At 41.4% G+C, this 57,671-nt stretch carries 45 protein-coding genes (2 of these 45 running past the window's edge); 32 read left to right on the top strand and 13 right to left on the bottom strand.

What is annotated here, in order from left to right; translation table 11 throughout:
- The 3 genes from FO442_RS03400 to FO442_RS03390 all read left to right on the top strand — a co-directional run.
- On the top strand, positions 1–168 hold the end of the coding sequence (locus FO442_RS03400; protein WP_144331732.1) for a C25 family cysteine peptidase. The gene continues 2,058 nt to the left of window position 1, outside the view; 168 of the gene's 2,226 nt are visible here — the last part of the coding sequence; its start codon lies off the left edge, out of view; the stop codon is at positions 166–168.
- A gap of 71 nt (positions 169–239) precedes the next feature.
- A complete protein-coding gene (locus FO442_RS03395) occupies positions 240–1,463 on the top strand; it encodes a BaiN/RdsA family NAD(P)/FAD-dependent oxidoreductase (protein WP_144331731.1) in 1,224 nt (407 codons plus the stop codon).
- A 4-nt stretch (positions 1,464–1,467) separates the two neighbouring features.
- Positions 1,468–1,803, top strand: coding sequence for a hypothetical protein (locus FO442_RS03390; RefSeq protein WP_144331730.1), 336 nt, complete (start codon positions 1,468–1,470; stop codon positions 1,801–1,803).
- On the opposite strand, the gene FO442_RS03385 is transcribed toward FO442_RS03390, so the two are convergent.
- The 3 genes from FO442_RS03385 to dnaA form a co-directional block, all read right to left on the bottom strand.
- On the bottom strand, positions 1,804–2,742 hold the full coding sequence (locus tag FO442_RS03385) for an aminopeptidase (RefSeq protein ID WP_144331729.1): 939 nt from the start codon (positions 2,740–2,742) through the stop codon (positions 1,804–1,806). It abuts the gene before it with no gap.
- Positions 2,726–3,358: an IMPACT family protein gene (locus tag FO442_RS03380; RefSeq protein WP_144331728.1), complete on the bottom strand. Its 633-nt coding sequence runs from the start codon at positions 3,356–3,358 to the stop codon at positions 2,726–2,728. The genes FO442_RS03385 and FO442_RS03380 overlap by 17 nt, the downstream gene beginning before the upstream one ends.
- A gap of 248 nt (positions 3,359–3,606) precedes the next feature.
- Entirely contained in the window at positions 3,607–5,037 is a 1,431-nt protein-coding gene (gene dnaA, locus FO442_RS03375; RefSeq protein ID WP_144331727.1) for a chromosomal replication initiator protein DnaA, read from the bottom strand.
- A 433-nt stretch (positions 5,038–5,470) separates the two neighbouring features.
- On the opposite strand from dnaA, the gene FO442_RS03370 reads away from it, so the two are divergent.
- Genes FO442_RS03370 through FO442_RS03360 form a run of 3 tightly spaced genes read left to right on the top strand, consistent with a single transcriptional unit; the run spans position 5,471 to position 9,121 of the window.
- On the top strand, positions 5,471–5,887 hold the full coding sequence (locus FO442_RS03370) for an acyl-CoA thioesterase (RefSeq protein WP_144331726.1): 417 nt from the start codon (positions 5,471–5,473) through the stop codon (positions 5,885–5,887).
- The gene (locus FO442_RS03365; RefSeq protein WP_144331725.1) at positions 5,880–6,863 is read left to right on the top strand and encodes a formimidoylglutamase; all 984 of its coding nucleotides are present in this window, start codon (positions 5,880–5,882) and stop codon (positions 6,861–6,863) included. Before FO442_RS03370 ends, FO442_RS03365 begins: the two co-directional genes overlap by 8 nt.
- A gap of 17 nt (positions 6,864–6,880) precedes the next feature.
- Positions 6,881–9,121 carry a hypothetical protein gene (locus FO442_RS03360; RefSeq protein WP_144331724.1) on the top strand — a complete coding sequence of 747 codons (2,241 nt, stop codon included), beginning with the start codon at positions 6,881–6,883 and terminating at the stop codon, positions 9,119–9,121.
- A gap of 114 nt (positions 9,122–9,235) precedes the next feature.
- Here FO442_RS03360 and FO442_RS03355 read toward each other — a convergent pair whose 3' ends face one another.
- Complete coding sequence (locus FO442_RS03355) at positions 9,236–9,826, bottom strand: hypothetical protein (protein WP_144331723.1); 591 nt, start codon at positions 9,824–9,826, stop codon at positions 9,236–9,238.
- 286 nt (positions 9,827–10,112) lie between these two features.
- On the opposite strand from FO442_RS03355, the gene corA reads away from it, so the two are divergent.
- The gene (gene corA / locus FO442_RS03350) at positions 10,113–11,123 is read left to right on the top strand and encodes a magnesium/cobalt transporter CorA (RefSeq protein WP_144331722.1); all 1,011 of its coding nucleotides are present in this window, start codon (positions 10,113–10,115) and stop codon (positions 11,121–11,123) included.
- Here corA and FO442_RS03345 read toward each other — a convergent pair.
- Positions 11,120–11,440, bottom strand: coding sequence for a DUF6686 family protein (locus FO442_RS03345; RefSeq protein ID WP_144331721.1), 321 nt, complete (start codon positions 11,438–11,440; stop codon positions 11,120–11,122). The two genes, corA and FO442_RS03345, sit on opposite strands and share 4 nt — an antisense overlap.
- Before the next feature lie 171 nt (positions 11,441–11,611).
- Here FO442_RS03345 and FO442_RS03340 point away from each other — a divergent pair, with 171 nt between their 5' ends.
- The 3 genes from FO442_RS03340 to FO442_RS03330 all read left to right on the top strand — a co-directional run bounded on the left by FO442_RS03340 (position 11,612) and on the right by FO442_RS03330 (position 17,664).
- On the top strand, positions 11,612–13,516 hold the full coding sequence (locus FO442_RS03340) for a DNA topoisomerase IV subunit B (protein ID WP_144331720.1): 1,905 nt from the start codon (positions 11,612–11,614) through the stop codon (positions 13,514–13,516).
- A 137-nt stretch (positions 13,517–13,653) separates the two neighbouring features.
- Positions 13,654–16,386, top strand: coding sequence for a DNA gyrase/topoisomerase IV subunit A (locus FO442_RS03335; RefSeq protein WP_144331719.1), 2,733 nt, complete (start codon positions 13,654–13,656; stop codon positions 16,384–16,386).
- A gap of 105 nt (positions 16,387–16,491) precedes the next feature.
- Entirely contained in the window at positions 16,492–17,664 is a 1,173-nt protein-coding gene (locus FO442_RS03330) for an AAA family ATPase (protein WP_144331718.1), read from the top strand.
- 111 nt (positions 17,665–17,775) lie between these two features.
- On the opposite strand, the gene FO442_RS03325 is transcribed toward FO442_RS03330, so the two are convergent.
- The gene (locus tag FO442_RS03325) at positions 17,776–18,843 is read right to left on the bottom strand and encodes a fatty acid desaturase family protein (RefSeq protein ID WP_186279859.1); all 1,068 of its coding nucleotides are present in this window, start codon (positions 18,841–18,843) and stop codon (positions 17,776–17,778) included.
- 226 nt (positions 18,844–19,069) lie between these two features.
- Here FO442_RS03325 and rocD point away from each other — a divergent pair, with 226 nt between their 5' ends.
- From rocD to FO442_RS03305, 4 genes are all read left to right on the top strand, one after another.
- A complete protein-coding gene (gene rocD, locus FO442_RS03320) occupies positions 19,070–20,311 on the top strand; it encodes an ornithine--oxo-acid transaminase (protein ID WP_144331716.1) in 1,242 nt (413 codons plus the stop codon).
- Positions 20,312–20,461: 150 nt separating this feature from the next.
- Positions 20,462–20,977 carry a LemA family protein gene (locus FO442_RS03315; RefSeq protein ID WP_144331715.1) on the top strand — a complete coding sequence of 172 codons (516 nt, stop codon included), beginning with the start codon at positions 20,462–20,464 and terminating at the stop codon, positions 20,975–20,977.
- A gap of 3 nt (positions 20,978–20,980) precedes the next feature.
- A complete protein-coding gene (locus FO442_RS03310) occupies positions 20,981–21,961 on the top strand; it encodes a DUF3137 domain-containing protein (protein WP_144331714.1) in 981 nt (326 codons plus the stop codon).
- Positions 21,962–22,140: 179 nt separating this feature from the next.
- Positions 22,141–23,550, top strand: a complete 1,410-nt coding sequence (locus FO442_RS03305) for a phosphohexomutase domain-containing protein (protein ID WP_144331713.1) — start codon at positions 22,141–22,143, stop codon at positions 23,548–23,550.
- 31 nt (positions 23,551–23,581) lie between these two features.
- Here FO442_RS03305 and FO442_RS03300 read toward each other — a convergent pair whose 3' ends face one another.
- Positions 23,582–24,100 (bottom strand): hypothetical protein, encoded by a 519-nt coding sequence (locus FO442_RS03300; protein WP_144331712.1) that lies wholly within the window; start codon positions 24,098–24,100, stop codon positions 23,582–23,584.
- Positions 24,101–24,351: 251 nt separating this feature from the next.
- On the opposite strand from FO442_RS03300, the gene aroC reads away from it, so the two are divergent.
- The 6 genes from aroC (at position 24,352) to FO442_RS03270 (ending at position 33,685) form a co-directional block, all read left to right on the top strand.
- Positions 24,352–25,422 (top strand): chorismate synthase, encoded by a 1,071-nt coding sequence (aroC, locus tag FO442_RS03295; protein WP_144331711.1) that lies wholly within the window; start codon positions 24,352–24,354, stop codon positions 25,420–25,422.
- A complete protein-coding gene (locus FO442_RS03290) occupies positions 25,419–27,239 on the top strand; it encodes a hypothetical protein (protein ID WP_144331710.1) in 1,821 nt (606 codons plus the stop codon). The genes aroC and FO442_RS03290 overlap by 4 nt, the downstream gene beginning before the upstream one ends.
- A 106-nt stretch (positions 27,240–27,345) precedes the next feature.
- A complete protein-coding gene (locus FO442_RS03285) occupies positions 27,346–28,620 on the top strand; it encodes an NAD(P)/FAD-dependent oxidoreductase (RefSeq protein ID WP_144331709.1) in 1,275 nt (424 codons plus the stop codon).
- A 69-nt stretch (positions 28,621–28,689) separates the two neighbouring features.
- Complete coding sequence (locus FO442_RS03280) at positions 28,690–31,725, top strand: ligand-binding sensor domain-containing protein (protein WP_144331708.1); 3,036 nt, start codon at positions 28,690–28,692, stop codon at positions 31,723–31,725.
- 83 nt (positions 31,726–31,808) lie between these two features.
- Positions 31,809–32,426 (top strand): response regulator, encoded by a 618-nt coding sequence (locus FO442_RS03275; RefSeq protein ID WP_144331707.1) that lies wholly within the window; start codon positions 31,809–31,811, stop codon positions 32,424–32,426.
- Between the two features lie 137 nt (positions 32,427–32,563).
- The gene (locus FO442_RS03270; protein WP_144331706.1) at positions 32,564–33,685 is read left to right on the top strand and encodes a hypothetical protein; all 1,122 of its coding nucleotides are present in this window, start codon (positions 32,564–32,566) and stop codon (positions 33,683–33,685) included.
- An 85-nt stretch (positions 33,686–33,770) separates the two neighbouring features.
- On the opposite strand, the gene FO442_RS03265 is transcribed toward FO442_RS03270, so the two are convergent.
- Entirely contained in the window at positions 33,771–34,382 is a 612-nt protein-coding gene (locus FO442_RS03265) for a hypothetical protein (RefSeq protein ID WP_144331705.1), read from the bottom strand.
- Positions 34,383–34,449: 67 nt separating this feature from the next.
- Entirely contained in the window at positions 34,450–35,337 is an 888-nt protein-coding gene (locus FO442_RS03260; protein WP_144331704.1) for a T9SS type A sorting domain-containing protein, read from the bottom strand.
- A 172-nt stretch (positions 35,338–35,509) separates the two neighbouring features.
- Between FO442_RS03260 and FO442_RS03255 the strand changes: the two genes are divergently transcribed.
- From FO442_RS03255 to FO442_RS03245, 3 genes are all read left to right on the top strand, one after another.
- Positions 35,510–35,974, top strand: coding sequence for a DUF4293 domain-containing protein (locus FO442_RS03255; protein ID WP_144331703.1), 465 nt, complete (start codon positions 35,510–35,512; stop codon positions 35,972–35,974).
- 141 nt (positions 35,975–36,115) lie between these two features.
- On the top strand, positions 36,116–37,990 hold the full coding sequence (locus FO442_RS03250) for an ABC-F family ATP-binding cassette domain-containing protein (protein ID WP_144331702.1): 1,875 nt from the start codon (positions 36,116–36,118) through the stop codon (positions 37,988–37,990).
- Between the two features lie 226 nt (positions 37,991–38,216).
- A complete protein-coding gene (locus FO442_RS03245; RefSeq protein WP_144331701.1) occupies positions 38,217–40,298 on the top strand; it encodes a TonB-dependent receptor plug domain-containing protein in 2,082 nt (693 codons plus the stop codon).
- Here FO442_RS03245 and FO442_RS03240 read toward each other — a convergent pair whose 3' ends face one another.
- A complete protein-coding gene (locus tag FO442_RS03240; protein ID WP_144331700.1) occupies positions 40,299–42,269 on the bottom strand; it encodes a tetratricopeptide repeat protein in 1,971 nt (656 codons plus the stop codon).
- Positions 42,270–42,405: 136 nt separating this feature from the next.
- Between FO442_RS03240 and FO442_RS03235 the strand changes: the two genes are divergently transcribed.
- From FO442_RS03235 to FO442_RS03225, 3 genes are all read left to right on the top strand, one after another.
- Complete coding sequence (locus FO442_RS03235) at positions 42,406–42,957, top strand: hypothetical protein (RefSeq protein WP_144331699.1); 552 nt, start codon at positions 42,406–42,408, stop codon at positions 42,955–42,957.
- Between the two features lie 5 nt (positions 42,958–42,962).
- Positions 42,963–44,045: a lipase family protein gene (locus FO442_RS03230; protein WP_144331698.1), complete on the top strand. Its 1,083-nt coding sequence runs from the start codon at positions 42,963–42,965 to the stop codon at positions 44,043–44,045.
- A 208-nt stretch (positions 44,046–44,253) separates the two neighbouring features.
- Positions 44,254–44,757: a hypothetical protein gene (locus tag FO442_RS03225; protein WP_144331697.1), complete on the top strand. Its 504-nt coding sequence runs from the start codon at positions 44,254–44,256 to the stop codon at positions 44,755–44,757.
- 1 nt (position 44,758) lies between these two features.
- Here the strand turns inward: FO442_RS03225 and FO442_RS03220 are convergent, their stop codons facing one another.
- Positions 44,759–45,412: a SanA/YdcF family protein gene (locus tag FO442_RS03220; RefSeq protein WP_144331696.1), complete on the bottom strand. Its 654-nt coding sequence runs from the start codon at positions 45,410–45,412 to the stop codon at positions 44,759–44,761.
- Between the two features lie 319 nt (positions 45,413–45,731).
- A complete protein-coding gene (clpB, locus tag FO442_RS03215; RefSeq protein ID WP_144331695.1) occupies positions 45,732–48,356 on the bottom strand; it encodes an ATP-dependent chaperone ClpB in 2,625 nt (874 codons plus the stop codon).
- 384 nt (positions 48,357–48,740) lie between these two features.
- Here clpB and FO442_RS03210 point away from each other — a divergent pair, with 384 nt between their 5' ends.
- The 6 genes from FO442_RS03210 to secD all read left to right on the top strand — a co-directional run bounded on the left by FO442_RS03210 (position 48,741) and on the right by secD (position 56,126).
- The gene (locus FO442_RS03210) at positions 48,741–49,691 is read left to right on the top strand and encodes a glycosyltransferase family 2 protein (protein ID WP_144331694.1); all 951 of its coding nucleotides are present in this window, start codon (positions 48,741–48,743) and stop codon (positions 49,689–49,691) included.
- A 7-nt stretch (positions 49,692–49,698) separates the two neighbouring features.
- Positions 49,699–50,262 (top strand): D-glycero-alpha-D-manno-heptose-1,7-bisphosphate 7-phosphatase, encoded by a 564-nt coding sequence (locus tag FO442_RS03205; protein WP_144331693.1) that lies wholly within the window; start codon positions 49,699–49,701, stop codon positions 50,260–50,262.
- Complete coding sequence (locus FO442_RS03200; RefSeq protein ID WP_144331692.1) at positions 50,240–51,001, top strand: toxin-antitoxin system YwqK family antitoxin; 762 nt, start codon at positions 50,240–50,242, stop codon at positions 50,999–51,001. The genes FO442_RS03205 and FO442_RS03200 overlap by 23 nt, the downstream gene beginning before the upstream one ends.
- A gap of 69 nt (positions 51,002–51,070) precedes the next feature.
- Complete coding sequence (locus FO442_RS03195) at positions 51,071–51,757, top strand: hypothetical protein (protein ID WP_144331691.1); 687 nt, start codon at positions 51,071–51,073, stop codon at positions 51,755–51,757.
- A gap of 101 nt (positions 51,758–51,858) precedes the next feature.
- Positions 51,859–52,980: a glycosyltransferase gene (locus tag FO442_RS03190; RefSeq protein WP_144331690.1), complete on the top strand. Its 1,122-nt coding sequence runs from the start codon at positions 51,859–51,861 to the stop codon at positions 52,978–52,980.
- Between the two features lie 134 nt (positions 52,981–53,114).
- The gene (gene secD / locus FO442_RS03185) at positions 53,115–56,126 is read left to right on the top strand and encodes a protein translocase subunit SecD (protein WP_144331689.1); all 3,012 of its coding nucleotides are present in this window, start codon (positions 53,115–53,117) and stop codon (positions 56,124–56,126) included.
- A gap of 243 nt (positions 56,127–56,369) precedes the next feature.
- Here secD and FO442_RS03180 read toward each other — a convergent pair whose 3' ends face one another.
- A protein-coding gene (locus tag FO442_RS03180) for an exonuclease domain-containing protein (protein ID WP_144331688.1) crosses the window boundary here: on the bottom strand, positions 56,370–57,671 show its 3' portion. Its footprint extends 75 nt past the window's final position; 1,302 of the gene's 1,377 nt are visible here — the last part of the coding sequence; its start codon lies off the right edge, out of view — the gene reads right to left on this strand; the stop codon is at positions 56,370–56,372.

Genomic DNA, 57,671 nt, shown 5'->3' with positions numbered 1-57,671 from the left:
GAATCGATCCGGATTATTGGTTTGGATGGAAAAGTAGTGTGGACGAACCAATTTTTGAACGGAAATCACGAAACAATTCAGACCGCTTCGTTAAAAGCAGGATCGTATATCATTGAGATTTATTCGGAGGGACAAAGTGTTCGTAAAAACATTCAAATTATGCACTGAAACTCGTTCGGAATCCCCATTAAAAAGACCTTCCGTTTCGGAGGGTCTTTTTTTGTGCTTATTTTTGATCCATGAAAGAATGGGATGTTTTGGTGATCGGTGCGGGAGCAGCGGGATGTTTTTCAGCAATTAAAGCTTCTGAAAACTTTAAACAGGCAAGAATTGCCATTCTGGAAAGGAGTTCCAAACCTTTGGCGAAAGTCAAGATTTCAGGAGGTGGAAGATGCAATGTGACCAATGTGATTTCCGAGCCCGGAGAATTATCAACCCATTATCCGAGAGGTGAGCGATTTTTGAAAAAGGCATTTTACCAATTTACCAGTTCGGATATGAAAGCGTGGCTGGAAAGTAAGGACGTTCCTCTGAAATTATACCCCGATGGCTGTTATTTCCCTGTAAGCAATGATTCCCAAACCATCATTGACTGTTTTTTAAACGAATTGAAGAAAAAGGAGGTTCAATTGCTGTTGAACCAACGCGTTGAATTGATCAAGAAAACAGACTCCGGGTTGTTTGAAGTCCAAACTCCGGATGGTACTTACTATTCCAAAACAGTAATCGTTACAACCGGTGGACAACCCAAGGTTTCCGGATTTGAATTGCTGAAGGAATTTAACCTAAAGATTGTTCCTCCGGTTCCATCCCTATTTACCTTCAATATGCCAAATGAACCGATTAAGGAGTTAATGGGAATTGTCCAGGAAAGTGCCCTGGTGAAAATAATCGGAGAAAAATGGGCTTCGAATGGACCATTGTTAATCACCCATTGGGGAATGAGTGGCCCGGCCGTGTTGAAATCATCCGCATTCGGAGCACGAATTTTTGAATCGAAAGGATACCAGTCTCAAATAGCAGTTAATTGGACAGGAGAAGAAAACCAGGAATCGGTCCGGGGAGTAATCAATGAATTTATAAAATCCAATAAATTAGTTGTAAATACTCCTCTTTATACCATCAAATCGAGATTATGGGTGTATCTTGTGGATAAAGCAGGCATTCCAAATCAGTTCAAATGTTCGGAGCTGACATTGAAACACCGGAATAAGTTACTGGAAATACTGGTAAATGATGTATATTCCATGGAAGGGAAAACAACTTTCAAGGAAGAATTTGTAACTGCAGGCGGGGTTGACCTGAACGAGATCAATGTACAAACAATGGAGTCGAAAAAAGTTCCGGGACTCTTTTTTGCGGGAGAAATCCTCGATATTGATGGAGTAACGGGCGGATTTAATTTCCAGGCTGCCTGGACAACTGCTGCCATTGCAGGGAAAAATGTATTAGAAAACAGGTAAAATAATGACTAAAATTATACTATTCATATTCGTTCTTGGATTCGTGACTTCTTGTCATCCTCCTAAAGAAATGACCGACCCGGACAAAGAAACTCATCATACAACAGGTGAAACCAATGATACGTATTATTTGGGGGAAGTGCAGATGCTGGATTGCGGAATCGTTATCGGGGTTTTATCCGGTGAATCGAAACGTAAGTTCTCTCCTGTGAATTTAGATCCCAAATTCCAGGTAGATAAATTGCGCCTGAAACTAAAGTTTAAAGTTCTCGATGAAAAGGCGACCACTTGTTCCGAATTTCAGGTCATTGAGATCAAAGAAGCATTTGCTGTCCGCTAATTACAGCTGATCCATTAATACACGGTATAATTCAATCATGGATTCGATGTCCTTCTTGTAAACCTTTTCTGCCGGAGTATGAACATTGTCTTCCGGAGCTCCGATAAAACACCAGTCGATCGGCAGATCTGATTTTTGAAGTACAGAACCGTCACTTCCTCCGGCAGATTCCACTTCCAACTGGAATTTAATCCCTGAATCATTTGCGATCTTCAGGATTTTATTTAGGTATTTTCTTCTTGGAAGCATGCTGTCGCGCATCGAAATTGCAACTCCTCCTTTGTGAACAACGCCGGAAGTAACCCAGGTAATGTCACAGATCAGTGCTTGAAATACTTCGTAATTATTCATCAGGTATTTTGCACAGGCACCGACGGAATTCCCTCCGTGTTCTTCATAAGTTGAAAATACAATTGCCCCGTTTTCCATCGTTTCAGCCAATTGAAGCGCTACATACACTCCCAGGCGATTATCCAGGTAAGGTGATTGCACATATTCCTTTGTTTCTTTGAAATGTGGCTTAAACGAAAGCAAAGTACCCCGGTCAACAGCTCGTTCGCAGGATAATTGCAAGCGTTGCTGATTGTACTCGTTCTCGAAAATCATCAATTCACCCTCTACAACTCCATGGGAGTCGTTCCCAACCAGTATGGTCCCGTCTATATTTTTTGGACCACCCACACGAATCAATTCGTTTTCGTATCCTACCGAATAACCAATGGTATCCATATGTGCATATACAGCCGTTCGCGGATTTCCAAAAACGAGGATCAAAGCATCCTGGAACCCGGTTCCGTCAATGATGTGTGGTTTTGATTTCCAGTACCCTTGGTGTTTAAGGACGTAATCTTTGATAAATGATTTGATGCGGGATTCATCGCTGGCGACTCCCTGGATACGGATGATCTCCTGGAGTAATTGACTATTGGATAATTCCATGATTTTCGATTCTGATATGTTTTTCTTCCGGTAAGAGTAAATTTAATTCTGAAAACTGCTCTAGTAAATTCATTTCTGAAACCGGTACTTGGATACTTAGTTTACAAGATAGTTGAAAATCCTGTTCGATAATCTTTGCGGGACTATTTTTCAAGACAGACATGACCTGTGGCATTTCACTATAATCATACTGTAAAGTGATCAGTATTTCATCTTCCTGTTCAATGATTTGGGCGTTTTCCAATGCATCTTTTGAAGCCGTTCTGTAAGCATTGATCAATCCCCCAACTCCGAGGTTTATACCGCCGTAATAACGGACAACAGCAATCAGGATATTTGTCAGATCAAACGACTGAATCTGTCCAAGAATCGGAGCGCCTGCAGAGTTGGAAGGTTCTCCGTCATCACTTGCACGGTATTTTTTCTTGTCGCTTCCTAATCGAAAGGCAGAACAAACATGAACGGCCTGGTAATGTTCCTTCCGAAGACGCTGAATATGCTCTTTGATTTCGTCTTCGGTTTTGCAGGGAATGGCAAATGCAAGGAACTTAGATCCTTTTTCTTTGTAGAATCCTTCACTGAGTTCTGAAATGGTTTTGAATTTGCTTTCCGACATGCGGTACAAAGGTATGAAGAATGTGAGTGAAGGCGAAATGAATATTAATAACGTGTGAAATAACGGAGGGTTTGTTTTCTAAACAATTGATAATTAGTGAATTATTCTAAAATCTGTTCGTATCTTTGGGAACACCCGAATTTCCGAATTCCCCAAGTTTCAAAATGAACAGCTAATAATCAAAGAGTGTTTTAATGATTGTTTACTCAAAACAAAAATGGCTTCCATTTCTGAAAGCCATTCCGCTATTATTGAATAGTTAATTTCTTTTCCAAATCTTCCAGGTAAACCCGGAACTGTTTGTCTGTTTCAGAAAGGTTAATCACCGTTCTGCAAGCATGAAGTACTGTTGCGTGGTCTTTTCCTCCGCAATGTGCGCCGATACTGGCTAAGGATGATTTTGTCATTTTCTTGGAGAAATACATTGAAATTTGACGAGCCTGAACCACTTCACGCTTACGTGTCTTTGACTTTAGCATCTCAATCGGCAGGTCGAAGTAATCACAAACTACTTTCTGGATGTAATCAATCGAAACTTCGCGGGCAGTATTTTTCACAAACTTATCGATCATTTGTTTTGCCAAATCAAGTGTGATCGCTTTTTTGTTCAATGAAGCTTGAGCAAGAAGAGAGGTCATGGCGCCTTCCATTTCACGAATGTTTGTATTGATACTGTATGCCAGGTATTCAACTACTTCACGAGGAAGTTCGATTCCGCTGCCATACATTTTCTTTTCCATGATTGCAATACGTGTTTCTAAATCCGGAGTAGAAAGATCTGCAGACAATCCCCATTTAAAACGGGATAACAAGCGCTGCTCCATTCCCTGCATTTCAACAGGCGGTTTATCCGATGTTAAAATGATTTGTTTTCCATTTTGGTGTAAATGGTTGAAGATATGGAAGAACACGTCCTGAGTCTTTTCTTTTCCCGAGAAAAACTGAACATCATCAATGATCAGCACGTCGATCATTTGATAGAAGTGAATGAAGTCATTGGTTGTTTGATTCCGCACAGCATCAATGAACTGATGGGCAAACTTTTCAGAACTGACGTATAATACAGTTTTATTTGGGAATTGGTTTTTAACACCAATACCAATCGAATGTGCCAAATGTGTTTTACCCAATCCAACACCTCCGTAAATCAACAAGGGGTTAAAAGCTGTTCCTCCCGGTTTGTTTGCTACAGCATAACCGGCAGAACGTGCCAATCGGTTGCAATCACCTTCTACAAAATTCTCGAACGAATAAGCAGGATTCAGGTTGGAATCAACGTTCACCTTCTTCAATCCTGGAATGATAAACGGATTTTTGATCGGATTGTCACTGATATTCAAAGGCATGTTAACAGGCGCATTCTTCACCGCTTTTTTATTGGAGGCAGGAAGCTTAACGGTGTAAGGATTTGAATTACTGGCAGAATTTTCCATCACAATACTGTATTCCAAATGCCCTTCCTGACCGAGCTCTTTCTTAATTACTTTTTTCAACAAAGTAATGTAATGCTCTTCCAACCATTCGTAAAAAAAGTGAGATGGAACTTGTATTGTCAGAATGTTGTTTTCAAGTTTTACGGGAACAATCGGTTCAAACCAAGTTTTGTAAGCTTGAATCGGTAAATTATCCTTGATAACTTTCAGACAGGAATTCCAAATAGCGTCATGGTTGGCACTCATTTAGCAGGGTATTTTAAAAGTTTATAATACTATGTTAATAAAAAAAATATCAGCGTAATAGATTCATAGCTTAAGTGTTAAGCCTCTGAATTTTTTAGTGAGCAAATATTCTCATAAAAAAGTGAAAAAAAAAGTTGTTTAGGGGTTGATTATTTGAAAAGTTTTGCTTTGTATTGAAGTAATCCTTTAACATCTTCTTTGAATTATCTTAAAACCTATTGATTGTTCGATGAGTATGCAGATTTTATAGTTAAATGTTAAATTTTAATATTTAAATGGAAAAAATCGCCCTTTCTCAAAGGTACAAAATTAGATTGCAATAACCTTGAATTAATGTAGCCGAAATATACTTTTTAACGCTTTTAATTTCTAACAGAAAATCTGAAAAATAGTTACGACATTTAACCACGTTTTATTTAGAACTTAGAAATTCATGAAAACTTCATTTGAATTCCCCACAAAAGTACGCGTGAGATATGGTGAAACTGACCAGATGGGGTATTGCTATTATGGAAATTATGCGGCGTATTTTGAAGTGGGAAGAGTGGAAGCGATGCGTTCACTGGGAATGAGTTATCGTGAATTGGAGGAAAGCGGGGTGATGCTGCCTGTCAGTCATTTTGAAGTAGACTACTTTAAGCCTGCTTTGTATGATGATGAGCTGACCATCGTTACGGCAATTACGGAGTTGAAAGGGCCGCGCTTGTTTTTTGAGTATACACTTTATAATGAAAAACAGGAGTGTTTAAGCAAAGCAAAAACAACGCTGGTTTTTGTTTCAAAAGAGAACATGAAGCCGATAGCGCCTCCTGCTGCATTTGTTGAATTAATGGAAAAACACCATGCTTGAATCGACTTTTTTTAAGCTGCAATTACCGGAAGAAGCTCATTTGAAGGCTTGGCTGACAGAACGCGACGGTGAAATCCGTATCGGTCAGAATGTATTGTACAGAGGCAAGTCGGACAGCTGGAAGGAGAAGAAATTTCATATTCTGGGCATAAAAGAGGATATCGGACCGCGTCTAAATGCTGGTAAAGGAGGTTCTGGCGGCGCTTTTGAAGCCTTTATTTTGCGTTTTCTTGCCGTACAATCCAACCAGTTCTTAAACGGGAATTCTATTTGTATTCATGGATTTATAGAGCTAAAAGACCCGATAGATGCCATTTCCCATATGCATGTGGATGATTTGGATTATTTGGTTTCCAATTGGGTGAAGGAAGTAGCGGATTGCAATGGGATCCCGATTGTTATCGGAGGAGGTCACAACAATGCATATCCTATTATCAAGGGAGTTTCGGAATCAAAAAGTCTTGCAATATCGGTAGTGAACATGGATCCCCATGCAGATGTGCGGGCAATGGAAGGGAGGCATTCGGGAAACCCGTTCTCCTATGCATATGAATATGGTTTTTTGGGACATTATTCCGTTTTGGGGCTGCATGAATCCTATAACAACCAGTTTATACTGGATCATTTGCATCAGATGAATGCATTTTTTACGTTTTATGAGTCCTGGCTGGAAAAACCGTTTAAGTTTCAGGCTGATATAGATAAGGTTTATGATTCGCACTTTCAGACCATGATGGGAGTGGAGTTGGACATGGATTCCATAGCATATATGCCTTCGAGTGCGTTTACCCCATCGGGTATTAGTGTTGATCAGGCTCGAATTTACATACGTAAAATGGCTACTCTTGAGAAAGTATGTTACCTGCATTTGCCTGAGGCGGCTCCTAAAAATGAATTGGAAGAGCTTATCGTAGGGAAAACTTTAAGCTATTTGGTGACGGATTTTGTGAAAGAGTATCAGAAATACCATCATTAATTCGTAATATTGGGATTGTGGCTGCACTCCGAGATATTACCAGCAATGCTTTCCAATTTATAAGGGTCTTTTTTCCTTTTGTTCTGTTGGCGCATCATTTGAAGCATAACCTGCTGGCGTTTTTTTATTGGGTATTTTTCTTTTTCCTGATCCTGGATAAGGTGGGGAATGGGTTCGGATTGTCATACCTGTTCTTGTCTCCGGAATACCAGGGTAGCACCAGTTTTTTCTCCTTCCTGCTTATCGGGTTTTCGTTCGGCGGATTGACCATGGCTTTTCATTCCTATTCCTATATGCGTCTGGCTTCCCGTTTTCCGTTCCTGGCAATGGTGAATAAGCCGTTTGTGAGATTTTGCATCAACAACAGTATTATTCCGACTGTTTTTCTTGTGTTTTTTGTGGTTCGGATCATTGGTTTTCAGCGGATGGAGGAATTTGAATCCTGGTTGAATGTACTTCTGTTTGTTTCGGGTTTTTTACTTGGGTTTTTTCTGTTTGTCGGAATTTCATTACTCTATTTCTTTCCGATCAATAAGAATCTGTTTGAATTGAAACGATACGATGAAGATAAATCTGTGCGGGCTACCCGCTGGCTGCGCTTTGGGAAAAGGAACCGGATCAAGGTGAAAAGTGCCAACCGGCAACGGCTCTACTGGTATATAGGAAGAGGGTTGCGGGTGCAGCAATGCCGTTCTACCAAACATTATGCTCAATCTCTGCTTCAATCCGTTTTTGATCAGAACAGGATTTCTACGACTGTTTTTGAGATCACAACTATTTTCACCTTTATCCTGATCGGCTTATTCGGAGGAAAAACCTTTTTGGATGTTCCTGCAGGAATGAGTGTGGTTTTACTCATGACGATCATTCTGATGTTGCTGAGCGCTTTGCAGTCCTGGCTGCGGGTCTGGGCTTATCCGGTTCTTATCTTGTGCTTTCTGCTGATGAATTATTTGTCCAAAACGGTTGACATGTTCAAATTTCAAACCCAGGCTTATGGATTGTCATATGATCAGCCGGCTGTTTATACGGATTCTGCGATTTATGAAATGAGCAAAAACGGGAAAGTCCGGGAAGACGATTACACTAATTATATTTCGTATTTGGAGAACTGGAAGAGTCAAACAGGGGAGGAAAAGCCTTTACTGGTCATCGTGAATACTTCGGGGGGAGGTTCACGCAGTGCTTCCTGGGTTTTCCAGGTATTGCGTGTGTGCGATTCGCTGAGTGATTTTAAATCTTCCAAACACATTGCGATGATAACAGGTGCCTCGGGAGGTACGGTCGGTGCGTCCTATTACCGTTCGCTTTTGCTTGAGAACTACCAAACAAAAAAAGTGAATTTCAACGATAAGAAGTACTTTGAGGAAATCTCTGAGGATCTGCTAAACAAGCTGTCGTTTGCAGCTTCTACAAATGACCTCTTCTTCCGGTACCAATCCAGTTTTGAAGATTCGGAATACAGCTATGACCGGGCAATGGCTTTTGAGTCTGATCTGAATGAAAATACAGGGCAGCGGCTCAATAGGCCCTTGAGGTATTTTCGGGTGTTTGAAAAGAAGGGAATCATTCCAAATCTGATTTTAACTCCTTCAGTGGTAAATGATGCACGTAGGATTATGATTTCATCACTTGGTTTAAGTTTTTTGATGGATTCCGCTTCTCCGGCACCGGAAACCAACCATGTCCAGGAGAATATCGATATTCATTTACTGTTGAAGAAGCAGCAATCTGAAAAGTTGCGCCTCTCTTCTGCGTTGCGTATGAATGCATCCTTTCCTTATGTGCTTCCGATGACGAGTCTGCCAACTGTTCCCGAGATCGAATTAATGGATGCGGGTGCGCGGGATAATTTTGGGACCAAAATCACTATTCAGTGGCTGATGAGGCTGGAATCCTGGATCAGCAAAAATACACGGGGAGTTGTCATTCTTCAGATTCGGGACAATAAACGCATCATGTATAATGAACAAACGCATTCTTTCGGACTCTTCGATAAGTTTACCGCGCCGATTTCGAACGTGTTTACGAACTTTCCCCGTATCCAGGATTACGATCAGGATGAATTGCTGCGCTTGATTCTGGAAAAGTACGATGTCCCGGTTAAAACGGTAAATCTGAATTTACGGGAACTGCAAAAAGATCGGATTAGTCTTTCCTGGCACTTAACCGAGCATGAGAAATTGAAGGTTTTGGCAGCGCTTAGACGCTCTTCAAATGTGAAGGAATTTACACGTTATCAAAAGCTCTTGAATTAATTTGAAATTCAAAAGATTTTTGTGTTTTCAGAGGATTTTGAATTTTACATGCGCCTACGCTGACCGCGTGTTGCTATAGCTTTAGCGGTGGCGTAAGCGTTTCATCATTTGATATTAATCGTGGTCCCATTTCCGTTTCGACGATCCCGGGGTTTGTGTAATGGTCCAGTCTTTGGATTTTGCTTCCTTGAAAAGGAATTTGCGCAGTTTGCGTGGGTAGAAGAATTTCCAGGTCATACTGCTCCTGGAACGGTCTTTTGTGACATCTGCAAGTGATAGCAGGTGATAGCATGCAGCGGCACAACGCATTCCGAAAAAAGCATAGGGGTAAGGTCCTTTTTTCAGGAAAGGTGCGGAATCCTTTACCAGTTTTTGTTTTTGAGCTCTGGTAACAGGTATGAAAATGCGGCAAGTTTTCGTGGTATCGCAATAAAAGGTACGGTAAAAACTTCTTTTACTGGAGATCAGGTAGTTCCCGGTGTCCGAATTGAAGTTAGTGGCAGCGACTCTTCCTCCCGGAACAAAATGCATGACGCTGTCTTCTCCGATTTTCAGTCCGATGTGTCCGCCGAGTTTCCCGCCGAACCAATGACGCTCTTCTTGGGTGATAGGTTTTGAGCCGTAAATAATTTCAACAACAAGTGTATCTGTTTGGCAAAAACAAGTGAAGGGAAGGAGTAACAGGAAAATGACTGATGGTTTCATGTTTTTTTGATTAAGGATACAATTCTTGTTGGTTTCTGTTCAAAGGAAAATTTCAGGGGTCGGATCAATTGAGTGAAAGGTGTGATTTGACAATTCATTCAGTTCTTTTTTTCTTCTTGAGGATGATCTTGTTCCGAATTCGCGATAGTGCGAACCGGTCTTGCTGATAAGGGTTTTAGGTGCTGATATTCCCTCGGAAACGAAGTCTGTGATGTCTGTTTGGCAATGCACTTTTTAACGAATGGAATTATTCGTGATTCGCAATTAAAATTGTTATTTTCGTTCCATGTCACAAGTAGCGCAACTTTACAAGTATAACCTGGATGTCTTTTCACTTGAGAAGAATTCGGAAAAACATTTTGCAGAAACGTTCAGTCCCTTTGAAGACATGAATTCGACTTACTGGTTGAATTTCCACTCGATGGAAAATAAGGAAGCGATCAGGAAGTTGTGTGATAGGTTGTGCATCGATAAACTGCTCCAGGAAGATTTATTTGCAGAAGCAAAACGTACGCATTTGGAAGAATACTCCGATTATGTGTTTTTCAGCATTATCTCAGCGCTACCAAAGGAAGGATCGAATCATTACGATCTGAAAAAAGAACGCATTAGTTTTGTTATTGGGGATAATTACCTGATCTCCTTCCAGGAAAAGCCTTCGGACCACTTTCCGACCGTTCGAGACCGCATTGAATGCAAGCGGGGAAAGGTGCGTTACAAAGGACCTGATTTTTTACTGTTTCGCATGCTGGAAGCGATTATTGATAATTACACGGAAGTTGTGGAGGAAATCTCCACCAACATCGAAAAGTTGGATAAAATAGTACTGCGGAATCCGAAAAGTGAAGTATTGCGTAAAGTAGAATGGGAAAAGCGGAAATTACTCGATCTGCGTAAAATTGTCTTCCCGATGAAAGAATTGATGGGGCAGCTGGATCGTGTGGAAAACGAAATGATTATCGAGGATAATATTCATTATTTCAGGGAGTTAAAAGATACCTGTTACAGTCTCATTGATGAAATCGAGTCCCAAAAGCAAATGCTGGACGGAATTGCGAATTTATATTATGCTATTCAGGGGCAGCGCATGAATGAGATCATGAAGGTCCTGACAGTAACCAGTGCGATTTTTATCCCTTTAACGTTTATTGTTGGGGTTTACGGAATGAATTTTGAATATATGCCGGAGCTTAAATCAGATTACGGCTATTTCATTGTGTGGGGAATAATGATTTTAATTACAGCCTTTTTGGTGTTCGTTTTTTGGAAAAGAGGCTGGTTGAAACGGAATAATTAAGCCTGTCCGATTAATTCGCTGGCATACAGCATGAAGCGTGATTCTTCCAGCAGTTGGCAGAGCTTCAGCCATTCCTTGTAGGTAAAGGCAAGTGTCATTTTGGAATGGTCTGTATGCATGTAAATTTTCTCGTTGGTTTCTTTGTTTTCCGTGTAATGCATTGAATGAATCTCGTTTACCCGATCGGAAAACCGGATGAGTTCATCGTAAGAAAGGGAGAGGACAACCGTACCGAATCCCAGGTGAAATTGTTCACAGTTTTTACATTGAATGAGGCATCCGAAGGAATTGTTGTTGATTGTTTTGTATTGACACATGCGATTTGTTTTGAGTAAAATTATTCGTTAGAACGACTCTGAACAATACCCAAAAAACGGTATAATTCCCGGAAACGAAATTAACCTTGCATCGTTCATAACTCGTAACAAATCATGGTTTAAATAAAGCTTTCCGTTAGTATCTTTGGGGACTTATCAGAATCCGATATTATGGCTGAAAATCAATATACTGAAGATAATATACGATCTCTGGACTGGAAGGAGCATATTCGCCTGCGACCTGGTATGTATATCGGGAAATTGGGAGATGGGGCTTCCGCAGATGATGGGATCTATATTCTGGTGAAGGAAATTGTTGACAATTCCATTGATGAGTTTGTCATGGGGAATGGAAAACGGATTGATATCAAGGTGAAAGACGGGAAAGTTTCTGTTCGCGATTTCGGACGTGGAATTCCCTTGGGGAAAGTAATTGATTGTGTTTCCCAAATCAATACGGGAGGAAAATACGATTCCAAAGCATTTAAGAAGTCTGTCGGATTAAATGGAGTTGGTACCAAGGCGGTGAATGCTCTGAGCGAGTATTTTATGGTGTATTCCGTGAGGGATGGCGAGAAGAAACAAGCTGTTTTTTCCCGAGGAGAATTGGTTGAGGATTTACCCCTGGAAAAAACGACGGAAGTGAACGGAACCTACTTCGAGTTTATTCCCGATGAATCGATTTTTAAGAAATTTGCTTTCAAAATGCCTTACCTGATCAAGATGTTTTGGAATTACTGTTATTTGAACCGTGGATTAGCAATCTATTTCAACGGAGAAAAATACCAGTCGAAAGACGGATTGAAGGATTTGCTGGAAGACAACATGGACGGAGATCCGCTTTACCCGATCATCCATTTGGAGGGGGAAGATATTGAAGTGGCATTTACACATGGGAAAACGTATGGGGAAGATTATTACTCTTTCGTAAACGGTCAACATACTACTCAGGGAGGAACACATCAAAGTGCGTTCAGGGAATCGATCGCGAAAGTGATCCGCGATTTCTACAAGAAAGATTACGATGCTTCGGATATTCGCCAATCGATCGTTGCTGCAATTGCGGTAAAAGTAATCGAACCGGTATTTGAATCCCAAACCAAGACAAAATTGGGTTCGCAGGAAATTGAACCGGATGGAAAATCCATGCGCGCATTCATCAACGATTTCCTGAAAGATAAATTGGATAATTACCTGCATCGTCACCCGGATGTGGCAGATACGCTTGAGAAAAAGATCAAACAGTCCGAACGCGAACGAAAAGAATTATCCGGAATCCGGAAGTTGGCGCGTGACAGAGCGAAGAAAGCGAGTTTGCACAATAAAAAGCTGCGCGATTGCAGAACGCATTTGACCGATCTCAAGGATGAAAAGCGCGAGATGACTACTTTGTTCATTACCGAGGGGGATTCTGCAAGCGGATCGATTACGAAATCACGGGACGTAAATACACAGGCTGTGTTCTCGTTGCGGGGTAAACCGTTGAATTGCTATGGTCTGACCAAAAAAGTCGTTTACGAAAACGAAGAATTCAACCTGATTCAGGCAGCTTTGGATATCGAAGAAGACATGGATAACCTGCGTTACAACAACATTGTGATCGCAACCGATGCCGATGTTGACGGAATGCACATCCGTTTGTTGTTGCTCACCTTCTTTTTGCAGTTTTTCCCTGACCTGGTGAAACGAAACCACGTTTATGTGCTTCAGACACCCTTATTTCGCGTCCGGAACAAGAAGAAAACGATCTATTGTTATTCAGAGGAAGAACGAAGAGCTGCAATTTCAGAGTTGGGAAAAAACCCGGAAATTACCCGGTTTAAGGGGTTAGGAGAGATTTCTCCCGATGAGTTTAAACACTTTATCGGGGATGACATCCGCTTGGAACCGGTTATCCTGACGAAAAATGCTTCCATCGATTCGATCCTGTCTTATTTCATGGGGAAAAATACTCCGGAGCGCCAGGATTTTATTATCGAGAACCTCCGTGTGGAAAAAGACGATGAAAAGAGTGTTAGCCTGGAAGATTCCCAATCGGATGATGAAAATACGGAACCAATAGAAAAAGCTTCTTAAGCTATGAATAATGTCGATCTTGATACTTCTGCCATGTCAGTTCGGGTATCCCGACTTTTCAGTCGGGAGTATCGGGAACACAGGGCAGAAACTCAATTTGATATGTGGGAAACTAAAATGAAATTAATCTTCAAACTATGAGTGAAGACGAAATTGGACCGGTAGATCCGGAAAATGATGATTTGGAGAATGAAGGAGGTGAGGAAAGCTCTTCCTTTGGTTCGGATGATCACAAACACATAGATGAAAATATTATTCCACTCAGCGGATTGTATGAAAATTGGTTCCTGGATTATGCATCTTATGTGATCCTGGAACGGGCTGTTCCGTCTTTGCATGATGGATTTAAACCGGTTCAGCGAAGAATTCTGCACTCCATGAAAGAATTGGATGATGGTCGTTACAACAAAGTAGCGAACGTGATCGGGAATACGATGAAATATCACCCGCATGGAGATGCATCGATTGGAGATGCCTTGGTTCAGCTGGGGCAAAAGGAACTGTTAATTGATTGCCAGGGAAACTGGGGGAATACACTGACAGGTGATGGAGCAGCAGCTCCCCGTTACATCGAAGCCCGCCTCTCCAAATTTGCCAGTCATGTAGTGTTTAATCCGAAGACTACGAATTGGCTTTTAAGTTACGATGGACGAAACAAGGAGCCGGATAACCTGCCGGTTAAATTTCCGATCCTTTTGGCTCAAGGAGCAGAAGGTATTGCCGTGGGAATGGCTTGTAAGATTCTGCCGCATAATTTCAATGAACTGATCGAGCAATCGATTAATCATTTGCGTGGAAAAAAGGTCGAGATCTTTCCGGATTTCCTCAATGGAGGAATGGCAGATTTCACCAATTACAACGATGGTTTGCGGGGAGGAAAAGTCCGTGTTCGAGCAAAGATTAAAAAGGTTGACAATAAAACCTTGATGATCAATGAAATTCCTTTTGGATGTACGACAAGTTCATTGATTGAAAGTATCATAAAGGCAAACGACAAGGGAAAGATAAAAGTCAAGAAAATTGAGGACAATACGGCTGCAGAAGCGGAAATTGTCATTCATTTGGCTCCGGGTGTTTCACCGGATAAAACCATCGACGCATTGTATGCATTTACAGATTGTGAAGTTTCCATTTCCCCGAATGCTTCTGTGATTGACGGTGATACACCACGGTTTATGGGGGTATCTGAAATTCTGAAAGTCAACACTGATAATACGCTGACACTTCTTCGCAGGGAATTGGAAATTCGCCTGTCGGAACTGGAAGCACAATGGCATTTTTCAACCCTGGAGAAGATCTTCATCCGGGAAGAAATGTATATCGACTTTAAGCTATACTCCGACAAAGAGAACTTATTTCAATACATGTATAAGCGTTTTGAGAAATTCAAGAAGCAGTTTATCCGTGAAATTGTAGATGAAGATTTACAACGCCTGACACAAATTCCAATGATCCGCATTACGCGTTTCGATTCTGATAAAGCAGACGAGCTGATTGCGAAGCTGGAAGCTGAAATGGAAGAAGTGAAAAAGAATTTGGAGAACTTGGTTGAATACGCCATAGAGTACTTCAAAGATTTGAAAAAGCGATTCGGTGCGGGGAAAGAACGTCGTACGGAAATGAAAGTTTTTGACAACATTGCCGCTACGAAAGTAATTATTGCCAATCGCAAATTATATGTAGACATCGAAGAAGGATTCATTGGCTGGGGATTGAAAAAGACAGAAGCAGTCAACGATTGTTCGGAGATTGATGACATTATCGTGTTCTTCGATACCGGGAAATTTATTGTCACCAAGGTTTCGGAGAAGAAGTTTGTAGGCAAAGGAATCGTGCATGCCGATGTTTGGAAGAAGGGCGATAAACGCACGATTTACCATGTGATGTACCAGGATGGTGCCGGTGGTGCAACGATGATGAAACGATTCTTCGTGAATTCGGTAACGCGTGACACGGAGTACGATTTGACCCGTGGGATCAAAGGTTCGAAACTGCTGTATTTCTCCGTTCATCCGAATGGTGAGCGCGAAGTGGTTACAGTGATGCTTCGTCCGAGACCGCATTTGAAACGTTTGCGCTTTGACATCGATTTGGGAGATTTGTTGATCAAAGGTCGGCAGTCGGCAGGAAACCGCGTGACAAAAGAAATTGTTCAGAAGATTACCCAGAAGGAAGTTGGGGGCTCTACGCTCGCTGCCCGCAAGATCTGGTACGATACCGTAGTCGGACGCTTGAATGATGAAGGAAGAGGAAAATTCCTGGGATCTTTCAAAGGAGAAGACCGTATTTTGACGCTCTATAAAAACGGAGATTACCGCTTGTCAACATTTGACCTGGCTACTCATTTTGATGAGGACATGATCCACATAGAAAAATGGGTTCCGGACAGACCTATTTCAGCCGTTTATTACGACGGAGAGAAAGACCTGCATTATGTGAAGCGTTTTACCTGTGAAATTACAACCGACAAACGGGTTTCCTACATTTCAGAAACAGAAGGATCTTATTTGGATTGTGTTTCTACGGCATTCAATCCGGTTGTGCGAATCGTTTACAATAAGTTGTTGAAGGAAACAAAGAACCTGCCGGATAATGAGGTTGCCCTGGCTGATTTCATTGACGTGAAAGGAATGAAAGCACAAGGAAACCAGTTGACCAAACTGAAAGTGAAGGAAGTAGTCCTGACACATGAAATAGAAGGTTCGGAACCTTGGCCGGATGAAGAGCCATTGGAACTGGATATCGACAATGAATCGGAAGAAGCTGATGCTGACAACCCGGTTTCAGAAAGTGGAGACGATAACCCGACTATCGAATGGGACCTGACAAAGGATCCGGACGATCCGGATGATCAACCGACCTTGTTTTAACGAATGAGAGGGGCGTGATGTATCGTGTCCCTCTTTTTTTATTAATTATTTAGAATTGTACCTTTTGGTATTATACCTTTTGGTAAAAATTTGTATCTTTAGGACATGCAGGAAATTTATTCGCCATTCATTTTCGGAAATACGGTAAGTACCGAAGGATATACCAATCGGGAAGAGGAAGCTCATCGTCTGAAACAAAATTTGTTGGGCGGAATCAATACCATCCTGATCTCACCGCGCCGTTGGGGAAAATCCTCTTTGGTTGAGCGTGTATTGATTGAGATCAATAAATCGGATAAAAAATGCAAAACGGTCCTTCTCGATTTGTTTACAGTGAACAATGAGGTTGATTTCTTCGAATTATTCACACGTGAAGTGATTAAAGCAACATCAACTAAATGGGAGGATTGGGTACGTGACACGAAAAGTTTTTTGTCACACCTGGTACCGACAGTGCATGTAGGAGTGAATCCGCACCTGGATTTTACCATCAAATACGAACACGAAAAAGTGCGCGAATTTGCGGATGAAATTTTAAATCTTCCGGAACGGATTGCCAAGGAAAAGGGTATCCGGATGGTCATTTGTCTGGACGAATTTCAGAACCTGACAAACCTGGTGGAATACGAACCGCTGGAAAAGAAAATGCGGGCAATCTGGCAACGACAGAAACTGGTTTCTTACTGTCTGTTTGGTAGTAAGCGCAATATGCTGGAAGCCATTTTCAATAACCCATCGAAACCGTTTTACCGGTTCGGCGATTTAATGATGCTTCCTAAGATCAAAGAAGGGGCCTGGGTAAAATTCATCCAGTCGAGTTTTAGAAAGACAGGGAAACAGATTACAAAGGAAGGAGCAACCGTCATTCCCCGCTTGATGAAAAACCATTCATGGTACGTGCAGCAGCTTTCACATTACGTTTGGAATCAATGTCGTCCGGGAGGTATGGTGGACAAACAGATTATTCAAAATGCACTGTCGGAGCTCCTGTTTGCCAATCAGCCATTGTACCAGCGGGAAATTGAAGGAATGAGCACCACGCAAATTAATTTGTTAAAAGCGATTTACCAAAAGGAAAAGCAATTAACGGCTGCAGCGGTTATGCGGGTATACGCGTTGGGTACTCCCAGAAATGTATCCAAGAACCGCTCAATCCTGGAAGGACGTGATATGATCATTAAGGATGAATCGGGGGTGTATGAATTTTTGGATCCTGCTTTTGAATTGTGGTTCGGAAAACAGTATTTCCAAGTTTTGTGGAATCTGGTTGCTGAATAAGGAAGTTCGTGCGCGCGTCAATATACAATTCCTGTAGAAATGACCCTTCTAGGGTTATAAACCCTAGAACAGAAAAACAGGGTGTGTTTTCGGTTTAAAATTGCTCAAAACTTATTTTTGTCCCAAACGCTTCATATGCCTGAAATGCGAAGCCAGTGCTTTTCCCGTACTGTCATAAGAATAATAGGTTACATCAAATTCTTTACAGGTCTTTGCTACGATCTTTTGGATTTCAGGATAGTGAATATGTGAAATCCGAGGGAATAAATGGTGTTCCACCTGGAAATTCAATCCACCGACTAACCAGCTGACAACTTTGTTATCCACAGCAAAATCACTGGTAGTTGCCAGTTGGTGAACCGCCCATTCATTTTCGATCATCAATGATTCGTCCTCAGCATGTTCAAACTCTACATTTTCTACAACATGCGCCAATTGAAACACGAAAGACATCGTCAATCCAAGCATCATGTGCATCAGAGTGAAACCCAGGATTGTCCATCCGATACCCCAAACAAAAGATGGAAGCACCAAATAAAGTCCGAAATAAATTATTCGGGTGGTCCAGAACATCACATGATCCAATGGTTTCATTTTGCCGACTTCCACATTAAACCGGGAGCCTAAAATGTAATCTTCAAAATCCTTAACCAACACCCAGTAGATAGTAGAGATGCCGTATAATAATGGTAAGTAGATATGTTGGAAACGATGTGCTTTATAGCGGGGTTGAGTTTCACTCATACGGAGAAACGGCGTCTTTGAAATATCGTCATCAATCCCGTCAATGTTTGTATAGGTATGGTGAACCAGGTTGTGTTTTTGTCTCCACATAAAAGCATCACTTCCCAAAGCGTTCATAGACAAACCGAAGAAATAGTTTACTGCCTTGTTTTTCGAAAAAGCTTCGTGACACGCATCGTGCATAATATTGAAACCCACAAGGGCCTGAACAAAACCCAGCGATGCAGATAGGATCAATGCCAGGTATCCCGGAATGGGAAGGACTATAATTGAACAATAGATTGCAATGTAAGTAGTAATGATGATAAACGCTTTCAGGTATAATTTCCAGTTTCCTGAAGTTTCCAATTGATTTTCGTCAAAATAATTCTGAACGGATTTCCTCAAAGTACAGAAGAACTCACCTTGAGGTTTGGAAAATTGAACTTTTTTCAAAGGGCACTTATTTAAAATTCAAAGCAAAGCTACGAAATAAAAGCGTTCGTTCCGGATTAATTCAATGACAGATCAATCAATTACATTCGAATCCAATTTCTATTTTTTTAACCTGAATAATTATTTATCTTTGTAATTCCCGGGATGATTTCTCTCCTGCGACTGCAAATGAGGAAAGGATGATTGCTCTCCGCGACGAGTGATAGTAGCTAAAAAAAAGATTGTTATGGTAACACTAGACAAATTGTCATCGGAAGAATTGATGCAATTGGAAGATCGCTATGGAGCACACAATTATCACCCGCTTCCGGTTGTTCTTGCTAAAGGAGAAGGAGTGTATGTTTGGGATGTCGAAGGGAAAAAGTATTTCGACTTTTTATCGGCTTATTCGGCTGTTAACCAGGGGCATTGCCACCCGAAAATCGTAAAAGCATTGACAGATCAGGCGCAAACGCTTACACTGACATCCCGAGCTTTTTATAACGATACCTTGGGCGTTTATGAAAAGTTTGTAACCGAATATTTTGGTTTCGACAAGGTACTTCCAATGAATTCGGGAGCAGAAGCTGTTGAAACGGCGATTAAGATTGCGCGTAAATGGGGATACGAAAAGAAAGGAGTTGCCGAGAACCAGGCACAGATAATCGTGTGTGAACAAAACTTTCACGGTAGAACAACCACTATTATTTCGTTCTCAAGTGACCCGGATGCGAATACACATTTCGGACCGTTCACTCCCGGATTTATCCGTATTCCATACAATGATCTGGATGCACTTGCCGAAGCTGCAAAACAACCGAATGTGATTGGGTTCCTGGTAGAACCTATCCAGGGAGAAGCTGGAGTATATGTTCCGGATGATGGTTACCTGGCCGGAGCAAAAGAATTGTGTTCCAAAAATAATATACTGTTTATTGCAGATGAGGTCCAGACAGGAATTGCACGGACCGGAAAACTACTGGCAGTTGACCATGAAAATGTGAAACCGGATATTTTAATTCTGGGGAAAGCCATTTCAGGAGGGGTATATCCTGTTTCTGCTGTTTTTGCAAACGACGACATCATGATGGTAATCAAACCGGGACAACATGGATCTACTTTTGGTGGAAATCCGTTGGCTGCAAAAGTTGCAATTGCCGCTTTGGAAGTCGTAACAGATGAAAAACTAGCTGAGAACTCGGAGCGATTAGGGAAATTATTCCGTGCGGAAATGAACCGGATCATCGAAAAGGCAGACCTGATTGTAAAAGTACGCGGGAAAGGATTGTTGAATGCGATTATTGTAAACGATACGGAACAAAGCAAAACAGCGTGGAATCTGTGTGTGGAATTGAAAAACAACGGTTTATTGGCCAAACCGACACATGGGAACATCATCCGTTTTGCGCCACCTTTGGTGATGACCGAAGATCAATTGATGGAATGTGTTGCGATCATTGAGAAGACCATTATGAATTTCCAAAAATAAAAACAGGATAAGTTGCGTATACCACGCGTTGCCGTTAAAATAAAATGACCAAGAAGCAGGTATACCAAAAATGAAAATAATTCTAAAATCCTCCGAAATTTCGGGGGATTTTTTTTGGACTCTGATTATCTTCGGCAAAAAAACACCTCTATGCTATTGATCATTATTTTAGTGGCTGCATTGGTCCTGGTTCCACTCATTGCGGTAATTGTAATTAAGAATGGCCTGGTTGCCAAAGAAAACCAGGTTGAAAATGCGTTTGCCTCTGTTGATGTCATGCTGAAAAAACGGTTTGATCTGATTCCTCAATTAACATCTTGCGTGAGTGGTTACATGACCCATGAGAAAGAACTACTGGAAAAATTAACTGCTTTAAGATCCGGTTCCAGGGATACGGAAGCGTTGGCACAAAGCAACCATGAATTAAAGAACCAATTCAGTCAGTTTTTGATCAAAGCGGAAGCTTATCCGGATTTAAAAGCAAGTGATCAATTCATGATGTTGCAGCGAAGTATGAATGAAATGGAAGAGCAGCTGGCAGCTTCCAGGAGAACCTACAACATGTCGATCGAGATCTTCAATAATGCAGTACTCCAGTTTCCTTCTTCTGTGATTGCCAAACGAAACAACATGACTAAAAAAGAATACCTGAAATTCAACGATTAAGCTATGGAAATCAATTTTGCACAACTTCAGGCTGAACTGATTGCCGGAGATTTAGGTTTTTTGGAACAGGAAAGAAAGTCATACATCAAAAAGTTTTGGATCGGGTTTTTTAGTTGTTTCGGATTGCTTTTAATGGTTCTGGGGACATGGCTTGTTTCAGGATCCAGGAATTTTATCCCCTTCGCAATTGCAGGAGGTTTGATTTTGATTATCGGTTTAGTCTTCATGATTGTCAGACATCAGCGCTTTTATAAGAAGTTTAAAGCCCAATTCAAAGGAAAAGTGGTTCCCGCGATAGTGAAATTCGTAGATGAACGTTTGGACTACGACCCGAACAGAAGTCTGATGACGGAATATACCGAAAGCCGCATTTTCACACAACGATATGACCGTCATAGAGCGGAAGATACGATCTCAGGGAAATTTGAATCAACTGATTTTGCATTCGGTGAAATCCACACGGAATATAAAACCGTATCAACGGATAGTAAGGGAAATCGACAGGAACATTGGCATACAATCTTCAAGGGAATGTTGTTTGCAAGTGATTTTCATAAGAATTTTCATGGCGAAACAATGGTCGATATCGATACGATGGAACGTTATCTGGGGAAATTAGGCCGTAAATTCCAACAATGGAATCCAAGCAGACCGGGAAATCTGGTGAAGTTGGAAAACCCCGAGTTTGAGAAGAAATTCGCCGTTTACAGTACCGATGAACAGGAGTGCCGCTATATTTTAACACCTTCCATGATGGAACGCTTATTGGAAATGAGTAAGCGAATCAATTTTAAGATAGCTATTTCATTCAGGAACAATCAGGTGTATATCGCTGTTTTCAATAATATGGACTTATTCGAACCTGCTGTTTTTGGTTCCTTGCTGAAAGAAGAAGATTACAGAATCATTATCAATATGATGAAGTTGATGACCGGAATAATTGAAGATTTAAATCTCAATACCCGGATCTGGACCAAGGAATAAGCAAGTGCTTTGCGGGTGAAGAAACCGCTGTGACAAACGTTAGTGTGAAAACTGTAAGGACTGAGGAAAGGGAAGTCATTAATATCGTTTTAGTGTTAGGATAAAGACTTTTATATCTTCATTTTCTAATCCGAATCCATTGCATTCACTATATTTGGAGCAATTAAAACAGAATAGATTTGGCAACAAAAATAAAATTTGGAACAGATGGTTGGAGAGCAATCATCGCAGATGAATTTACAGTAGAGAATGTAGCGAGAGTAGCTTATGCTACTGCTCAATGGCTTAAAAAATCCGATTGGAATTCGAAAATTGCATTGGGTCACGATTGCCGGTTTGCGGGGGAACTGTTTGCCGAAACGGTTGCCAAAGTACTTTTGCACGAAGGAATCGAGGTATTGATGTCCAAAGGATTCGTTTCTACTCCGATGATTTCCCTGGCTGCCAATCAATTGAATTGCGGATTAGGAGTTATCCTCACAGCTAGCCACAATCCACCGTCTTATAACGGATACAAGTTGAAAGCGCATTACGGCGGTCCTTTAACGCCGGAATTGGTTCAGGAAATCGAAGACATTATCCCGGATTCACTTCCGTTTGATGTTGTTTCGGTTGATTTGAGTGAATTCGAAAAATCAGGGAAACTGCAAATAGTGGATTTTGAAACCCGGTATGTTCAGCATATTGAGAAAAACTTCGACCTGGAGGCAATCCGCAAATCGGGCTTGAATTTGGTGTATGATGCCATGTACGGTGCCGGACAAAACGTGATCAGACGTATTTTACCGGATGTTCAATTACTCCATTGCGATTACAACCCGTCTTTCATGGGACAGGCACCTGAACCGATTCAAAAAAATTTGCAGGAATTAGAGCAATACATTCTCTCAAAAGGAAACATTCAATGTGCACTGGCGACGGATGGTGACGCAGATCGCATTGGATTGTACAATGGGAAGGGTGAGTTCATCGACTCGCATCATATCATTTTGCTGCTATTGCATTACTTGGTTTCAAACAAAAGAATGACAGGAAAAGTGGTTACGGCTTTCAGTACAACTCCACGCGTAAAAAAAATGGCGGAATATTACGGCTTGGAATACCAGGTAGTAAAAATCGGATTCAAATACATTGCCGGTATTATGGTGGATGAAGATGTGTTGATCGGAGGAGAAGAATCCGGTGGAATCGCTGTAAAAGGACATATTCCTGAACGCGATGGAATCTGGATGGGCCTGATCATCTGGGAATACATGGCCAAATCCGGTAAGACATTGGATCAGCTGATAGAAGAAGTATACGCGATCGTTGGAAAATTTAAGTTTGAGCGGAATGATTTGCACATTACGGAAGAATTGAAACAATCGATCATTGCGAAATGCAGCAACAATGAATACAAAGCATTCGGGAAATATAAAGTAAGTAAAGTCGGAACTGTTGATGGGTGGAAATTCTTCTTTGACGACGATCGCTGGATGATGATCCGTGCATCAGGAACAGAACCTGTTCTCAGAACATATGCGGAAGCCCCCACATTGGAAGAAGTAAGGGAAATTCTCCAAGTGACCGAACAAACAATCTGTAATTAAAAAACGTCCGCTTTTGGCGGACGTTTTCCGTTTAATGTCTGTGTTCTCTTCCATGCCCGTGGCCGTGATGATAGCCGTTATCGTGATGGTCTTTTACAAGGACGACGTGCTTTTCAGCATAAACGGGCTGAGGTAGGGGAGCGGAGTTGATTTCCAGGTGAAAACTGACATTCGGTTTAGGTCTGCTTTCAACCACCACTCTTGCCTGCGCCGGTTTTACAACACGGTATTCGTAATAAGTTCTTCGATGTTCCGGATTGTAATAGTACGGATGTTTCGAAGCAATCCATAATTCAAATCGTGGTGAATTGGAATAAGTGATCGAAACATATCGGCCCGGAATATAATATACGGGCTTCCAATAAGTCCGTTCCCAAACAAAATAAATATTTTCAACAGGATCGTAGTAAACATTTTGTCTGGGGTAATAATAATACCGGTGTGTTTTCGGAGCTTGCGAAAAAATAGGATGAGCATACAAGTTTCCGGTGATGCTCAACACCAGACAGAGCGAAAAAAGACGGGCTGTAATTCTCATTGAATGCTTCATGACTTAGTGTTTATGATTTGCAAAAAAGTCTGTTCAAGAGTCTTGCCACGATGTGAAAATGGAATGGCAGGTAATGGGTTTGATCGAGAAACAGGCTGTTTAAGAATTATAAATGCAATCACTTGGAATCACATCAACCTGAAATGTTGTTTCAAATTGAACGCTTGTTTTTCAAAATGGGAAGCATTTATTTGGACGGGGTGTCTGTTGAATTGACTATTTTTGGATAACATCAATAGGAACGATAAAATATGGCAGGCTCGGGTTTTGGAACTTTAATTCGTTTAAGCACCTTTGGAGAATCACATGGAAAAGCGATCGGAGGCATCCTGGAAGGAATTCCTGCTGGGTTTACACTTGATTTTGATGAATTACAGAAAGACCTGGATCGAAGAAGACCAGGACAATCCGCCATTGTAACTCAGCGAAAAGAATCCGATAAAGTCCAATTCCTATCCGGAATTTTCGATGGGAAAACGCTGGGGACACCCATTGGGTTCCTGGTTGAAAATGAAGATCAGAGATCAGCAGATTACAGTGAACTGGAAAAGGCTTTCAGACCATCACATGCCGATTTTACGTACCACCAAAAATATGGTGCCAGGGATCATCGCGGAGGAGGGCGTTCTTCTGCCAGAGAAACGGTTTCACGAGTGGTTGCCGGAGCAATCGCAAAACAAATTTTAGCTCAGAAAGGAATCAGGATCGATGCGTTCGTAGACCAGATCGGTTCGCTTCAGTGGACGGGCGAATGGAATTCCGGGCTAAAAGAGCTTAGTGAATCAACCGTTGTACGCGTTCCCTCGTTAGAACTTGCAGGAAAAATGGAAGAACTCATTCGCGAAGTAAGAAAAGAAGGTGACACCATTGGTGGAAGGATCCGCTGCGTGATTGAAGGAGTTCCTGCTGGATTGGGAGAACCCGTTTTTGATAAATTACATGCTGAATTAGGAAAAGCAATGCTATCAATTAATGCAGTGAAAGGTTTTGAGATCGGCTCCGGATTCGATTCCATTACAATGAAAGGATCGGAACACAACGATTTGTTTACATCCGATGGAAAAACGAAAACAAATTATTCCGGTGGTATCCAGGGAGGAATTTCAAATGGAATGCCCATTGATTTCAGAGTAGCATTTAAACCGGTAGCCACTATTATGCAAAGCCAGGAAACGATCAACGAATCATTTGAACCGGTTTCACTGAGCGGAAAAGGAAGACATGATCCCTGTGTTGTTCCGAGAGCAGTTCCGATTGTAGAAGCAATGGCTGCATTGGTGATCTTAGATTACTACTTGATCCAAAACAGTTATCGTCAATGAAACAGGGGCTGGAAAAATTTTTAGCAAAAAAATGGATGATTTTCCTGCTTTTTGCCTCGCTGACCTATGTTTTCGGAACCAAGACTGACCGGAGATACGGTTGGACGAATGAAGAATCACGCGACGCGACTCCCATCGTTTCCGATGGAGCGGGTTATTACGCGTTTCTTCCCAATTGGTTCATTTACGAAGGGACCGATTTTGAATTTATAAAAGAAATCAATGAAAAGTATCCGAAAACAGGCTTTAAAGATAATTTTAGCACACTGAAGAACGGAAAACTTTACTATAAATATTACACCGGAACCGCCCAATGTCTTACGCCCTTTTTTCTTATCGGGCATGCACACGCACAAATGGCAGGAGAGGATGCAGATGGATATAGCTGGCCATATCAATTGTGGTTAAATGTAGGGATGCTTTTTTATGTCATGCTGGGATTTGGTTTTCTATTCCTGCTGCTGAGAAGATTGAAATTAGACTATTTTCCGATTTACCTCACCATTATTGGTTTGGGAATGGCTACAAACCTGTGTTTTTATGTCTATCGCGATATTCCGTATGCTCACGTATTTTCGTTTGCGGTTGTGAACGGAGCCCTTTTGTTCTGGCTAAAATGGATACAGGAAAAAAGAGGGCGTTCATTCCTGATCTTTGCCTTTTTATTTGGTTTAAGTGGGATGATTCGTCCGACCAATGGATTGATTCTGTTTATTTTACCTTTCTTTTTTGAAAATCATTTGGCGTTCGTTGCTGCTATAAAGGGTGTTTTCAATAGAAAGTTCTTAAAAACACTTGTATTTGCAGCCCTTGTATTCAGTCTTCCTATTTTGGTCCAGCTTCTTACCAGTTACGGACAAACCGGAAAATTGCTTCTGAACGCGTATTCGAACGAAGGATTTGACAACTGGAAAGATCCATATATGTTTCAAATTCTGTTCGGTTTCCGGAAAGGAATGTTTATTTATGCACCTTTTTTGCTTTTGATGATTCCGGGATTGATTGTGATGTTCCTGAAATCGCAAAGACGGATGGTGTATGGAATTCTCTTGTTTACGTTAATCTCTGCTTATGTCATTTCTGCCTGGTGGTGCTGGTGGTACGGTGGTGCACTGGGAATGCGCTCAATGATCGATTTTTATGGGATTTTTGCTATCCCGATTGCATTCCTGATCCAGAGGGCATCTGCTTTTTGGAGTATTTTCCTGGTGGTTTTTAGCGCATTCAGTATACACGTTTACCAAGTGTACGAGCGTCAGTATAATTTCAATATCATGCATTATGATTACATGAATTATCCGGTCTGGAAAAAAATATTCCTAAAAGAGGACAAACGGCTTAATTGGGTCTTTTATTCCAAAATTGACACACTTCCGGAGCATATACGGGCAATCACGCCGCCTTTGGGTTTTTCACTGAACAGGAATCCTTTATCGTCTGCTGTTATTTATGGAAGTAAAACACATCCGGTTTCGATGGATAATCTTCCGGAAATGGGCAGAAGATTTAGCAGGAAAGACGATCTTTCATTCGTTGGTGTCCAGGTATCTATGCACGTGTTTTTGAATACTCCGGATGAAAATCCAACTTTGCTGACCCAGTATTTCAAAGGCGACAGTTTATTGGGAGAGAGGGGAACCATGATTGGATGGAGGCCTCAAAATGTGGGTGAATGGGAAAAAATTAAAGTAGATTTTGTTCCTGAATATCGCTGGAAAGAGATTGATTCAATCAGTTGCCGATTGATAACCGGGAAAAACGTTATCCGGTTCAGGGAATTGAAAATTCAATTCTTTGAATATGACCCACTTGAATAAGTGAGTTGAAAAGTTCCGTTTTCCCTGTCGGAAAAAGACTGTTTTTTAACAAAAAGTAGCAGGGAAGAGGCTCCTTTTCTGTCTGGAATTGGTTAAATTCAATGTCATGAAAGGCAAAAGAATAGTCATCATAGGTGGTGGTTTTGCGGGATTGAATCTCGCTCGGAAATTGGCAAAGTCTGATTGTGAAATTGTCCTGGTGGATAAACAGAACCACCACATGTTTCAACCCTTATTTTACCAGGTGGCAAGTGCACGCCTGGAGCCTTCTAATATTTCGTTTCCGTTCAGGGCCATTTTCAAGCGCAGGAAAAATGTGGATTTCCGGTATGCTACGGTAAATCACATTCATCCGGAAAAACAGGTCATCGAAACTTCTATGGGAGACATCGGTTACGATGAACTGATCATTGCAACGGGATGCAAAACAAATTTTTTCGGAGATGCGGATTTGGAAAAGTATACCCTGGCAATGAAAACAACCCAGCAAACCATCCACATCCGGAATACCATCCTTGCCAAGTTTGAAAAGATCATGTTCGTCAACAGTCAAAAGGAAAAAGAGGAACTGATGAACCTGGTGATCGTTGGGGCGGGACCAACAGGAGTGGAGCTTTCAGGTGCTTTTGCAGAAATGAAGAGCAAAGTCCTTCCACACGATTATCCGCACTATGATTTTTCCAAACTGAAGATCACCTTGCTGGAAGGAAGTCCGAATACCCTGAATGCTATGAGCGACAAATCCAGAACATGGTCGAGGAGATATTTGGAAAAAATGGGCGTGGAAGTAAGGACCTCAACAGTTGTTTCTTCATACGATGGTCACAAACTCACATTGAAGAACGGAGAAGTCATTCCAACCCAAACAGTTATTTGGGCTGCTGGTGTTCAGGGAAACGTCCTGCCGGGCTTGGAGAAAGCAACAATGGTCAGAGCACGTTACACCGTTGACAGGTACTCTTTGATTAAAGGTTACGACAATGTGTACGCTATTGGAGATATTTCCTATATGGAAACGGAGAAATATCCGCAAGGGCATCCTCAATTGGCAAATGTAGCGATCAATCAAGGGAAAACACTGGCAAGAAACCTTCGTGCACGCTGGTCGGGAGGAAAAATGACCCCCTTTGAGTACAAAGACAAAGGAACAATGGCAACCGTTGGAAAGCACAAAGCAGTGGTGGAATTGCCGAACTTTAAGTTTCAGGGGTATTTTGCCTGGATGGTGTGGATGGTGCTTCACCTGATGCTCATTCTAAGTATTCGAAATAAAATCGCAGTATTTTTCAATTGGGCCTGGAGGTATGTTACGGGAGATACTTCTTTGCGCCTGATCCTGCGGGACGAACGCGATCGGGAACTGACCCGGAGAAACGATTGATTGTTAACAGATTTTTGAAATAAACGGCTAAAACCGTAGTTTTGGTTCACTCACAATCAAAGCTGCGGTTTGCTGATCAACAAATGTACTTCAAGTCTGCCAGGGTGGATACTTCTTTTTACCTTGTTCCTTCCTCCGATTGTTTTCGGACAATCCGGTATTGGTCAGTTTATGAACTACGGAGTAGAGGATGGCCTGTGCGAAGCCATTTGCAGTGGAATTAGCCAGGATAATCGCGGATTTTACTGGATTTCAACCCGGGGAGGGATCAGCCGGTTCGACGGAACACATTTTAAATCCTACTATCCGAGTGAACTACTCGGGGACAAGCAAGTATTGGACAATTCCAGGGTTTTCTTTGAGATTTCTCCGAATCGGATGTTTGTTACGTTGGGTAACGGACAAGCTTTTATTCTGAATTGCATTTCACAGGAGTTTGTCCCGGTAAAAAGCTTACAGGATCGTTTCTGTATGAACATTAAACGGATGCCGCAGAATCAATTCCTGGTTTCTTCAACCGATACGGTTTTTATCCTGGATGCTTCTTTGAAAGTAGAGGAGTCGATCGTTCCACCCCTGAAACAAAAAGGGTTTGGGATTCACATGGAAATGCTGGACAATTTCAGGTACTTGGTTTCATCACCTAAAGAGTTTTTCATCTTTGATTTTCGTACCCGTCATTTTCAATCTTTTAAGCCGGAATTGCCACAAGACGGATTATTCAATACAGGATATGAGTTGTCATACGTGGATCGCCTTCATAAACGGATCTATTTCCTGAATTTCTTCAAAGGATTAATCGAAACCGATTATCAGGGAAAGCAGTTGTTCAACTGGAATTCTCAAATGCTTCAGAAAGATTTGTGCGGGTTATTGAATCAGATAATTCCGGATCCCGATAACAAACAGATGGTTTGGGTTTCCGGAAATAATGGAATTGCCCATTTGAATTTAATTTCCAGGCAGGCAACGGCATTCAGGCCCGATCCGATCATTCCGTTTTCCCTTGCATGTGGATCGGTAACCGGTTTATTTGTAGATCGCGATCAGAATTTATGGGCAACAACTTATAAAGGCGTTAGTGTATTAAATAAGAACAGTACCCTGATTGATGAATGGGATTTGCAAACAAGCCCGGATGCCCCCCTGATGTCTATGTGCAGGATTTCTGAACATGAATTGCTTGCTGTGAAATTTGGAACCGGCGTTTACCGGATTTCAGATAAGAGTTCCCATTTTGAACCTTTTCATGAGAAGGAATTAAAAGACTCCTGGTTTGTTTTCAGAGACGGAGATCGCCTTGTTCACGGTGGAAGAGGTACGGTACTGAAAATGGTAAATCTGCGTTCAGATCATATAAGTGACTTGACTTTTCTAAAACCCTATTTCAAACAATCCGAGCTGGTTTGCTTGGGATTTGTGAGCAGTACAGGAGATTGGTGGTTCAGTGGAAATATGGGGGGCGGTTTGGTAAGATACAACCCGGTTTCCAAGCAGGTAGTTCACTTCTCAAGAAACCAAAAATCATTTTCGGGTTCCTATTTTACCAGTTGTTCCGAAGCTCCGAATGGAGATATCTGGTTTTCGAGCAATAAAACAATGGTTTTGACACATTGGATAAAAGCAAGTGATCGCTTTGAAGAAATTGACTTTGGGAAGATCTTCGAAAAGCAATATCAAAGTATTATTCAATCGTTGGCTGCTGATATACAGGGAAACATCTGGATCGGATTTGAAGGAACGGGACTGGTGTGTTATCATGTTCAATCCGGAAAAACAGATTTTTATGCCAATAAGCAGGGAATTCCATCCAATTATGTGTATAACCTGGTTTTTGATGACCGGCAACGTTTGTGGGTGGGCACCCGAAAAGGACTTGCATGCCTGGGCACGGATAGGAAGACCGTTCAGTATTTCGGATTAGCGAATGGTTTTCCATCGGAACATTTTGATCAAAGTTCCTGGTTCGATGCAGATGAGGGCAAGCTGTGGATCGCTTCGGATAATTATTTGCTGCGTTTTTTCCCCGATCAACTGCTAAAGACCGAGAACCGCAAACTGCAGATTTTCCTGGATGAATTCCTGGTTTCAAACCAAAAACAGGTGTTGGATAGTGAAAAAATGTATGACTTTCGCCCCGATCAAAACACAATCCAGTTCACATTCTCAACCTTGAACCCATTGGGAAAACAACAAATTGAATACAGTTATTTATTGGAGGGGTCGGATGAGAAATGGATTTCTTTGGGAACGAATTCCAGTGTTATTTTCCCGACTCTTCCTTCCGGAACATATCGATTTCACTTAAGAGCAAAAATTCCGGGAACCAAAAAATGGTCTTACCTGAAAGATCCGGTCCGTTTTGAGATTGCGACTCCCTGGTTCCGCTCCTGGTGGTTCAAAGCAGTGGTTATTTTGGTGAGCGCAATTCTGATCTTCCTGGTTACCCGCATTTATTTCCAGCGAAAGATTGAGAAGCAACGTGCCATTTTGGAAAGGCAGCGAGCTGTGCAAAATGAAAGAGACCGCATTGCATACGACATGCACGATGACCTGGGAAGTGGTTTGACGAAAATTTCTTACCTGAGTAAGGAAGCTATACGGAAAGATGCGAACCGGGCAGAGTTGGATCGTATCAATGAAACATCTGTTGAACTGGTGAAAAATATGAGCGAATTGATCTGGGCCATGAAAGTAGAAAACGATTCGTTGGCCGATTTGATGAGTTATTTGCGCCATTACGCAATGGAATACTTTGAAACCAGTCGGATTGCGGTTCAAATGGAATTGGAAGAATTCGAGGAAGACCGGCAGATATCCGGAGAGATTCGCAGGCAGGTATTTTTGATTTTTAAAGAGGCGCTGCACAACATTGTGAAGCATGCACAAACGGAACGTGTATTGATCAGTATTCGGGTAAAAGAGCGATTATCCATTCGGATAATTGATTACGGAACAGGAATGAAACCCGAAGCAGAAAGAAACCGGAGCGGAAACGGTATGAAGACGATGCTGGAACGCACGCGTCGCCTAAAAGGAAAAATGGAATTGAAGAACAGCGAAAACGGAGTGGAATTGAATTTTGAGATCCCGCTTCAAAATTAGAAATGGATGAATGGGCAATTCCGAAAAAATCAACCGTTTGTTTCATTGTTCCTTCGTTATCAAAATGCGTTATTTGTAGTTACATGATTGGAATTTGCATCATAGAAGACATCGTCGATATCCAACAAGGATTGCGTTCAGTGATTGAAGGCGATGAACGTTTGCAATGGATTCGTTCGTTTGAAACAGCAGAAGAAGCGATTGAATGGATTCCGAAACTGAAACCGGATGTGGTCATTACAGATATCAATCTGCCTGGTAAAAACGGGATAGAATGCGTATTCGAGCTGAAGAATCTGAATCCGGAAATCCAGTTTATCATGTTTACCATCTACGAAGACAATGACCAGGTTTTTGAAGCGCTGAAAGCGGGAGCCACCGGATACATACTCAAAAACACTGCTCCGGAAAAAATTGTGGAAGCCATTCTTGAATTGCACGAAGGTGGAAGCCCTATGTCGCCCAAAATAGCCCGGAAAGTATTACAATCGTTCAGCAAAACAGAAAACCCGGTTTTACAGCTCATTTCCAAACGTGAGCGGGAAGTACTCGATTTATTGAGTAAAGGCTATCTCTATAAAGAAATTGCGGATAAACTGAACATTACATTAAGCACGGTAAAACGTCATTTGAATCACATCTACGAAAAATTGCAGGTCCAAAACAAGACCGAAGCAGTGAATAAGCTTTACGGGAAATAATTCAAATGTTCAAATTGAACACTTAAACTGTTGGAACTTTTTGAACCTTTTCCACCCTTGAACTTTCTTTAAAATGAGCCGAATGGTTGATTGACACACGGCTGTACTCCTCCTAAATTTGTTCAAAACAAAGTTTTATGAAGAGAAAGATAAGAGTAATCAAGTGGGTTGTGTTGCCCCTTACGTTGGTGTTTGTTTCCTGTAAGAAAAATAATCCCGAACCGGAAACACCGACTCCAAATCCAACACCAACACCAACACCTACAAGTTGTAATGTGGTTGAAGTGAGTAATACGATCTCAAGTCCTACAACCTGGACTTCCGGAAATGTCTATGTCATTACAACCTGGATCGATATTGATGCACCGTTGGTAATTGAACCGGGTGTAATTATCAAATTCAAACCTGTTGCCGGTTTACAAGTCTATGCCAAAGTCACGGCAGATGCACCAGCAAACAATCCGATCATTTTTACGTCGTACAAGGACGATAACTATTGCGGAGATAATAACGGAGACGGTACTGCTACTACAGCACTAAAAGGAGATTGGGGATACATCAATATGCGCGGTGATCAACATGGTTCACTTTTCAGATACTGTAAATTCCTGTATGGTGGCGGAGATGGCGGTGGACGTGTAGTTAAAGCAGACTCGGGCACCGGGAATATTCATGATTTCACCTTTGATCACTGCACTTTTGCACATACCTATGGAGGTACAAGCTATTATACGGCTGCTTTTGACGGAGCTCAAATGAAGGATCCATCCGTAAGTATTGTTACCAATAATATTTTCTATGATAACGCAATACCTATTTTAGTAAGTGGTTACTATTCATTGGACGCAAGTAACAGTTACCACAATCCGGACGATGCCAGTCAAATAAATAAATACAATGGTATTGTGGTATATGGTTCCGGGATGGCAAGCACAACCGTAAGTTATAGTGAAACAGAGGTGCCTTATGTTTTGAATGTCGGTGGAAACAATAGTTTGAGTTCAACCGGTAGTGAATTGTTCGTTGTAGGCGCCGGTGTGACTCTCAAATTCAGTTCCGGAGGAGGAATTTCCGGATGGAGTGCAGCTAATTTTAATATTGATCCTTCAGCCGTATTTACATCACTCAGAGACGATGCACATGGAGGTGACACCAATGGAGATGGAAGTTTATCTGCCCCCGCAGCCGGAGATTGGAACGGTTTTAATCGGGGATCGGATGGTTGGTATGCCACCAATGTCTTTTACAGTACACATTAAGAGCCTATAACAGGGAGTGATCAAACTTATCACGTTTAGGTAGCAGCGAGCGGCCGGATTATTGTAAGTGGTCCGGCCGTTTGTTTTATGGATTGATCGGAATCGTGTAATCAATCACTAAATTTTTCAGGTAGCTGCCCGTAATAGTTTCAAGCGAATCAACTGTTCCGTGGATCCGAACGGAATTTCCTTGTACTTGTGCGAAGATCAGAGGATTTATTGCATGATACGGGCCTCCTGTAAATTGACCATTCGTGTAAAGAACCAATATGTTTTTATGATCGACCGATAAATCATTCCATTCAAAAGACGGAGCATTCATATGATTTGCCAGTCGTGTGGCATCAAGTGTAGGCAAACAATTACAGCTGGTATCATAGTCGGAAGGACTGTAGGGTATTCGGAAGAAAAGATCCAGTGTGTAACGTTCTTCACCGTTAGAAATACTTTGCTGTAGATTCTGTCCCTTCAGCCATGTGCGGATCCTGAACGTTTTGTAGTCCATATAATCCAACTCTTCCATTTCAATCCATTCCGGAGAAATGGTTGCTGTATTCAGTGAGAAAGCTTCCCAACCAATCGTTCCTGAATGCCTCAGGTAATTGGCTGGTTGCTGTGTAAGCGGTTTGGGATTATTCTTTTTGCAGGAAATGACTAATAACCCGAAAGACAGCAGAAAAAATAAAGAGATTCTCATCAGGAATGATTTAGAAGTTAACTTATCAGCTAAGATAACTATAAAATGAAGCCACCTGAACAGCTTCTTAGTTTTTGATTACCCGGACCGTTTCTTTGAATTCTTTGGATTGGATAATGATCAGGTACAAACCACTTGACAAGTCATTCAGATCAATCGGTTGACGGAACGTGCCACGTGCCACTTTTCCGGAATGGATTTCGCGGATAAATTTCCCGCTTGTATCATATAAATTGACCTGCATGCGTTCTTTTTCCGGTGCCTGGATTTCTAACGTGGTGTTTTCTACCGCAGGATTAGGAAATGCCAATGCTTTGAATTCCGTTGGGAATGGAACACCGTTTTCATCCAATTCTACATCAGTCGTTTCCTGCAAAAAGCGCATTACAGAAGTGTTTTCTGAAGCATCTCCCAACAGATGAACTTCCGGTTCTACTATTTCAGGCACCTGCGGCGGCATGTCATAAACAACAGGAGCAGGATAAGCCCCCATGATGTAGTTCTCGTATTCTATGAGTTCGGGCGGTGCAAGCGGAGCAATGAATTCCTCTTGCACAGTAACAGGTTCCAACTTATCGGCCTGACCAGAAGCAATATTATAGGCAATTTCCTGCACGGATTGGATTGTTTGTTGGTCTCGTTTATCCTGGCAACTGAAAAGGGTCAAACCAAAGACTATCAACAGAGCAGCGATAAACAATTGTTGCGGATTGCGTCTTTTTTTGGCAAGCCAGAGTTTGAATTCGGCATTTAATTCCTCATCCTGGGTCACAGTCATGCGTACACAAAGTGATTGACCACGAAATTCCAGTAGTGTTAGTTTGATTTCCTGAAGTGATTGATTGCTGAAATCGTATACTTGTTTGGCGCATTTCTGACAAAAAGCTCCTTTTTCCGTTGGATTCATGTTGTTCCAGTTTTCGGAGCAGGGTTTTTCAATTCCAATTTTTTTCATAGCAGCTTCATTTGGATTTCTATTTCAAGTCGGTAACAGGATGAAAACTAAACTCTTTTTCCATACAGGTTCATAAAAAGATTTAAAGTCTCGGTTATCATTGATTAAAATGTATAGGAATCGAATTGAAAAGCATCTAAAATGATAACTTTGGGAACAAATTCGTGAAAACATGATCCAGCGCATACAAACCGTTTATTTTTTAGTAGCAGCATTGTTGGTTGCAAGCACCCTTTTCGGTACCGATTTATTTGCTTATCAGCAGGCAGGAGAATTTCATGCTTCTGCGTATAAATTAGTTCACGGCACTGAAGCAGTGAAAAAAGTAGACTTTTGGATGCTTTCCCTGATCCAGATCATTTTTGCGCTTATGATCATTTTTTCCTTCAAGATGCGTCACCGCCAGATTTTCCTGGGTTGGATTCTTCTGGTCTTAAATATCCTGAGTTCAGGATGGATCGTTTTAGGAGCATATGCAGAACCAATGAATTGCACCGCATGTAAAGACGCAGCAACAGATTTATCATTCGGAATCGTATTCTTTCTGCATGCAGCAGCATTCATTTTTGTGTTCTTGGGAATCCGCGGAGTTCGTAAAGACAAGAAAACGATTGATTCATTGAATAGACTTAGATAATTGATTAAATCACGTAGGAGCGAAAAAATTTTTGCCCCTGCGTTTTACAGATTTTTTCATTCGCAATCGGTATCCCGATAATTATCGGGACGTAATTCGCAATTATAGTACTATCTTTGCAGCTCAAAACAAGCAATTATCATGAATTTTCTTTCCGTTGAAAACCTGACGAAATCCTTTGGAGATCGCGTAATCTTTTCAGACATTACTTTCGGAATTGATCAGGGAGATAAAGTTGCCATTGTGGCAAAAAACGGGAACGGAAAGACGACTTTGTTGCGTTGTTTGATGAACCTGGAACAAATCGATTCCGGCCGGGTTGTTTATCGGAATGACCTGCGTGTTGCTTTTATGCAGCAAACAGAAACGTTGGACGAATCACATACAATCCTGGAAGCGGTTTTCTCACATGACTTGCCTGAACTGCAAATTGTAAAGAAATACAACCAGGCATTGCGCGAAGGAAACGAAGAAGCCATTCATGCCTGTTATGAAGAACTGACTGAATTGAATGCCTGGGATATGGAAGTGAAAGTTAACCAAATCCTTTCCGTTCTAAAGCTGAATGATACAAGTTTATTGGTGGGAAGCCTTTCAGGTGGACAAAAGAAACGGGTGGCACTTGCACAGGTCCTGGTCGCGGAAGCAGACTTTTTGATCCTGGATGAACCAACCAACCACCTGGATTTGGATATGATCGAATGGCTGGAGGAATACCTTTCAAAATCAAAGTCTACGATCTTAATGGTGACACACGACCGTTACTTCCTGGAAGTGGTGTGTGATACGATTTATGAATTGGAAGACAAAACAATCTACAAATACAAAGGAAATTTCTCTTATTACCTGGAGAAAAAAGCAGAACGCCAGGAACAGTTGCAATCGACCATCGATAAGGCAAGAAATACCTTCAAAAAGGAGTTGGATTGGATCCGCAGACAACCGAAAGCGCGTGGAACCAAACAAAAAGCACGAATTGAAAACTTCCAGGACGTCAAAAAAGTTGCCAGTCAGCGCATTGATGAGGACGAGATTGATATCCCGGTGAAAATGGAGCGGTTGGGGTCTAAAATTCTCGAATTGCACAAGATTGGCAAATCCTACGGAGACAAGATCATATTGGACAATTTTTCATACAATTTTCAACGCAAAGAGCGTTTGGGAATCGTAGGTAACAATGGAACAGGAAAATCCACTTTTCTCAATATGATCCAAGGAAGAGAAGAGGTCGATAAAGGGAAAGTGGTAACAGGCGAAACGGTTGTTTTTGGATACTACAGCCAGGACTTGATCAAGGTGGATGAGGATAAAAAAGTGATCGATGTGATTCGTGATATCGCTGAGTTTATTCCTTTGGAAAAAGGCCGGCAACTTTCTGCTGCACAATTCCTGGAGAAATTCCTGTTTCCGCGCCATATGCACTACAATTTCGTACACAAGCTGAGTGGTGGTGAAAAAAGACGTTTGAAATTGATGACCGTTTTGATGGCCAATCCGAATTTCCTGATCCTGGATGAGCCGACGAATGATTTGGATATTTTCGTAATGAGTGTCCTGGAGGATTATTTGAGAACGTTTGAAGGATGTTTGATCGTGGTTTCGCATGACCGTTATTTCATGGATAAAATGGTCGATCACTTGTTTGTTTTTGAAGGCCAGGGAGCTATTAAAGACATTATCGGGAACTACACCGAGTTCAGAAAGCAAACTGCAGTCGACTACAAAAAGGAGAAACAGGCGGATGATAAACCTGTAGAGATTGTTAAGGTAAAACAGATCTCGGAAGAAGCGCCCAAAGAGAAACGCAAACTATCGTTCAAAGAAAAGAGCGAATTCGACCAAATAGAAAAGGATTTGGAGCGTCTGGAGGAAGAAAAAATCAAATGGACTAACGTACTTTCCGATTCAACCGCAAGTACCGAACAATTGATGGAAGCCGGAGAAAAGCTTGGAGCCATTGTTTCGGAAATCGACGAAAAGACCGAACGCTGGATTGAGCTATCCGAATTTGCTTAATAAGTTATCCTGTGATGTTCGAAAGTGTTAAAATAACCACTGAGAACAAAAGCACACAAGAACATTTTTTGTAACATACTGATTCATGACCGGATAAAGGATTTGAATGGTTATTCCTTGTCTCTGCTTTATTTCAATCGGATGTGTGTGTGTTTGATTTAGATAGTTTTTAAAATAATTTTAGACAAGACTAAAAATAGTTTTATATTTGTACAAAATAATTTTTGTGCGATATCTTTTTTTGTTCGGTTTTTTAGGTGGATCATTTGTTACAATAGGACAAAGTTTACCGGTTGATTCCCTGAAGCTGGTTCCGGATTCATTAAAAGAAATTGAGGAAGTAACTGTTACAGGAAGCCGGATTGCTCAATCCAAAAAAAACAGCGTTATTTCTGTTTCAACGCTGGATCAAAAACTTTTCCGCGCTATTTCCGCTTCATCTATTTCCGACGCATTGAAGTTTTCCCCGGGTATTCGTATGGAAACGAATTGTCAGACATGCAATTATACCCAGGTTCGAATGAACGGCTTGGGAGGTTCCTATTCCCAGATTCTGATCAATGGAAGACCCTTGTTTTCTTCCCTCATGGGATTGTACGGTTTGGAACAAATTCCTACCAATATCGTGGACCGCATTGAAATTGTCAATGGCGGAGGTTCTGTTCTGTACGGTTCAAACGCAATTGCCGGAACAATCAATATCATTACCAAACAGCCGGAGCATAACTTTATTGAAGTCTCCGATAAGGTTTCCCTGATCCCGAAAGGGCCTGTTGAACAAGCAATCCAGGTAAACGGTGGATACGTTTCCAAATCCGGGAAAAATGGGTTTTTATTCTCCGGGATGAACAAAATCAGGGATGGGTATGACCGGAACGGAGATGGTTTTACCGAAATTCCGAGGGTAAACAATTCTTTATTGGGAATCAATGCATTTCAAAACATCGGCAGAGCAATCGAATTGCATGCAGACTTTTGGATGTTGCATGAACAACGACAGGGAGGGCAACAATGGAACGAAGATCCGCAACAGGCAGATCAAAGCGAATTCAGGAACCAGATTACCAGCATCGGTCAGTTTTCAGGATCGTGGAAATCCCGAAACAAAAAATGGAATATTCAGGCATATACCGGTTATCAAAAAACGAACAGACACCATTACACCGGTTTGAATCATGCAGAAGCGTGGGGAAAGACGAATAATGTGACCTTACAATCCGGTCTTCAGTTCAGTTTCATCCAACGATTTGGTGAGAAGAACAAATCCACGCTAATTGGTGGTGCAGAACATTATTACGACGCCATTCGCGATGAGATCCGCGGTTATGATTATTTGATCGACCAGGATATTACACAGGTTGCCGGATTTTTGCAGGATCAATTGGATTTGGGAGATAAATGGTCGTTTGTAGCAGGAATTCGAACTACCGGACATTCCAAGGTTCACAATCTCATTGTAACACCAAGAGCAGCAGTTTTGTTTAAACCGAACGGACAGTGGCAATTTCGTCTGTCGTACGGAAATGGGTTCAAAGCACCACAGGTTTTTGAAACCGATATGCACATCGCATTTGCAAATGGTGGAATCTCCCAGATTCGCGTAGATAAAAATTTGAAAAGTGAAAAATCACATGCGTATTCGGCCCAGGTAAATTGGAGCAGAAGAAGAAAAAGAATGCTGTATTCTTCGGAACTGACCCTTTTCCACACGCAATTACTCCATTCGTTTGTCCTGAATGAAATTCCAAGTCCGGACCCAGGTAAAACATTATTGCTGCGAACAAACGGTTCCAATGCAGAAGTGAGTGGACTGAGTGAATCCATCCGTTTGCGCTGGGATAAATACCTGCAGGTTGATTTGAATTTCACTTATCAGGAATCGCGTTTTACGGAAGCACAGCAATGGTCGTTGGAAGTAGAACCGATCAAAGCCTTTTTACGAACGCCAAATGTGTACGGGTCGTCTACAATTTCCATTTTTCCTGAAGGAAGCTGGTCCGGATCAATCAGTTGTGTTTACACCGGAAGGATGCTGGTACCCCATTTTGCCGGAGCGCCGGAATTGGACCACGATATGATCCTGCATACGAAGTCATTTTGGGATGTGGGAGTAAGAGCGGAACGTGCAATCCATATCCACAAGTTTGAGCAGACGGTTCGAATTGGTGTTGGAGTTCAGAATCTATTCGACAGTTACCAAAGCGATTTTGACACTTCCAAATACCGTGATAGTAATTTCATTTACGGACCGCCGAAACCACGAACAGTTTTTGTGGATCTGAAATGGGTGATAGGAGGGAAACACTGATTAAATACGAATCCCGATCACACACACATCATCGACTTGTTCCAGTTCGCCTTTCCAATTCTCAAAAGTTGTTTCCAGGTATTCTTTTTGGTCTTTCATCGGGCGGTCATGGATGGCTAAAATAGAATCCTTGAATTGTTTGTATTTGAATTTCTTCCCGCTCTGACCTCCAAACTGATCGGCATAGCCATCTGTGAAGAGGTAAATGGTTGTTTTTGGCTCTAATACCATGGAGTGCGTATTGAACGGCTTTTCATCTGCATAGGTTCCGATCGGCTGCTTGTCCGGTTTCCATTCAACGATTTCATCGCTTCCAGCCGGAACGATCCACAAAGGGTTGTTTGCACCTGACCAAAGCAGTTCCCTGGTTTTAACATTCAGGCAGCCTAGGCTGATATCCATTCCGTCCTTTACATTTTCCACACTTTTGTTGAAGGTAGAAATGACCAGTTCACGTGTTTTGTCGAGGATTTTCCCCGGTTCTACCAGGTTGAATTCCAAAACTGACCGATTGAGAGCATTGCAGCAGATCACGCTGACCATTGCGCCCGGAACGCCGTGTCCGGTACAATCGGCCGCAGCAAAGAACAAGTATTCTTCCGCTCCGGTATCGTTTACAACGGTGTGTTTCTCCAGCCAGTAAAAATCACCGGCCACAATGTCTTTTGGCTTGTAGAGAATGAAACTTTCAGGAAGCGTTTGGTGCCAGTAATCTACGGCCGGTAAAATAGCGTCCTGCAGGCGCTTTGCATAGGTGATCGAATCCAGGATTTCCCGGTTTTTGAATTCCAGTGCGTCTTTTTGTTCTTCCACCAGTTTTTTTTGTTCCAGGATAATCTTATTTGCCTTGTTCTTCTGCTTCAAAGAACGGAACAAGAGGAATCCAAGTCCTATGAAAACAATCATGCTTCCTGCGAAAGAATATTTCTGAATTTTTTCACTTTTGAGTTGTTCTTCCTGGTTTTTTATGCGGATCTGGTTCTTTTCGCTCTCGTATTTTTTGCTCAGTTCCGAAAGTTGATGTGCATTTTCCAGGGAAAAAATCGAATCTTTGATATCAATATACGTTTTCAAAATACCAAAGGCCGCAAGATCATTCCCCATGGCGTGATGCAGGTTTGCCAAATGCATGTGGGTAGCCATCACGTTCGCGTTGTATATATTGTTGGCATTTTTAATACTTGCTTCGATAAGAGGTAAGGCCTTCGAATATTGTTTTTGATGATAATATGCCAGACCTAAATTATCTGTCCACGTAGTTCCGCGTGAAGAAGATCCCATGATTGCAATGGCTTTTTCATAATATTCGATTGCTTTTTCATAATTCTTCTGCTTCATGAAAATATTGGCATAATTCCCGTAAACGTTCGGATCAACGGTGCCGAGCTGATTCATGATCTGCATTGCTTTTTTGATATAAACTGTCGCGGAGTCCAACTCATCTTCAAATTCATAGCAGATACTCATGTTTTGGTAAATAAGCAGCTGTCCCGGGAGAAAATTATTTTGGATGAAGACCTTGTTGGAAGTCCGGAATTTTTCGATGGCTTCGTCGTTGCGTTTCAGATCTCGGTAAAGCATTCCGATATTGGCCTCACTTTTTGCAACTCCCATTTCGTCGTGAGCCTTTTTGTAATAGCGAATAGCGCGTTGGTAGCTTTCTACAGACTTGGAAATGTTTCCCGCTTCGTCCATTAAAATGCCTAGGTTCTTATATGCGAGTGCTGTTCCGGGATTATAGTTCAGTTTCTTTGAAAGCTTGAGGGTCTCCTTGACCAATTTTTCCATCTGTTTCGGATGAGAATATTTGTAATCCCAAAAGATGTTGTTTTGAAGAATTACTTTATTGGTATCGTCCTTCATTTGGGAACTGACGTTCAGCAGGGAGTCTAGTCTGTTTTCTGTCTGTGAAAAGGAGAATAGGTGAAATAACGTGAAAAGTATCGCAGGAATGAGCCGGTCTTGTTTCATAAGTTGGTAATGCTATAAAGTAAATCGAACTAAAATTAATAAAATAGTCTTCAATGGGTTTCCATTTCCTTTTTTGATAGAAAGTTTCCTATGAGCAGTCTAAATGGGCGATATTTCTTACTTTTAAGCTAAAAACATGTGCTTCCGAATCATTTGCTTATTGTTTGTTTTTCATTCTTCTTCGCTCTTTTCTCAGGTTTCTGATTCTGAAATGGCGGCATTAAAGGCTAAATGGCGCGTTGATCTCCGAGCGAAAGGACACGAACTGGCCATGAAGTATTCCGTAGAGGAGGGAGCAAGCGAGTTTTCAGATTCCATTCAGCGGAGCTTTTTGGAAGATACATTTGTAGTTGAGAACTTGTTGATCAGGCAATTGCAAAAAGAACCGACCACGCTTGGCATCAATAAGGCCAACCTGGCTTGTGCCTCCGAATATGAGAAACTGGTAGATAATTATTATGCAGTTCTTCTCACCAAAATGAAAGAAGAAGACAAAGAATTGGTGATTTCCTGGCATCGGGCCCGTAGGTCTCTCCTGGAAGAAGAACGCAGGTTAATCGGAAAACTGATGCAGGAAGAATACAGCGGTGGCGGAAGTATTCAATCCATAACATACACACAACGTTTAATGAAAGCACAAAAAGACCACTTGTTGGCATTAGTAGATTTCCTGATACATTTAATTTAATATAAATGAAAAACAGACTGCTTGTTTTCCTTTTTCCGGCCCTTATTTCCTATTCTTATTCGCAGCTGCAGCCCGGATACGATAAAGAAGAAGCCGCAGAATTGTTGAAGGTCAATTTTCGTTTTGCAGATACTTCTTTCTGGGATTCCATGCCGGCACCCAAGCGATTTGAGTTCAAGTACCGTTCCAATGTGCTGGGGTTTGACAATAAATGGGATTATTGGGAAGATCGGGCTGGTGTAGGTGTATTGTCTTTGCGCGGTACAACCGGAACATTTGCCAGTTGGGGAGCGAATTTCTATGCAGGAATGGTCCCGGCGAAGGGATGGATCAAAATCAGTGAAAAAGACACGTTCTATTACGAATTATCGAAAGACCCAAAGGCCTTGGTACACGTTGGCTGGACTACAGCATTGGGATGTATCTGGAAGGACATGGATTCTCTGCTCTTTGCCAAGATAGACCAGGGGAAGAAGGAATTTTACATTACCGGCCACAGCCAGGGAGGAGCATTGGCTTATTTACTAACGGCTCACCTGTTGATTATGAAAGAAAATGGAATTATTCCGGCAGATGTGCAGTTCAAAACGTATTGCAGTGCTGCACCTAAACCAGGGAACTTGTATTTTGCTTACTATTATGAGAAAATGACCCAGAATGGTTGGGCATTCAATACGGTAAACGCCTTGGACTGGGTTCCCGAATCACCCTTTTCTATTCAGACCGTGAATGATTTTAGCGCAATTAACCCCTTTCAGGATGCCAAAAAAGCAATCAGGAAATTACCTTTTTTCCCAAGACTGGTTGTCCGGAATATGTACAATAAAATGAATCGTCCTTCCAAAAAATCCCAAAGGCGTTTTGAAAAGTATCTGGGAAATAAGTTAGGAAAATTAATGACCAAAAACCTGGATGGGTTTGAACCTCCGGAACTGGCTCATTCAGCAGATTTTACGCGTTGTGGGAACTACATTATTCTTTATCCGGATGTCGAATATTATACCCGGTTTCCACAGGATCCGAAAGAAAAGTTTATGAACCATATGCTGGATCCTTATTTACTTTTGTTGGAAAAGTTATCGAAATAATGTTATATTTGAGTAGCACGATTATATGGCACCGATGCTATTGATATTACCGATGAAACCGCTTTTTACGAAAAGAAATTACTAATCTGTTTTTTGCATTCAGTATGAATTGATTCCTTGGATAAGGATTGGATTCTGATTGGTTTATTGCTCAGGACTTTTCTGAGGAAGGATGTACGTATTGAATTGAATTCAAATTAAAAAGAGTATGAAGGAATATTATCGATTTTCAGAGACCCAAAAATTCAGGCAATGGTGGTTGTGGTTTCTTTTCGCGGGTATTAAAGGGATAATGGGATTTTTTATCGTCACGCAAGTATTCTTCGGAACACCATTAGGAAACAGTATGGTTGATAATGCGATGTTATTGATCGGGTTTTTATTCATGCTCATTCTTTCCTTCTTATTTTTTATCATGAAATTGGAGACACGGATTTCAGATGCGGGGATTGCTGTCAGATTTTATCCGATCCAGCTGAAGTTCAGAAACTACCGTTGGGAAGATCTGGATGAGGTTTATCTTCGGGAATATGCTCCCTTGGCAGAATACGGAGGATGGGGAATTCGCTACAGTTTGGCGGGTAAAGGTAAAGCCCTGAACGTATCTGGTAGAATGGGATTGCAGTTGGTTTTTAAAAACGGAAAAAGGCTGCTGATCGGAACGAAAAAACCGGAAGATATCATGCAGGTTTTGTCTGTTATGGGAAAATAAACTATCCGATTTTCACCTGTGGACCAAGAAACTTGGAGTCCACACCGAATAGAATATCCCAAAACACTTTCATCCGGGCAAAACGTTCGCGGACCTTCGTTTTAAAGCCATTCATTTTGGCAACATCTTTTGCATTGTAGCCATAGACCGTCATACCAAAATGCTCACCCAAATAAATGGCGCGTTCGTTGTGAAAACGCTGGGATACGACAATGACTTCTTTTTGATTAAATACTTTGAGGGCGCGTTCCATGGAGTCAAGCGTTCTGAAACCGGCGTAATCCAAGTAAATCCTTTTTGCGGGAATCCCGGCTGCAATCAAGGCGTTTTTCATATCGGTCGGTTCATCATAGGTAGTGGTGCCGTTGTCTCCGCTCACGAGAATATACTGAACCTTTCCGGCACGATATAATTCAACGGCAGCTTTTATCCTGTACGAAAAATAGAGGTTGTCGTTTCCATGTTTGAGTAAGCGTGATGTTCCGAGAACAAGGGCAACTTTCACTTCCGGGCAATCGCTTACCTGGTCGAATACTTTTCCTTCCGCATTTGATTCGATAGCCCAATTGGCGCCAAAGAACCAGAGTAATCCGAAAATGAAAGAAAAAAGAAAGGATCGTTTAATGATTTTGGACCAGTTACGTTTGCGTTTCATGCTGTTTGATTTGTGAGGATAAAAGTAGTATAGAAAGTGAGATTTGATAGTAGTGTTGTGTGAATTTTTTAGGCGGATTTTTGGGGGTGTTGTAAGTAAGTTAGCATGTTTACTAACTTGCTCATTTTTTTTATCTAAGTATTTTATTTTCAATAGATAATGCTGTTAATCTTAGCAAATCTGCTAAATCACTGTCAATTTGAATGCTGCGACAGAAAATGAACGCATTCGTTCACAAGGTTCTGAACCCATAAAAAAGCGGGAATCTGCCTTGGCAAATCCCCGCTTTTTACACCTAAAACTAAACTACTGCTTTTACTTATGATTTTGCATCAATTTCTTCTTCCTGAGAAATTGGTTTTCTAAATACTATTTTCCCATCAAAAATATCCATTACAACTGTCAGGGAAGTGTCTAATGTTCCTGACAACAATGCTTTGGATAATTCATTCAGTACTTGCTTCTGGATGACTCTTTTTACAGGTCTTGCTCCAAAATGAGGGTCATAACCGGCCTCAACCAAATGAGTTTTTGCATCTTCAGTTATGTGCATTTTGATCCCTTTTTCAAGCAGCATATCTTTCAAATGGTTCAATTGTAATTGGACGATTTGTCTCACATAACGCTTGTTCAGCGGAGTAAAGATGATTGTTTCATCAATCCGGTTCAAAAACTCAGGGCGAATGGTTTGTCTCAACAATTCCAAAACTTTGAATTTTGCTTTTTCCATCGCCTCATGCAGGTTTTCTTCTTTCACTCCTTCAAAACTTTCCTGGATCAAATGAGACCCCATGTTAGAAGTCATAATGATAATCGTGTTTTTGAAATTCACGGTTCTTCCCTTGTTATCGGTCAAACGTCCGTCGTCCAACACTTGTAATAAGATATTGAATACGTCCGGATGCGCTTTCTCAATTTCATCCAGCAAAACGATGGAATAAGGTCTTCGGCGAACTGCTTCCGTTAATTGTCCGCCTTCGTCGTAACCGACATATCCCGGAGGCGCTCCTACCAAACGGCTTACACTGTGTTTTTCCTGGTATTCGGACATGTCAATTCGCGTCATGGCATTTTCGTCATTGAACAGGAAATCTGCTAATGCTTTTGCCAATTCCGTTTTACCAACTCCTGTCGGACCTAAGAAAATGAATGAACCGATCGGTTTACGCATATCCTGCAATCCGGCCCTGCTTCTTCGCACAGCATCCGATAAGGCTTCAATGGCCTCTTCCTGGCCAACTACCCGTTTTCCAAGCTCATCTTCCAACCGAAGTAATTTGGAAACTTCACTTTCAACCATTTTAGAAACCGGAATACCCGTCCATTTGGAAACCACATCGGCAATTTCCTGAGCATCGACTTCTTCTTTGATCAGTTTGGAATTTGCCTGTAATTCCATCAGTTTTTTCTTCGCTTCCTCCAGTTGGATCTCCGCTTCTTTGATTCTTCCGTAGCGAATTTCCGCCACTTTTCCATAATCTCCTGAACGTTCTGCCTGATCGGCTTCCAATTTCAGGTTTTCAATCATTTCCTTTGTTTTCTGAACACCTTCAACGATATCTTTTTCTGCTTGCCATTTTGCATTGAATGCATTGCGTTGTTCTTCCAGTGAGGCCAATTCCTTTCCCAGAGTTTCCAGTTTCTTCGTATCGTTTTCGCGTTTGATTGCCTCACGTTCAATTTCGAGCTGCATAATCCGACGTTCCAATTCATCCAGTTCCTCCGGTTTTGAATTGATCTCCATCCGAAGTTTGGAAGCCGCTTCGTCGATCAGGTCGATTGCCTTATCCGGCAAATGACGTTCGGTAATATAGCGCTGGGACAATTCAACAGCAGCAATGATCGCAGCATCTTTGATCAGCACTTTGTGATGATTTTCGTATTTCTCCTTGATACCACGCAAAATGGAAATGGCATCTTCGGTATCCGGTTCATCTACGAAAACCGGTTGGAATCGACGCACCAAGGCTTTGTCTTTCTCAAAGTACTTCTGGTATTCGTTCAAGGTTGTAGCACCGACAGCTCTTAATTCACCTCTGGCTAATGCAGGTTTTAAAATGTTCGCTGCATCCATAGCGCCTTCGCCACCGCCTGCCCCGACCAGGGTGTGAATTTCGTCAATAAACAGGATGATTTCTCCATCAGCACTTGTAACTTCTTTTACAACGGATTTCAAACGTTCCTCGAATTCTCCCTTGTATTTTGCTCCCGCAACTAGCGCACCCATGTCCAGGCTGTATACAATTTTTGATTTCAGGTTTTCAGGAACGTCTCCATCAATAATCCGGTGTGCAATCCCTTCTGCAATGGCTGTTTTACCAACTCCAGGTTCACCGATCAGGATCGGGTTGTTCTTCGTTCTTCTTGTCAGAATCTGAAGTACCCGTCGAATTTCATCGTCCCGGCCGATAACCGGGTCTAATTTCCCTTCCTTAGCCAGTTCATTCAGGTTCTTTGCATATTTTTCAAGCGATTTGTAAGTTCCTTCCTGTTGATTGGAAGTAATTTTTTCTCCGTTTCTTAAGTCCATAATATCTTTTATAACCTTTTTCTTGTCCAGTTTTGCATCGCGCAGCAATTGCCCGATCTGATCTTTTGCATCAATCAGGGCCAGGAAAAGCATTTCGACAGTAGCATACTCATCTCCATGTTCCTTGGCCAATTTTAATGCCAGCTGAAGTGTTTCCTGTGCTTTGGGGGAAAGGTATATTTGTCCGCCGGAAACTTTACTCTGGCTTTCAAGAATCCGGTCCAGGGCAAGTTCGATGTTCTTCGGATTGACTTGTGATTGTTTGAGTAAATAAGGAATCACATCTGCGTCTTTGAGGAAAATTCCCTTCAGCAAGTGCGCATTCTCGATAGCCTGATGCCCTTCTGTTTGAGCATACTCCTGAGCTGCCTGAATGACTTCTTGTGTTTTTATAGTAAATTGATTGCTATCCATTTTTTTTGTATTTGATTTCTTTTTGTCAAATCACGAACCAAATCTCATTTTGGAAGAATTTCAAGACAAAAAGACAGTTTTAGAAAATTCAAACCGACAAAATGACGTGATTCGGTTGTGTGAGATGATCGTTATAAATAGTAATTTAGCCAAAAATTGCAGGAATGTCTAAAATCAAAAAAACTTACAAAAAACTCTATCCTTATTTCGTGGATGTGTGGCAATACATCGCCATTATTGTGATTTTTATTATTGCAGCTATATTCTTTTTATAGCCTTACCGCAAATGCTTCATCAAAGCAAAGAGCTCGTTGAAAAAAGGTGCTGCTTTGTCTGTCTTGTCAATCCAACAGAATCCTTATTTTTGTTCAAAAGTTAAAAGCGTTGGAAAATCAACTTGAATTATCAATTGTCGTCCCTTTATTCAATGAAGTAGAGTCTTTGCCTGAACTGCACGCATGGATTAAGCGTGTATTGAACGAGCATAACTTATCTTACGAAGTCATTTTTGTGGATGATGGAAGTAAGGATGGTTCCTGGAAAGTCATTGAATCTTTGAAGTCAATTGACCCGAATGTAAGAGGGATTAAGTTTCAGCGTAATTATGGTAAATCTGCCGCGTTGCATACCGGCTTTCAGGCCGCTGAAGGGAAAGTGGTGGTCACCATGGATGCGGACTTACAAGATTCTCCGGATGAACTTCCCGAATTACACCGAATGATTGCGGAAGAGGACTACGATGTGGTTTCCGGATGGAAGAAAAAACGTTATGACCCGGTAACAAAAACAGTTCCTACAAAATTGTATAACTGGGCGGCCAGAAGAATGACGGGAATTAATCTGCACGATTTCAATTGCGGATTAAAGGCTTATAAAAATGCGGTCGTTAAAAGCATCGAGCTCTATGGTGACATGCATCGCTATATTCCACCCCTGGCTAAATTTGCCGGTTTCAATAAAATCGGTGAAAAGGTAGTGATCCATCAGGCCAGAAAATACGGGACTACCAAGTTTGGACTGAACCGCTTTTTGAATGGTCCGCTTGATCTCATGACAGTGGTTTTCATGGGGAAATTCGGTAAAAAGCCGATGCATTTTTTTGGAGCAATGGGTTCTTTACTTTTTATCATTGGGTTTGGAATTGCTGCCTACCTGGCGATCGATAAACTTTTTGTTCACTCAACGGCGATCAAATTGGCCGAACGTACGGAGTTTTTTGTGGGGCTGGCGGCAATGATCATGGGGGTTCAGTTCTTCCTTGCGGGTTTCCTGGCTGAATTGGTAGGGCGAAATTCCTCAACGCGAAACCATTACCTGATCGAAACTGAAATCTGATAGTTCCATGAAAAACTGGCAGGTGGATGGATCGTGGACGCTTTTTCTGGATAGGGACGGAGTAATCAACGTGCGTATCATGGATGACTATGTCAAACAGAAAGATGAATTTATACTACTTCCGGGAGTTGCAAAATCTATTTCAAAAGCGAATAAATTGTTTTCGTACGTTTTTGTGGTAACAAACCAGCAAGGAATCGGGAAAGGATTGATGACGGAACGTAACCTTTCGGATATTCATGATTATTGTAGTGAATTACTCGACGCTGAAAACGGGCACATCGATCGCTATTATTTCGCTCCCGCCTTAGCTTCCGATAATTCAGATTTACGAAAACCGGGTTCCGGAATGGCACTTTTGGCGAAACAGGAATTCCCATCGATTGATTTTCACAAATCGATCATGGTGGGGGATTCGGATTCGGATATCGAATTTGGCAAGGAACTTGGAATGAAAACGGTGTTTATCAGACATGACGATGTCTCTGAACATAAAACAGCTGATTTAACATGTGATTCACTTGAATCGTTTATAAATTTATTGGACTATGATAACAAGGATCATTTTTAGTGCGTTGTTTTTGGTAAGCTCACCTCTCTGGGCACAAACAGTCAATCAAAAAGACACCCAGGGCAGAAAGCAGGGAGCCTGGCAGAAAACCTACCCAAAGTCACGCGCTTTTGAATATAAAGGACAATTTAAAGACGATAAACCTGTAGGCACGTTCACCTATTATTACCCTTCCACAAAAGTGAAAGCGGTGGTGAAGCACGATGAGAAAACCGGTCGCTCCACTTCAGTCATGTATCATGAGAACGGATTGGTGATGGCAAAAGGAATTTTCAGAAACCAGGAAAAAGACAGTGTTTGGGAATATTATGGCCCATCGGGAAGATTGAGTACGAAAGAAACCTATTTAAAAGGAAAGTTGAACGGAAACCAAACAATCTATTATGTTTTTGAGGATCCGAGTGACAAACGCGTCGTTGTTGCCAAAATAACACCTTATAAAATGGGAGTTGTTCACGGAGATGTGATCGAATATTTTGACACAGGAGTCATCAAAAGTAAGGTAACTTATGTTAACGGCAAAAAAGAAGGAGTTGCAGTAATCAACCACCCTAACGGAAAAGTGATGATCACCGAGCGTTACAAAGGAGGAATCCAGCACGGATGGCAATCTGCTCATGATCAATCCGGGAAGGAAACCGGGAAACAATATTACCGCTACGGAAAACGGATTGAAGGGAAGGAGCTGGAGAAATACCTCAAACAATTGAAAGATAAAGGAATCAATCCGAACGGTTAATTCTTCAATCAAACATCCTTTTTAAACAAATCAGCAACGTGAATCTCCTTTTTTTTGTAATTTCATTCTGTGATTAAGAAACTCGGAACCATAACAATAGCTGTTTCATGTCTGCTTGTTTTTCTGACGGCAAATTCGTGTAAGAAAAACGAGGAATTCGATATGTACTACGACTATTTCCCTCTGAATGAAGGGCATTACGTTATTTATTCTGCTCATGAAGTCTTTGTGGACCAGCAGGTGAACCTGAGAGATACATTCGATTACTTTATCAAAACCGTTGTCGGGGATACGATTACCGATAATTCGGGTCGAATTGCCAGGCAATTTGAACGTTATTACAGTGCTGCTCCAAATGGTCCTTGGATGATTCACGATATCTGGACGGCGATTATTGACAATGGAAGGGCCGAATTGGTCGAAGAAAACAACCGGACCATTAAGTTGGTCTTCGCACCCAGTGAAGATGACGAATGGGACATGAATGCCTACAATACTTTGGATCCGCTAAATTGTTATTATTCCGGTATTCACGAAGCGTATGCTTTGGGAAATAATACTTTTCCATCTACCGTAACGGTTGAGCAGGAAGAATTCAATTCTTACATCGACTCCCGCCGAAAATTTGAAGTTTATGCCAGGGGAATTGGCATGGTACATAAGTATTTTAAAGATTTCATCATAAATAATGGCAATCCCGATAATATCAAGAAAGGACATTTATTGGAAATGCGGCTCGTGTCTTCCGGAAATTAAGCAACCCGGTTCATAAATTAATTTTATTTTTGTCCGTAAGCAAGATCTGTGAAAATTTCTGCAAGCGATCTTAAGCCGGCAGAGGCAATAAGTATAATTCAATGAAAATAGCTTTTCTTTCAACCTTTTATCCCTTCAGAGGAGGTATTGCACAATTTAATGCAAGCATTTACAGGGTTTTTGAGAAAGAGCATTCCGTGAAGGCCTTTACCTTTAAAAGGCAGTACCCCAATTTCCTGTTTCCCGGTGAAACGCAATATGTAACGGAGAAAGACCAAGTCGATAGAATTCCGGCGATCCCGGTGCTGGACACGATTAATCCCGTTAGTTACCTGAAAACGGCCAGGCTAATCCGGAAATTCGGACCCGATGTGTTGATCCTGAGGTATTGGATGACATTTTTTGCTCCGTCACTTGGTATGGTTGCAAAGAAGTTGAAAAAGGAGACAAAAATTATCTGCATCCTGGACAACCTGATCCCGCACGAAAAACGTTTCTTTGACACGGCATTTAACCGGTTTTACCTCAAACAGATTGATGGATTTGTAGTCATGTCGGATAGTGTCTTGAACGATTTGCTTTCGGCTAAACCCCATGCAAAATACATCCGTATCGATCACCCGCTTTACGATCATTTCGGTGAAAAAAAAACAAAGGAAGAAGCATGCCGGGAATTAAAACTGGATCCTGCGAAGAAATACGCCCTTTTTTTTGGATTTATCCGTGAATACAAAGGACTGGACTTACTGATAGACGCATTTAAAACGGTTGATCCTTCCATTGAATTGATTATTGCAGGAGAAGTATACGGCAGTTTTGACAAGTATCGGAAACAGTTGCAGGATCCGGCTATTTCGGGGCGTGTTCATGTGTTCAATAATTATATTTCAGATGCGGAGGTAACCCATTTTTTCTCTGCGGCAGAAGTATGTGTGTTGCCTTACAGAAGTGCTACTCAAAGTGGGATCACAGCCATTTCCTATCATTTTGATCTTCCGATTATCGCAACGGATGTAGGAGGACTGAAGGAAACCATTGAAGACGGGGTGACGGGAATGATCGTGAAAGAGATTACCGGTCAGGCCATTTCGGATGCAATCAATACCTATTTTCTGGGAAATTCGAAAGAATCTTATTTTGAAGCAATTCAGAATTATAAAAGAGCTAATTCCTGGGAGGCCTTTTCAGATAAAGTACTCGATTTTATTGAAGATTTGAAATAAAGACTAAAGATTTAGCTCAGTTCAAAAGCTGTTTTTGCTCGGAATCGGGATTTTTTTTCCACAGGTTTAATCAATCATGGCAATTTTTATCCTAAAGTGTATATATTTGCGACCTTAAAATACAATCAATCAAAATGCGTAATAAAGGATTTTTCTGGTTTTTAACTATTTTGCTTACTGCGGTATGTGTGTATCAACTATCATTTACCTGGGTGGCAATCGGTGTTGAAAACGATGCTGAACGTGAGGCACTGGGACTAGTTGAAGAGTTAAAAGAAAAAGCAGCTGCCAATGACAGCAATAAAGTTGCTTTATCGAATGGAACAGTCATCGATTTCAATAAGCCCGAGGCGTTTGAACTTGCTAAAGCTGCAATGATCAACCAGGTGTTGACTGAAAAAGCGGAAAAAGCTGTTTATCCGATTATCGGATCTAAATTCAAAGATGTTAAAGCACGTTCTTTGGCTTTTGGTTTGGACCTGGTAGGTGGTATGAGTGTGACAATGGAAATCGATGTTCCGAAATTTGTTCAATCATATGCGCGTAACTCGAGAGATTTGAAGTTCAAGGTTCCTTTTGATGAGGCTTACCGAATCCATACAACAAAAGGGGGAGACTTCATTGACTTGTTCATGGAGCAATTTGAAAACAGAAACGGATCGGAAAAATTGGTTCGTCAGTTGAATATTTCCGAAGTAAAAGAATTGTCTTACAACTCTTCCAATGAAGAAGTAGCTTCTTATTTTCATGATAAGATTGCAAGCTCCATGGATGGGGTGGAACAGATTATGAGTAAGCGTATCAACCAGTTTGGTGTTGCGCAACCGAATATTCAAAAAGAATCCCGCAAGAATCGTTTATACATTGAACTTCCGGGAGTTCAGGACGAAGCAACAGTAGCAGCAAAATTGGTTTCTACTGCGAATCTGGAGTTCTACGAAACATACGTGTTGGGAGACGCCGGGATCCAGGTTGGATTATCCAATGCAAATGTATTGTCGAGAAGCCCGGAGATCAAGAAAACGTTAGCCGATACAACGAATGTTTCCGATTCAACTAAAGCAGATTCTGCAAAGGTTGCTCCGATCAAGTCACTTTCTTCAAAGCCGTTGGCGGGAGCTAGAAAACCATTATTCGATTACTTAAAAGTAGAGCCGGGAATGGGGCTTGGAATGGCGAATGCGGAAGACAGGGACGAAGTGGACGAAATCCTGAAGCGTTCCGATATCATGGCGTTATTCCCGCAAGATTTAAGATTCATGTGGTCAGCAAACCTGGAAGAAGGTGCTGAAGGTAAAAAAGGATATGTATTGTATGCTGTAAGAATTCCGGAAGGAGGAAAAGCAATGGTTGGAGGTGAAGACGTTCGTTCTGCCGTAAGATCATTCAATCAGCAAAACCTTCAAACGACAGTAAGTGTAACGATGTCAATTGACGGAACTCAGAAATGGGCTCAAATGACAGAAAGAAACGTGGGACGTTCAGTTGCAATTACAATGGATAATGTGGTTTATTCCGCACCGGTTGTAAACGAGCCAATCAAAGGAGGAAGCACGGAAATTTCCGGTAATTTCAGTATTGCTGAGGCAGATGACTTATCCGGATTATTGAATGGAGGATCACTTCCAGCACCATGTGTAATCAAACAACAAACAAAAGTAGGACCGACAATCGGTAAGGAAAACTCTGAAGCTGGATTGATTTCATTTGCTTTTGCTTTCCTTGCGGTATTTATCTACATGTATTTCTATTACGGAAAAGGAGGTTTGGTCGCAAACATTGCATTGGCTGTAAACGTGGTTCTTATCTTCGGATGTTTGGCTTCTTTCGGAGCGGTATTGACATTAGCAGGTATTGCCGGTATCGTATTAACAATTGGTACGGCGGTCGATGCGAACATCCTGATCTTTGAACGTATCAAAGAAGAAAATACTCATGGGAAATCTGCGGAAGAAGCGGTGAATATCGGTTTTATTAAAGCTTTGCCTTCCATTATTGATGCGAACGTTACGCATTTATTGGTAGCAATGATTCTAAAGATTTTCGGAACAGGTGAGATCGAATCTTTCGCGACTACATTGATCGTAGGTATTTTCACTTCGGTTTTCTCCGCAATTATTATTTCCAAACTGATCATTACTTCTTCTTTGGAAAAAGGGAAAAAGGTTTCATTCAGTACGAAGTATACTCATAACATGTTCTCAAACTTCCATTTTGACTGGATCGGTAAGAGAAAGTACTTCTATATTTTCTCGATCTCGGTGACTATCCTGGGAATTGCAGCAATGGCTACAAGAGGATTGAAACAAAGTGTTGAATTTACAGGGGGTAGAACATTCGGTGTGAAAATGGAGAAGCCTGCAGATATTGAAACAGTAAGAAAGGCAATGGAATCTGTTTTCATTGAGAAAAACGGTGAAAAATCGAATGTGGAGATCAAAACCAAATCGAATGCTTACAACGTAGAGATTACAACAAACTACTTATTGGCTGATGCATCTGCTACTTCTAAAGTGGAAGATAAAATGAAAGAAGGATTTGAAACGATCAAAGAAAAGACCGGAGGTATTACTGTAACGGACACCCGTTCGATTTCAGCTTCGGTTTCTGAAGAAATGTGGTCTTCTGCGACACTTTCCATTACCTTGGCTTTGATTGCGATCTTTGCTTATATCTTCATCCGCTTCGGTCAATGGCAGTATTCATTGGGTGCAATCTTAGGATTGGCACATGACGTATTGTTCGTACTTTCTATATTCTCGCTGCTTCATGGAATTTTACCATTCAGCCTGGATGTGAACCAGGCGTTTATCGCGGCGATCCTGACAGTAATCGGTTACTCGATGAACGATACGGTGATTGTATTTGACCGTATTCGGGAAAACTTGAATTTTGACAAGAATCAACACGAAGCGAAACAGGTAATCAACGAAGCATTGAATAAAACTTTGAGTCGTACCTTCAATACATCCATGATCTTGTTTGTCGTATTGTTGATCATGTTCATCTTCGGAGGACCGGCAATTAAAGGATTCTTATTTGCATTATTGGTTGGTGTTGTAATCGGAACATACTCTTCTTTGTGTGTTGCTACACCAATTTTGGTTGACTTTACGAGATCATTTAAGATCAAGAGTAAGAAATAAACAGACTTAACTAATTGAGAGCGGCCCTTCAGTAGATGGGTCGTTTTTTTATGCTGTTTTTTACAACCTTTCAAAAAAAGTTCAATCAAGAAAGAAAGGGTTCAACCGGTCGAAGGATTCAATGTTTAACTTTTGAACCGTTTGAACATGAAGTAAAAACACACGCCATGATAGTAATCATTTCACTTGTCCTCGCATTATTGGTCGGGAATATTTTGATTCAAAGAAAAGATTGAAGGATGGTTATCCTCCGAAAGGAATTTTGACAGTTTCGCTGTTTTTTCTTAGGTAATAGCGCAGAATTGTTCGGGCATCTTTGTCTTCGGGATGCAACTCGATAAAACGGAGCCAATTTCGGTGAGCTTGTTTCAATGTGTAATACGGAACAAAACCAAAACCACGATAAGAACCATTTTCGATCCATATAACACTCTTTTCACGCTTATCCCTGCCATTTTCCACGATAAAGAAATTATCGTCGTCAAACGTCAGCAAATTGATTAATTCGCTAATCCGTGAATTATAGGATTCAGGAGTTTCCACACCTACACAAGCTCCGTGGCATTTACGCACCTTGTATCCGAAACAGCTTCCATTGCTCTTTTCCAGGCTGCACAGTTTCTGGCACAACTGATGTTTTTCCACCAGGTTGAAAATGTACTCGTTTGCCTCCCGTTTGGTGGTAAAAGTGGTAATGGGTGCACTGGAGGTTTTGCTGATTTTGTCGACATAAAGCTGGACATACCCGGCCTGGTCCTCAAAATCAAACAATCCGTAAGCAAACGTGCTTTTTCGAAGCGCCCTGTTATATAATGGTTTATGGACCTTTATCAATTCGGATTCAAACAATAACGCAATCAGTTCAGACCCCGTTAATTCGAATTCGATACGGGCAATTTCCTGCCTCATGATCGAACCTTTGAGCGTTTTGGAGTTTTTCAGATGCTGTTCGATCCGTTTCCGGATATGTTTGCTTTTACCGATATAGATCAACTGGTTCACATCGTTGTAGAACTTATAAACTCCGGGTTTGTTGGGAATTTCTTCCAGTATTTCGAGATCCAGGTTCGGATGCAGTATTTTCGGGTTGACTTCTTCCTGGATAAAAGTCTGCAATCCTTTTGGATCCGTTTGGTATAAGAGTGTAAATAAATGAGCGGTAGCTTCCGCATCGCCTTTCGCACGGTGCCTGTCGACCAGATTAATTCCCAGTGCTTTGGTCAATTTTCCCAGGCTGTAAGATTCATGATCCGGGATGACATAACGGGATGCTCTCACTGTACACAAATGTGCTTTCCGGTAATCGTATCCCAATAATTTGAATTCATGTCGAATGATCCCGTAATCAAAACCAACATTGTGAGCAACGAAAATACAATCTTCAGTAAATTCAATAATCTGTTTGGCGATTTCGTAGAATTTCGGAGCATCTTCGACCATTTTATCGTGAATTCCCGTCAACCGGGAGATGAATTCAGGGATTGGTATTTCCGGGTTTACCAGGGTCGCAAAGGAATCGATGATCTGTGTTCCGTCGTGTTTGTA

Origin of the sequence: Fluviicola chungangensis, from assembly GCF_007558725.1 — a bacterium.
In the GTDB taxonomy this organism is placed as follows: domain Bacteria; phylum Bacteroidota; class Bacteroidia; order Flavobacteriales_D; family Crocinitomicaceae; genus Fluviicola; species Fluviicola chungangensis.
This window is presented reverse-complemented; position numbering and strand designations above follow the sequence as displayed.

Bases quoted from the DNA above. Each gene is read 5' to 3' on its own strand.
- FO442_RS03235 (WP_144331699.1), top strand. From the start codon at position 42,406: ATGTGCTTCCGAATCATTTGCTTATTGTTTGTTTTTCATTCTTCTTCG.
- FO442_RS03250 (WP_144331702.1), top strand. From the start codon at position 36,116: ATGAATTTTCTTTCCGTTGAAAACCTGACGAAATCCTTTGGAGATCGC.
- FO442_RS03230 (WP_144331698.1), top strand. From the start codon at position 42,963: ATGAAAAACAGACTGCTTGTTTTCCTTTTTCCGGCCCTTATTTCCTAT.
- FO442_RS03340 (WP_144331720.1), top strand. From the start codon at position 11,612: ATGGCTGAAAATCAATATACTGAAGATAATATACGATCTCTGGACTGG.
- FO442_RS03315 (WP_144331715.1), top strand. From the start codon at position 20,462: ATGCTATTGATCATTATTTTAGTGGCTGCATTGGTCCTGGTTCCACTC.
- FO442_RS03205 (WP_144331693.1), top strand. From the start codon at position 49,699: ATGAAAAACTGGCAGGTGGATGGATCGTGGACGCTTTTTCTGGATAGG.
- FO442_RS03240 (WP_144331700.1), bottom strand. From the start codon at position 42,269: ATGAAACAAGACCGGCTCATTCCTGCGATACTTTTCACGTTATTTCAC.
- FO442_RS03260 (WP_144331704.1), bottom strand. From the start codon at position 35,337: ATGAAAAAAATTGGAATTGAAAAACCCTGCTCCGAAAACTGGAACAAC.
- FO442_RS03220 (WP_144331696.1), bottom strand. From the start codon at position 45,412: ATGAAACGCAAACGTAACTGGTCCAAAATCATTAAACGATCCTTTCTT.
- FO442_RS03365 (WP_144331725.1), top strand. From the start codon at position 5,880: ATGCTTGAATCGACTTTTTTTAAGCTGCAATTACCGGAAGAAGCTCAT.
- FO442_RS03270 (WP_144331706.1), top strand. From the start codon at position 32,564: ATGAAGAGAAAGATAAGAGTAATCAAGTGGGTTGTGTTGCCCCTTACG.
- FO442_RS03380 (WP_144331728.1), bottom strand. From the start codon at position 3,358: ATGTCGGAAAGCAAATTCAAAACCATTTCAGAACTCAGTGAAGGATTC.
- FO442_RS03265 (WP_144331705.1), bottom strand. From the start codon at position 34,382: ATGAGAATCTCTTTATTTTTTCTGCTGTCTTTCGGGTTATTAGTCATT.
- FO442_RS03370 (WP_144331726.1), top strand. From the start codon at position 5,471: ATGAAAACTTCATTTGAATTCCCCACAAAAGTACGCGTGAGATATGGT.
- FO442_RS03200 (WP_144331692.1), top strand. From the start codon at position 50,240: ATGATAACAAGGATCATTTTTAGTGCGTTGTTTTTGGTAAGCTCACCT.
- FO442_RS03345 (WP_144331721.1), bottom strand. From the start codon at position 11,440: ATGTGTCAATACAAAACAATCAACAACAATTCCTTCGGATGCCTCATT.
- FO442_RS03310 (WP_144331714.1), top strand. From the start codon at position 20,981: ATGGAAATCAATTTTGCACAACTTCAGGCTGAACTGATTGCCGGAGAT.
- FO442_RS03275 (WP_144331707.1), top strand. From the start codon at position 31,809: ATGATTGGAATTTGCATCATAGAAGACATCGTCGATATCCAACAAGGA.
- FO442_RS03300 (WP_144331712.1), bottom strand. From the start codon at position 24,100: ATGAAGCATTCAATGAGAATTACAGCCCGTCTTTTTTCGCTCTGTCTG.
- FO442_RS03255 (WP_144331703.1), top strand. From the start codon at position 35,510: ATGATCCAGCGCATACAAACCGTTTATTTTTTAGTAGCAGCATTGTTG.
- dnaA (WP_144331727.1), bottom strand. From the start codon at position 5,037: ATGAGTGCCAACCATGACGCTATTTGGAATTCCTGTCTGAAAGTTATC.
- FO442_RS03330 (WP_144331718.1), top strand. From the start codon at position 16,492: ATGCAGGAAATTTATTCGCCATTCATTTTCGGAAATACGGTAAGTACC.
- secD (WP_144331689.1), top strand. From the start codon at position 53,115: ATGCGTAATAAAGGATTTTTCTGGTTTTTAACTATTTTGCTTACTGCG.
- FO442_RS03385 (WP_144331729.1), bottom strand. From the start codon at position 2,742: ATGGAATTATCCAATAGTCAATTACTCCAGGAGATCATCCGTATCCAG.
- FO442_RS03335 (WP_144331719.1), top strand. From the start codon at position 13,654: ATGAGTGAAGACGAAATTGGACCGGTAGATCCGGAAAATGATGATTTG.
- aroC (WP_144331711.1), top strand. From the start codon at position 24,352: ATGGCAGGCTCGGGTTTTGGAACTTTAATTCGTTTAAGCACCTTTGGA.
- FO442_RS03395 (WP_144331731.1), top strand. From the start codon at position 240: ATGAAAGAATGGGATGTTTTGGTGATCGGTGCGGGAGCAGCGGGATGT.
- FO442_RS03290 (WP_144331710.1), top strand. From the start codon at position 25,419: ATGAAACAGGGGCTGGAAAAATTTTTAGCAAAAAAATGGATGATTTTC.
- rocD (WP_144331716.1), top strand. From the start codon at position 19,070: ATGGTAACACTAGACAAATTGTCATCGGAAGAATTGATGCAATTGGAA.
- FO442_RS03390 (WP_144331730.1), top strand. From the start codon at position 1,468: ATGACTAAAATTATACTATTCATATTCGTTCTTGGATTCGTGACTTCT.
- FO442_RS03225 (WP_144331697.1), top strand. From the start codon at position 44,254: ATGAAGGAATATTATCGATTTTCAGAGACCCAAAAATTCAGGCAATGG.
- corA (WP_144331722.1), top strand. From the start codon at position 10,113: ATGTCACAAGTAGCGCAACTTTACAAGTATAACCTGGATGTCTTTTCA.
- FO442_RS03355 (WP_144331723.1), bottom strand. From the start codon at position 9,826: ATGAAACCATCAGTCATTTTCCTGTTACTCCTTCCCTTCACTTGTTTT.
- clpB (WP_144331695.1), bottom strand. From the start codon at position 48,356: ATGGATAGCAATCAATTTACTATAAAAACACAAGAAGTCATTCAGGCA.
- FO442_RS03285 (WP_144331709.1), top strand. From the start codon at position 27,346: ATGAAAGGCAAAAGAATAGTCATCATAGGTGGTGGTTTTGCGGGATTG.
- FO442_RS03190 (WP_144331690.1), top strand. From the start codon at position 51,859: ATGAAAATAGCTTTTCTTTCAACCTTTTATCCCTTCAGAGGAGGTATT.